The organism is Pseudomonas sp. CGJS7 (assembly GCF_036961695.1).
Genome location: NZ_JBAMDI010000065.1, coordinates 1 through 57,671 on the forward strand (window position 1 = coordinate 1; position 57,671 = coordinate 57,671).

Sequence of the window (57,671 nt, forward strand, 5' to 3'; positions counted from 1 at the left end):
CACCAGCCGTTCACCGTTGCCGCCGCTACCGTATTCGCGGGTAAACCCGCTCCTACCACGGTGGTGGACACACATCGTGGGTTGGACACAGGCCGTCGCAGGAGCGGGTTCACCCGCGAAAGGGCCGGCCCTGCTGGCCAATTTCACCAGCCGTTCACCGTTGCCGCCGCTACCGTATTCGCGGGTAAACCCGCTCCTACCACGGTGGTGAACACACATCGTGGGTTATGCACAGGCCGTCGTAGGAGCGGGTTCACCCGCGAAAGGGCCGGCCCTGCTGGCCAATTTCACCAGCCGTTCACCGTCGCTGCCGCCACCGTATTCGCGGGTAAACCCGCACCTCAAGGTGGCTGCGAAAACCCAAGAAAAACGGGGCATGCCATCGCTGGCATGCCCCGTTTTCATACAGCTGATGCGTCTCAGGCGACCTTGACGATCCAGCCTGCCGGTGCCTCTACATCGCCGCTCTGGATACCGGTCAGCTCGTTGTAGAGCTTCTGGGTAACCGGGCCGACCTTTTCCAGGTCGTGGAACACGTGCAGCTTGCCGTTGTACTCGATGCCGCCGATCGGGGTGATCACGGCTGCGGTGCCGCAGGCACCGGCTTCGACGAAGCGGTCCAGCTTGCTGATCTCGACATCGCCTTCGATCACGGTCAGGCCCAGACGCGATTGCGCCAGTTCCATCAGCGAGAGGCGGGTGATGCCTGGCAGTACCGAGGCCGATTTCGGGGTGACGAACTCGTTGTTGGCGGTGATGCCGAAGAAGTTGGCCGAACCGACTTCCTCGATCTTGGTGTGGGTCAGCGGGTCGAGGTAGATGGCGTCGGCGAAGTTGGCCTTCTTCGCTTCAGCGCCCGGCTGCAGGCTGGCAGCGTAGTTGCCACCGACCTTGGCCGCGCCGGTGCCCTGTGGGGCAGCACGGTCGAAGCTGGAAATCTGGAAGTTGTGCGGCTTCATGCCGCCCTTGAAGTACGAACCAACCGGGATGGCGAACACCGAGAAGATGAACTCGGGGGCGGTGCGCACGCCAATGTTGTCGCCGGTGCCGATCACGAACGGGCGCAGGTACAGGGCGCCTTTGCCGTGCGGTGGCACGAACTTTTCATTCGCCTTGACCACTTGCTTGCACGCTTCGATGAACACATCGGTCGGCACGTGCGGCATCAGCAGGCGTGCGCAGCTGCGCTGCATGCGGGCCGCGTTCTGGTCCGGGCGGAACAGGTTGATCGAGCCGTCCTTGCAACGGTAGGCCTTCAGGCCTTCGAAGCACTGCTGGCCGTAGTGCAGGGCCGTGGAGCCTTCACTGATGTGCAGTACGTTGTCTTCGGTCAGGGTGCCCTTGTCCCACTCGCCATTGCGCCATACGGACAGGTAGCGTTTGTCGGTCTTGATGTAGTCGAAACCCAGCTTGTCCCAATTAATGCTTTCGTTGCTCATGACACCCTCATTGTCTTGCAAGTGCCCGATCGCTCGGGCTGCTGTTATATGCGCACCATGCCACCTTAATACATCCTTGGCGGATCGGGAACGGCCAGTCACGAATTGATAGGCTGCGATGCTTTTTTTTCGGTGTCTACAACAGCAAGTACTCATCCAGCGCCAGGTTTTCCAGCAATACCGCATCATGGGACGCCACTATCAGCGCCCCGCGAAACTGCCCAAGCATACCTTCCAGGGCTGTCAGCGATGGCAGGTCCAGGTGGTTGCCGGGTTCGTCCAGCAGCAACAGATCGAGCGGCCGTTCGCGGTACAGCACGGCGGCCAGCGCCGCCTTCATACGCTCGCCGCCGCTAAGTAGGCCACTGGGCAGTTCGATACGGGCCGCATCCAGGCCCAGTTGCGCCAGGCGGCTGCGCAATTTCCCCTGGGCCAGCGTCGGGTTGGCTTGGCGTAGGTGTTCGAGCACGCTACGGTTGCCTGCCAGTGTGCTGCAGTGCTGGTCGAGCAGGGCGGTCTCACCAATGAAGCGCACATTGTCGGGCGATGCCGGCAATTCCCCATTCAGCAGCCTGAGCAGGGTGGACTTGCCACTGCCATTGGCGCCGATCAGCCCTACGCGTTGGCCCAGGCACAAGCGCAGGTCAAGCGCTTTGCGGGTGCCATGCGGCAAGCAAAGTGCCTGCAAGGCCAACACTTCACGGCCCGGATGACGCTGAGGTGTGGGCGCTTGCAAGGTAATAGCGCTGTCTTGCTCCACCTCGCGGGCGGCGTCACGTACTTTGCCCACTAGCGTTTGCCGAGCTTCGCGATGGTCGCGGCGCTGCTTGCCAGCAGTGGCCTGGCTGCGCTCCTGCTTGCGGTCGACCAGAATCTTGGCCTGGTTGGCGTGCTTGGCTTGGCGCCCGGCTCGGGCTTGATGGCGCTCCAGGTCTTCGCGTTGGCGCTGCAGTTCACGGGCCTGGCGTTGCTGCTCCTGCTTCAGCCGGGCAAGTTGCTGCTGCGCCTGCGCCGTCTGGTTGGCTTTTTGCGCACTATAGAGGCTGTAGTTGCCACCGTAGGCCTGCAAGCCCAGGCTGGATAATTCGACAATGCGTGCCATGTGCGCCAGCAGGCTGCGGTCGTGGCTGATCACCAGCAAGCCACGGTCCCAGGCTTCGATCATGCTCAGCAGCTGGGCTCGGGCGTTGCTGTCCAGGTGATTGCTTGGCTCGTCGAGGATCAGGTAATCGGCATCGCTGAGCCACGCGCCAATCAATGCCACGCGCATGGCTTGGCCACCGCTCAGGGTTCGTGCGGGCTGGCGCCAGTCGAGTTGACCCAGGCCATTGCCCTGAAGCTGTAGCTGCAATTGCTCGCGCATATCCCAGCGCTCGCCAACGGTGTCGAAATCCTGGGGCTTGATGCTGCCTTGCTCGATGCGCTCCAGCGCCGCAATCACCGGCCCCACTTGGGCCAGGTCGGCCAGCGTGGTGCTGCGCTCGATGACTTGCTGGTCCAGCAAATGGACAGGCCCGAGGCGCCGACAATGGCCGCTGCTCGGTTCACGCCGGCCGGCAAGAATCTGCCCTAGCAGGCTTTTGCCCACGCCATTGCGCCCGACCAGGCCGGTGCGGCGTTGGTCGAAGGTTTCGTTGAGGTTGCTAAACAGCGGCCTGCCATCAGGCAAGGCCAAGGAGACGCTGTCCAGCGTCAGAATCGACGTGTTCGTCATGCACAACTCCACAAATGCCGCGACATCTCCGGAACGAACCGGAGGCTGAAGACTGGCCGTCGAACGGACGGCGGCATCAATGGCGCATTGGACGAACACCTCGTCATTTAGAGAATGCGTAGCCTAACGGACCGTCTGGGGCCGGGTAAAGCACCGGCTGCCGGTTGGGGCTCAGCGCTGCGTCTGCAAGCGCTTGGCCCAGTCTGCGCCGTGGCCGTGCGCGCAGGCTTCTTCACTGTCGAATCGCACATGCCAGGCCGGATGGTCCAGCTGAATGCCGGCTTGCTCCAGCGCCAGAGCGGTAAGTGCCAGCATGCGCGCCTTCGTATCACCGACCACGGCGGCTGCCTTGTCAGCCTCTTGCTCGAATACCCAGGTAATACGCAGGCTGCCCGGAAAGTCCTCGGGGTCGAGGCGATGGGTAAGCCAACTGAAGCCGACAATCTCCGCCTTGGCGGTTTCGCAGGCATCGGTCAGGCACGCGACCAACTCCCGCTCCAGGCGACCCATTTCGCGTTTGCCCAATGCCTTCACGGGTTGGCCTCGTCATCGATCTGCTGGCAAAAGCGCAGGCGGTTGCCGAACGGGTCCCACACCTGCATCTGCAGGCCCCAATCCAGGCGCTCGGCCTCGGGCCGGGCGAAACCGTACTGTTTACCCTGCAATTCACGCTCCAGCGCGTGCAGGTCGTCGAGGCGGGCGAACACGGTCGAGCCAGGGCAGGCATCGCCATGGTGCTCTGAAAGGTGCAGGATCAGGCCATCACGGTGGATCTGCATGTACAACGGCAAGTCCGGGCTGAAGCGGTGCTCCCAGTCCAGGCTGAAACCCAGGAAATCGAGGTAGAACTCCTTGGCCTTGTCGATCGAGAATATGCGCAGTACAGGTATGGCGGGGGCGAGGGGCATGGTGCGTCCTTGACCGTGGATAAGGCGCCACTGTAGCGCACTTGCGCCCAGCGTTGTCGACCGGCCCCGCAGCAATGGTTGACCACCCGCCAGCCACTGCGTAGCCTTGCCACTTCGAGGTTCTTCGGCCTGGCCGAAGCTAAGACGGGAACGCGGTACAAGCCGCGGCTGCCCCCGCAACTGTAAGCACCGACAACGGATCGACACAGCCACTGCGCCAGCGCGCGGGAAGGCGTCATCCCGCCAGCCCGCTGTTCGACTGAACGGGGACATGGAACGGTGCAAGCCAGGAGACCTGCCTCGTCACGTTTTCGACTTTCAACCGGGCGGGGTGATCCGGTGGCGAACAAGCCCGGCCGGCCTGGCCCGCGGCTGTCGTCCTGCATGCCCGCGCCACACTGCCAAGGGCAATGCGACATGAAAACACTGGCCAAGCTCCCCGTCACCATCGTCACCGGCTTCCTCGGATCGGGCAAGACCACCTTGCTGCGCCACATGCTCGACAACGCCCAGGGGCGCCGCATTGCGGTCATCGTCAACGAATTCGGCGAACTGGGCATCGATGGCGAAATCCTCAAGCAGTGCAGCATCGGTTGCACCGAGGAAGAAGCCAGCGGCCGCGTCTACGAGCTGGCCAACGGCTGCCTGTGCTGCACCGTGCAGGAAGAATTCTTCCCGGTGATGCGCGAGCTGGTGGCCCGCCGTGGCGACCTCGACCACATCCTCATCGAAACCAGCGGCCTGGCCCTGCCCAAGCCATTGGTACAAGCGTTCCAGTGGCCGGAAATCCGCAACGCCTGCACCGTCGATGCTGTCATCACCGTGGTCGACAGCCCGGCCGTGGCCGCTGGCACCTTTGCCGCCTACCCGGACCAGGTCGATGTCCAGCGCAAGCTCGACCCTAACCTGGACCATGAATCGCCCCTGCACGAGCTGTTCGCTGACCAGCTGGCCAGCGCCGACCTGGTGGTGTTGAACAAGGCCGACCTGATCGACGCCGAAGGCCTGGCCAAGGTGCGTGCCGAGGTGGCCGAAGAACTGCCGCCGGCGGTGAAAGTGATCGAGGCCAGTAGCGGCAAGCTGCCACTGGAGGTGCTGCTGGGCGTGGGTGCCGAGTCCGAGGCGCATATCGATGGCCGCCGAACCCACCACGATTCGCACCACGATGGCGACGATCATGACGATCATGACCACGACGCTTTCGACTCCATCTCCATCGACCTGCCTGAAGCCGACGAAAGCCTGCTGCTCGATGCATTGACCCAGTTGGTGGTGGAGTTCGGTATCCTGCGCGCCAAAGGCTTCGCCGCCATCCCGGGCAAGCCGATGCGCCTGCTGGTACAAGGCGTGGGCACCCGTTTCGACAAGCACTTCGACCGCGCCTGGCGCGCCGACGAGCCGCGCATCACCCGCCTGGTGCTGATCGGCCAGGACCTCGATGCTGCCCAGCTGGAAGCGCGCCTGCGCCAGGCGCTGGGCGCCTGACCCATGCACCTGCTGCGGACTCAGCCCGGTGGTTTCGTACCGGATGACAGCATTGCCGACCTCGGTCAGACACCCGCCGAGCTGGTGATTCTCTGCAGCGGCGATTCACACCTGGCATTGCTCGCCGACACCGCCGAGCAATTGCCCGAAGACTTTCCCAGCCTGCGCCTGGCCAACCCGATGCAGGTGCAGAACCATGCCTCGGTCGACCTGTATGTCGACCAGGTGCTGCGCCACGCCAAGGTCATCCTGGTGTCGCTGCACGGTGGCGTTGGCTACTGGCGCTACGGCGTCGAACAACTGGTCGAGCTGGCCGCCCGTGGCGTGCAGCTGATTCTGGTGCCGGGCGATGACCGCCCGGACCCGGAGCTGACCAGCCTGGGCAACGTCCGCGGTGAGCAGGCCGAGCGGCTTTGGCATTACCTGCGCCAGGGCGGCAAGGCCAATGCCATCAACCTGTTCAACTGCCTGGCCAGCCAGTGGCTGGGCCGCGACTATGCCTGGGACGAGCCGCAGCCTTTGCCGCGCACGGCGGTCTATCACCCCGCCAAGGGCAGCGCGACACTCGAAGACTGGTACCAGCACTGGCACCCCGAGCAGCCAGTGGCGCCGCTGCTGTTCTACCGTTCGCACCTGCAAGCGGCCAATACCGCGTTCATCGACGTGTTCTGCCAGCGCCTGCAGGCTGCCGGCCTGAACCCGTTGCCGATCGCCGTGGCCAGCCTCAAGGAAAGCGCCTGCCTGGAACAGGTCGAAGCCTGGCTGGACGAGGTCGGCGCCGAAGTGCTGGTCAATACCACCGGTTTCGCCTTGTCCAGCCCCGAGCGCCCCAACCTGCGCCCGTTCCGCCGCGACATCCCGGTGCTGCAGGCCATCTGCGCGCAGGACAACCAGCCTGGCTGGGAAGCCAGCGAGCTGGGCCTGGGCGCGCGCGACCTGGCCATGCACATTGCATTGCCGGAGCTGGACGGGCGCATCATCACGCGCCCGGTCAGCTTCAAGGACATGGCCTGGCGCAGCGAGCGCAGCCAGTCCGACGTTGTCTGCTACCGCGCCCACCCCGAGCGCATGGACTTTGTCGCCGAGCTGGCCCGCCGCTGGGTCGAGCTGGCCCGCCTGCCCAATGCCCAGAAGCGCGTGGCATTGGTGCTGGCCAACTACCCGACTCGCGATGGCCGCATTGGCAATGGCGTCGGCCTGGACACGCCCGCCGCCGCACTCAACATCCTCAAGGCGCTGCAGGCCGAAGGCTACCCGCTGGCCGAATTGCCGGGCAGCGGTACGCAACTGATCCATCAGCTGCTCGGTGGGGTGACCAACGACCTCGACCACCTCGACCAGCGCCCCTGTGCCCAGAGCCTGAGCCTGGCCGATTACCAGGTGGCCTTCGAGCGCCTGCCGCAGGCCAACCGCCAGGCAGTGCTGGAACGCTGGGGGCCGCCCGAACAGGATCCGATGTACCGCAGCGGCCGGCTGATGGTTGCCGGCCTGCGCTTTGGATTGACCTTCGTCGGTATCCAGCCGGCGCGGGGCTACCAGGTGGACCCCAGCGCGGTGTATCACGACCCTGACCTGGTGCCGCCGCACGGCTACCTGGCATTTCACTTCTGGTTGCGTCACGCATTTGCCGCCGATGCGGTGATCCACGTCGGCAAGCATGGCAACCTCGAATGGCTGCCCGGCAAAGGCGTCGGGCTGTCGGCGCAGTGCTGGCCGGACGCGCTGCTGGGTCCGCTGCCGAACATCTATCCGTTCATCGTCAATGACCCGGGCGAGGGTGCCCAGGCCAAGCGCCGCACCCAGGCGGTGATCATTGACCACCTGATGCCGCCGCTGACCCGTGCCGAAACCTATGGCCCGCTGCGCCACCTGGAACAACTGGCCGACGAGTTCTACGAAGCGCAGTTGCTCGACCCTCGACGTGCCCGCGAGTTGCAGCGTGACATCCTCGAGCTGGTCAAGGCCAACCACATCGACCGTGAATTGCAACTGGAAGGGCAACTGGACGATGCGGCGCTATGGCTGCCGCGCCTGGATACCTACCTGTGCGACCTGAAGGAGTCGCAAATTCGTGATGGCCTGCACGTGTTTGGTCAGTCACCTGAGGGGCGGCTACGCCTGGATACGCTGCTGGCGTTGTTGCGGGTCGAGCGTGGCGACGGCCGTGGCGGTAATGCCAGCCTGCTGCGAGCTTTGGCCAAAGCACTGGTGCCGGGCTGGGACCCGCTCGATTGCGACCTTGGGCAGCCGTGGCAGGGCATACGCCCTGAACAGCTGCAGGCCATGAGCAATGAACCTTGGCGCACCTGTGGCGACACCCGCGAGCGCCTTGAGCTGCTGGCACTGCAGGTGATCGGGCAGGCGCTGGAAGGCACAGCACAGTTACCCGACCTGAGTGAGTGGCAACCGGTGCACGCTGTAGTGCAGGCCCTGCGTGAAGCGGTCGCACCCAGCCTGGACGCCTGCGGCACGGCGGAAATGCATGGCCTGCTGGCGGCACTGGCCGGGCGCTTCGTGCCCGCCGGCCCCAGTGGTGCGCCTAGCCGAGGGCGCCTCGATGTGCTGCCCACCGGCCGCAACTTCTATACCGTGGACGTGCGCAACCTGCCCACCACCACAGCCTGGCGCCTGGGCTTCGCCTCGGCCAGCCTGATCCTCGAGCGCCATCTGCAGGACCACGGCGATCACTTGCGTCAGCTCGGCCTGTCGGTGTGGGGCACGGCGACCATGCGCACTGGCGGCGACGACATCGCGCAGGCCATGGCGCTGATGGGCGTGCGGCCTGTCTGGGCCACCGGCAGCCAGCGCGTCGACGACTTCGAAATCTTGCCGTTGAGCCTGCTCGACCGCCCCCGGGTGGATGTGACCTTGCGCGTTTCCGGCTTCTTCCGCGATGCCTTCGGTAACCTGATCCGCCTGTTCGACGCCGCCGTGCAGGCCGTGGCTGCGCTGGACGAGCCGGACGACCTCAACCCCCTGGCAGCCCGCGTGCGCAGCGAGCGGGCCGCGCTGCAGGCTCAAGGCGTGGATGCCGAGCAGGCTGCACGTCAGGCTGGCTGGCGGGTGTTCGGTGCCAAACCCGGCGCATACGGTGCCGGGGTGCAGAACGCCATCGACGGGCGTTTGTGGCACAGCCGCGACGACCTGGCAGAGGTCTACCTCAACCACGGCGGCTATGCCTATGGCGGCAGCGACGACGGCACCCCGGCCCGCGCCCAGTTCGCCCAGCGCCTGGCCAAGGTGCAGGCGGTGCTGCAGAACCAGGACAACCACGAGCACGACCTGCTCGATTCCAACGATTACTACCAGTTCCAGGGCGGCATGCTGGCGGCCTCGGAAACCCTGTCCGGTGCGGTGGTGGCCAGCTACCATGGCGACCACAGCCAGGCCGACCGACCGCGCATCCGTACCCTCAAGGAAGAGCTGAACCGGGTGATCCGTGCTCGTGCGCTAAATCCCAAGTGGATCGACGGGGTCAAGCGTCACGGCTACAAGGGTGCCTTCGAGATGGCCGCGACAGTCGACAACCTGTTCGCCTTCGACGCCACCACGCACCTGATCGACGACCATCATTACCAGGGGCTGGCCGATGCCTATGTGCTCGACCCGGCGACCCGCGATTTCATGCGCGAGCACAACCCCGAGGCCCTTCGCGACCTCACCGAGCGCCTGCTGGAGGCCCAGCAGCGCGGCTTGTGGCAGGCGCCGGGCGACTACCGCGAAGCCCTTGAGGAACAACTGCTCGATGGCGAGGAACAGGCTTGAAATGAGTGAACCCGTACAATTTCCGCTGGCGGCCGTGGTCGGTGCAGACGACCTCAAGCTGGCGCTGTGCTTGACCGCCATCGACCCCAGGATCGGTGGTGTGTTGATCGAAGGGCCGCGTGGCATGGCCAAGAGCACCCTGGCCCGTGGCCTGGCCGACCTGCTTGGCGAAGGCCCGTTCGTCACTTTGCCATTGGGCGCCAGTGAAGAGCGGCTGGTCGGCACCCTCGACCTGGATGCCGCGCTGGGGCAGGGCAAGGCGCAGTTTTCCCCGGGCGTGCTGGCCCAGGCCGACGGCGGTGTGCTGTATGTCGATGAGGTCAACCTGCTGCCCGACACCTTGGTCGATCTGTTGCTTGACGTGGCTGCCAGCGGCACAAACCGCATCGAGCGTGACGGTATCTCGCATCGGCACAGCGCCCGCTTCGTACTGATCGGCACCATGAACCCGGAAGAGGGCGAACTGCGCCCGCAGTTGCTCGACCGGTTTGGCCTGAACGTGGCGCTGGAGGGCTTGCCGGAGCCCGAGGCCCGGCAGCAGATCATTCGCCGCCGCCTGGCCTTCGACAGTGACCCTCAGGCGTTCTGCGCACACTGGGCCCAGGCCCAGGCGCAACTGCGCGAGCGCTGCCACGCGGCGCGCCAGGCCCTGGCCGACATTGCCCTGGATGACCAGGCGCTGGCCTGGATTACCGAGCGCTGCTACGCCGCCGGCGTGGACGGCCTGCGCGCCGACCTGGTGTGGCTGCGCGCTGCGCGCGCCCACTGTGCCTGGCGGGGGGCTGCAGCTATCGAAGAAGTGGATGTCGAGGCGGTGGCCGAATTCGCCTTGCGCCATCGCCGCCGTATGACGCCCCAGGCCAACCCGCCGTCGGCGCCACAGCCGCCTGACCAGCAGCCTGGTGCCGGCAACCCGGGTGAACGGGGCGGGCAGGGCGACTGGGGGGCATTACCGGCACAGCCGGTAGCCAGCGGCGCCCGCCGCGAGGTGCCGAACTGGGCAAAAAAGCCCTGAGCATCCCCCAGCCACCAGCCAACGGGGCGGATGCCAGAACGGGCATAGGCAAGCAGAACGGTACCCGCCGTGGCCTCGTGCGAAATGCGGCGGCCGGCCGGGTAGCCTGGCTGCCGACCTTGCTCAAAGGGCGGCCACGCCAGCGACAGGACCTGTGCTGGCAGCAGCGCCAAGGCAGTCCGGCAGAATTGTGGCTGGTGATCGTCGATGCCTCGGCTTCAACCCGGCGGCATCAGGCGCTGGCACAGACCAAAGGGCTGCTGGCGGCATTGTTCGACCAGGCCTATCGCCAGCGCGCCCGCCTGGCCCTGCTGACTGCCAGCGGGCGCACACCACAGTGGCAGCGCCACGGGCTGAAGGCATCCGCTGCCTTGCAACCCTGGCTGCAGGCCTTGGGGGCAGGTGGGGGCACGCCGCTGATCGCCGCACTGGAACAGGCGCGGCACTGGCTACAGGCGCGGCAGCGAGCCCATCCGCAAGAGGCCTTGCGTTGCCTGGTGTTCACCGACGGTCGCCTGCAGCACAGCAACACCGTGCAGCCGATGCCGTGCGCCACGTTGTTGGTCGATATGGAACTGGCGCCCGTGCGCCTGGGACGCGCGCAGCGTCTGGCAGAACAATTGCAGGCTGATTACCAGCACTTGCAACAATTCAGGGTGATGGATTGAACTGGCAGGTTGCGACACTTTGTCGCAATTGGGAAAGTTGCCACAACAGCAACAGAGAAGTTGTACAAGTGCGTGACCATGCACGCACTTGTTGTGCTGGCCGATATTACTTCGGCATCGACCACGGTTGCAGGTCGTAGCCCTTTTCACACAATTCGGCGCGCACTTCTTCGATCAGGCTGGCCCACTGGGCCGGGTCGGAGTAGATGCGCGACGACACTTGCTTGGCGCCGATGCGGGTGCTGGTCCGGTCGATCACTGCCAGGCTCAGTTCACCAGTACCGTTGGGTGCATCCCAGGCTACGCACTGGAAAGGTTCGAAGGCGTGGTCGGCAATCAGCAGTGCTTCGTTGACACGGAGCGGGGCATTCATGGTTCGGTCTCTCTATGGTCCCAAACATCGAAGTGAAGTCCGCGTTGCTTCAAAGTCGCCTCATTGATCGCGAAGTGCAGCGCGGGGTTATGTCTACTGATGCTCGTTGTTCGTGGGTAAGTCACACATTGGCTGTAAATTTTTTTTCAGGGTCGACGCTGTTCTTGCCTGCGCCGCCATGTGATGTCGATAAAGTGCGAAAATTCCCGTGGCGGTTTGTAAAAAAATGATTCGGCAGACAGACGGTACTGGGAACCGTCAACTTCGTTGCTACTGTTAAACGGGCGCCACAACTTGCTGTTTTACTTCAAAAAACCAAAAACTGGCGCCAAGGATCGGTCATGCAGCAGCCTGCCGCTCAACGCCGTTTGCTTATCGTCGACCCCTGCGACGATTGCCACCGCTTGTTACCTGGCCTGCGCAACGCAGGCTGGGATGTGGACAGCTGTATGCTCGGGGCTGCGCTGGACCACACGTGCGATGTCGGGCTATTGCGCTTGCAGGCTTCGCACCTGAGGCACCCGGACGCGGTCAAGGACATGATCAAGCGCAGCAACACCGAATGGATTGCCGTGCTCAGCGCCGATCAGTTGCGCATGCCGGCGTTCGGTGATTTTGTGTGTGAGTGGTTTTTCGACTTCCATACCCTGCCGTTCGACGTCTCCCGCGTGCAGGTAACCCTGGGCCGGGCCTTCGGCATGGCGCGCTTGCGCGGCAAGGGGGCCATCAAGGTCGATGAGGCAACCCATGAGTTGCTCGGCGAAAGCCGACCTATCCGCGAGTTGCGCAAGTTGCTGGGTAAACTGGCACCCACCGAATCGCCTGTGCTGATCCGCGGGGAGAGCGGCACCGGCAAAGAGCTGGTGGCGCGCACCTTGCACCGTCAGTCGCAACGCAGCGAGCAGCCGTTCATCGCGATCAACTGCGGGGCGATCCCCGAGCACTTGATCCAGTCCGAACTGTTCGGCCATGAGAAGGGCGCCTTCACCGGTGCCCACCAGCGCAAGACCGGGCGTATCGAAGCGGCCGATGGCGGCACATTGTTTCTTGATGAAATCGGCGACCTGCCGTTGGAATTGCAGGCCAACTTGCTGCGTTTTTTGCAGGAGAAGCACATCGAGCGCGTGGGTGGCAGCCAGCCCATACCGGTGGATGTACGGGTGCTGGCGGCCACCCATGTGGACCTTGAGCGGGCCATCGAGCAAGGGCGTTTCCGCGAAGACCTGTATTACCGCCTGAACGTATTGCAGGTGGTGACCGCGCCGTTGCGCGACCGGCATGGTGACCTGTCGATGCTGGCCAACCATTTTGCCCATTTCTACAGTGTGGAGACCGGGCGTCGGCCACGGTCGTTCAGCGACCATGCCCTGGCGGCGATGGGGCGGCATGACTGGCCGGGCAATGTGCGCGAACTGGCCAACCGCGTGCGCCGCGGGTTGGTGTTGGCTGAAGGGCGGCAGATCGAGGCGCAGGACCTGGGGTTGCAGCTGCTCGACCCGGAACAACAGCCGCTGGGCACGCTGGAAGAATACAAACAGCGCGCCGAGCGCCAGGCGCTGTGCGATGTGCTCAACCGGCACAGCGACAACCTGAGCGTGGCGGCCAAGGTGCTGGGCATTTCACGGCCGACGTTCTATCGGTTGTTGCACAAGCACCAGATACGTTGAGCGGCGCTGGGGTACGCTTGCGCCGTTCTTTGAAGCCGCTCCTACACAAGCCCGTGTAGGAGCGGGTTTACCCGCGAAAGGGCCGGGCCTGCTGGCCAATTTCCACCCGCCGTTCACCGTTGTCGCGGCTACCGTATTCGCGGGTAAACCCGCTCCTACAGGGCCTGTGTAGGCGCGGGTTCACCCGCGAAAGGGCCGGGCCTGCTGGCCAATTTCCACCCGCCGTTCACCATTGTCGCAGCTACCGTATTCGCGGGTAAACCCGCTCCTACGGGGCCTGTGTAGGCGCGGGTTTACCCGCGAAAGGGCCGGGCCTGCTGGCCAATGTCCACCCGCCGTTCACCGTTGTCGCGGCTACCGTATTCGCGGGTAAACCCGCTCCTACCGGGAAACCACAAGCCTGCGTAGGAGCGGGTTCACCCGCGAAAGGGCCGGGCCTGCTGGACAATGTCCACCTGCCGTTCACCGTTGTCGCGGCTACCGTATTCGCGGGTAAACCCGCTCCTACACCGGGGGTGGACATACATCGGTTTAGCGGCGAAGAGGCCCTGCCCGGCGAACTCAGTGCGGTCCGCGCGGGATGGTCTTGAGCAAGTCTTCGGGGCTGATATGCCCCACCACCTGGGCCACCGCGCTGCCCGGGGTCGGCAGGTCGATGATGTGGCTCTTCATCTTGCCGATCACATGCATCTCGCACGGCTTGCAGTCGAACTTCAGGGTCAGCACTTCGTCACCCTGAATCAGCTGCATCGGTGCCACCTTGGTACGCACGCCGGTCACGCCCTTGGCCTGCTTGGGGCACAGGTTGAAGGAGAAACGCAGGCAGTGCTTGGTGATCATCACCGGCACTTCGCCGTGTTCTTCATGCGCTTCATAGGCCGCATCGATCAGTTGCACACCGTGGCGGTGGTAGAAGTCGCGGGCCTTCTGGTTGTATACGTTGGCCAGGAACGACAGGTGCGACTCGGGGTACACCGGCGGTGGCGTGGTCTCGGCCTTGCGCCCGCCACGCGGATGCGCCTGCACGCGTGCTGCAGTCAGTGCCTCGATGGCTTCGCGGCGCAGGGCCTTGAGCTGCGAGTTGGGAATGAAGTACGCCTGCGGGGCATCCAGTTCGATGCGGTCGGCGTGGTACAGGGTGGTGCCCAGCTGGCCGAGCAGGTCGTGCAACTGCTCCAGTGCCTGCTGCGGCTTGTTGGCTACGCCGAATGGGCCGTCCAGGGCCACCTGCACGCTCACGCCTTCTTCACTGCTCAGGGTAAGCATCAAGCGCTGCTCGCGCAGAACCGCGTGCCACTCCACGCCGACCCGGCGTTCGGAGGAGGTGCGTTGCAGGGCCTGTTGCCAGTTGTGGTCGAGGTTGCGCGACAGCGGGTGGTTTGGCCGCAGCTTGTGCAGGCCTTCGGGCATTTCGTTGGGCTCGACGCGATAGCGGTAGCGCTTCTGGCCGTCTTCTTCGAACTCGCCACGCGGTTCGGCGATGTTGGCGCGGAAGCCCACCACTTCGCGCTTGACCAGCACATTGAGGCCGTCGCCGTTGGTCAGCGGTACGTCGGTGACCACTTGCATGTCACGCTTGCCGACCTTTTCGACTACGCCCACCGGCAGGCCGGTGAAGGTTGGCGAGTCGAAGGCGCCGATATCGACCTTGCGGTCGGTCACGAAGTAGTCGGTGCTGCCGCGGTGGAAGGTTTTATCCGGGTCGGGCAGGAAGAAGTGTTCGGTACGGCCGCTGGACGCGCGGGCGTACTGAGGGCGGTCTTCAAGGATGGCATCGAGCTCTTTGCGGTAATGGGCGGTGATGTTCTTCACATAGCCCATGTCCTTGTAGCGGCCCTCGATCTTGAACGAGCGCACGCCGGCATCGACCAGGTCAGCCAGGTTGGCGGTCTGGTTGTTGTCCTTCATCGACAGCAGGTGTTTCTCGAACGCAACCACGCGGCCCTGGTCATCTTTCAGCGTGTAGGGCAGGCGGCAGGCTTGCGAGCAATCACCACGGTTGGCGCTGCGGCCGGTCTGCGCATGGGAAATGTTGCATTGGCCAGAGAACGCCACGCACAGCGCGCCGTGGATGAAGAACTCGATGGCGGCATCGGTTTCGGCGGCGATGGCGCGGATTTGCTGCAGGTTCAGCTCGCGCGCCAGTACCAGTTGCGAGAAGCCAGCCTGGTCGAGGAACTTGGCCCGTTCCAGGGTGCGGATGTCGGTCTGGGTGCTGGCATGCAGCTCGATCGGCGGGATGTCCAGCTCCATCACCCCAAGGTCCTGCACGATCAGCGCGTCAACGCCGGCATCGTACAGCTGGTGAATCAGCTTGCGCGCCGGTTCCAGCTCGTTGTCGTGCAGGATGGTGTTGATGGTGGTGAACACGCGTGCATGGTAGCGATGGGCGAACTCGACCAGCTCGGCGATATCGCTGACTTCGTTGCAGGCGTTATGGCGCGCGCCGAAGCTCGGGCCGCCGATATAGATGGCGTCAGCGCCGTGCAGGATCGCTTCACGGGCGATGGCCACGTCACGGGCAGGGCTGAGCAGTTCCAGGTGATTCTTTGGAAGGGACATGTCGTTATATTTTCGGGCTGTCACGGTTTAGGCGGGCATTGTAGCGGTGAAACGGGCTGGCGGCATCATTGGGGTGCCGAGAGGTGCGGGATTGGCTGCGGGTACGCGCAACTGTGGGAGCGGCCTTGCGTCGCGAAAGGGCCGCAGAGCGGCCCCGGCGATTTTGCGGCCAATCAACGATGTCGGGGGCGCTGCGCACCCCGACAAGCGCAGCTCAGCGCTTGGCAGCCATCGCCGTCACTTCCACGCGCATGCCTTCAAAGGCCAGCGAAGCCACACCCACCGCCGCACGCACCGGCCAGGGCTTGCTGAAGAAGCGCTGGTACACCTCGTTGAACGCCGCGCGGTCGGCCATGTCGGTCAGGTAGATGGTCAGGTGCAGCACGCGGTCCATACCGCTACCGGCCTTTTCCAGGGCCACTTTCAGCGCCTGCAGGGTGCATTCGCTCTGCTCGACGATGCCGCCCAGCTCCAGGCTGCCGTCGGCGTGGGTCGGGATTTGCGTGGTGACCAGCACGCCGTTGTACTCAGCAACGTCCGAGGAAATCGACTCGGCGTCCGGGTCCGGGGTGTAGATGATGTCTGCATGTGCCATGGTGTGTCTGCCTTGCAACGGAAGGAAAACGGCAAGCCTACGCGAGCGCACCAGCCCGGTCGAGGGTGCCTCGGCGTTTGAAATGCGCGGCGTTCGCCGTCAGAATCGCAGGCGATTGCAAAACCAGAGGTTTACGTTGAACGAACAGACTTTGTCCAGACGCCTGGAGCGCGTGGCCGCCCATGTACCGCAGGGGGCGCGCCTGGCCGACATTGGCTCGGACCACGGCTACCTGCCGGTCGCCTTGATGCTGCGTGGCGTGCTCGAGGCCGCTGTAGCGGGTGAAGTGGCGCAGACGCCGTTCGCCTCGGCCCAGCGCAATGTGCGCAGAAACGGCCTGCAAGAGCAGGTAACCGTGCGCCTGGCCGATGGGCTGGCAGCGGTCGAGCCGCAAGACCGTATCTCGGTGGTGAGCATCTGCGGGATGGGCGGCGACACCATGTGCGAGATCCTCGAGGCCGGCAAGCATCGCCTTGGCGGCGTCACGCGCTTGGTACTGCAACCCAATGGCGGTGAGCGCGAACTGCGCCAGTGGCTGGCGGGCAATGGTTACCAGATCGTCAGCGAGGAGCTGCTGCGGGAAAACCGCTTCGATTACGAGATCATCGTCGCCGAGCCGGGCAGGGGGGTGTATAGCGCTGAACAGCTGTACTTCGGCCCCGTGTTGATGCAGGAAAAAAGCGAGGCGTTTGTGGTCAAGTGGCGGCGCATGCTGCGGCAGAAGCAGCAGACCCTGGCCAATTTCCAGCGGGCCCGCGATGCGGTGCCTCAGGCGAAGATCGACGATTTCAATCAGCAGGTGGGCTGGATCACCCAGGTGCTGGCCTGACTCACTGCTGCGAGCAGTTGCCCATTTCCCGGTAGTCGATTTCGCGCTTCTGGCCCTGATGGTCGACGTACACCATGTGCGCGGTGCCCACTTGGCAGTCAGCGGCGTTGCTGGCCGGGGTGATGGAGATGACCTTGGCCACGTCCAGCGGCATGCCGTATTCATATTGGCTGCTGACTGGCTGGTTATTGCCGGCATCGGCAAAAGCACCGAACGAGGCGAAGGCAGCGGTAATGGCAAGTACGGCGATCGAGCGTTTCATGACAGGCTCCTTTTTAATGGATGGCTAATGATCTATTCATTGGTCATCCACAATAAATGGGCTAAACCGTGATAGATTCCTGCCTTTAATGCAGGAATAAAACAAGGAGCACCCCCTTCATGGACATGCTGCATGCCATGCGTACCTTCACCCGTGTGGTGGAATGTGGCAGCTTCGCTGCAGCTGCCAATGCTCTGGATATTTCAGCCGCGCAGGTTTCGCGCATCGTTGCCGAGCTGGAGAACCAGCTGCAGACCCGCCTGCTGCACCGCACCACCCGGCGCTTGCGCATGAGCGAGGCGGGTGAGCGGTTTCTGGAGCGTGCTCGGCAGATCATGCTGCTGACCGAAGAAGCCGTGGGCGAAGCGCGAGGGGCGCACCTCACGCCTCGCGGCCATCTGCGTTTGCACTGCCCGCACGGCATGGGGCTGTTGCTGATGCCGCTGGTGGCCGGCTACAACACGCTATACCCGGAAGTGGTGATCGAGCTGACGCTGTCGCAGCGTAACCCCGACCCGCTGGCAGAAGGGCATGACGTGGTGATCACCGTGGACGGTGCGCTGCCGGATTCGCAGCTGATCGCTGTGCCGCTGGGCAACATTTTCAGCATCCCCTGCGCGGCCCCCGGTTACCTGGATACCCACGGTGTACCGGAGCGCCCCGAAGACTTGCACGGCCATCGCTGCCTGCGCATGGCTTACCCGATGTACGAAGGCGACTGGGTGTTCCCGCAAGGGGTTGACCAGTGCGTGATTGCGCCGAATGACAGTTTTTCCACCAACGTTGCCGACGCCATGCTGGTGGCCAGCGAGCTGGGCATGGGCATTGGCCTGCTGCCGTTCTACACCGCCAGCGAGGCGATCGGGCAGGGGCGCTTGTGCCGGTTGTTGGCACCGTATCGGTTGAGGGAGAGTGCGCTGTATGCGATGTATCCGTCACGCCATTACCTGGATGCCAAGGTGCGCACCTGGATCGACTACCTCAAGGAGCAGCTGCCGGCGCTGTTCGAGGGGCATGCCAGGGTGGTGGATGATGAGCGGTATTGGCGCTGAGGCGAGAAGTTTGCTGCGGTGACATTCCTGTGGGAGCGGGCGCGCCCGCGAACACCGGCAAAGCCGGTGCCAGCCACCGCGTCGCCCGCTCCCCCAAAAACCGCGTTGCCTTTGCGTTACAGCGGATAGTTTTTCAATTCCCGCGCAATCAGCATCCGCTGGATCTCGCTCGACCCTTCATAGATCTGGGTAATCCGTGCATCCCGGTAGTAGCGCTCCACCGGGTAATCTTCCAGATAACCATACCCACCATGCACCTGGATGGCCATCGAGCACACCCGCTCGGCCATTTCCGAAGCGAACAGCTTGGCCTGTGACGCTTCCGACAGGCACGGCTTGCCGGCACTGCGCAGGCGGGCGGCATGCAGGATCAGCAAACGTGCGGCGTTCACCTGCACCTGCATGTCGGCCAGCAGATTGGCAATGCTCTGGTGTTCGTTGATCGGCTTGCCAAACTGTATGCGGTCACGCGAGTAGACCAGCGCCGCTTCGAATGCGGCGCGGGCGATGCCCAAGGCCTGGGCGGCAATGCCGATACGGCCGCCTTCGAGGTTGGACAGGGCAATGGCCAGGCCCTTGCCACGCTCACCGAGGATATTGGCGGCAGGAATGCGGCAGTTGTCGAAGGTGACCGCGCAGGTGTCGGAGGCGCGAATGCCCATCTTGTGTTCGCTGCGGTCAACCTTGAACCCAGGGTTGTCGGTGGGCACCAGGAACGCCGACAGGCCTTTCTTGCCCAGCTCCGGGTCGGTCACTGCGAAGACGATCGCCAGGCCTGCACGGCGGGCATTGCTGACGAACTGCTTGGCACCGTTGATGACCCACTGGCCATCCACCAGCTCGGCGCGGGTGCGCAGGTTGTGCGCCTCGGAGCCGGCCTGTGGCTCGGTCAGGCAGAAGCAGCCAATTACCTCGCCGCTGGCCAGGCGTGGCAGCCACTGCTGTTGCTGGTCGGCGGTGCCGTAGGCCAGCAGCGGGCCGCAACCTACCGAGTTGTGGATGCTCATCATCGCCCCGGTGGCGCCGCAGCCGGCGGCGATCTCTTCCACGGCTAGGGCATAGGCGACATAGTCGGTGTAGCTGCCGCCGAAGTCCTCGGGCACCACCATGCCCAACAGGCCCAGTTCGCCCATCTTGCGCACCACGCCATCATCGATCCAGCCGGCCTTTTCCCAAGCCTGGGCATGGGGTGCGATTTCGCCACGGGCAAAGTCCCGGGCCATGTCGCGGATCATGATCTGTTCTTCGCTCAGTTCGAGGTCTTGCATCTGTGTACTCCCGGGCTCACAAGCCTTCGAAGAATTGTTCGACCCGCTGGCCTTGCAGCGCGGCCAGGGTCGGCGGGTTCCAGCGGGGCTGCTTGTCCTTGTCGATGATCAGGGCACGCACGCCTTCGATGATGTCGCCGTGCTGGAACCACTGGCGGTCCAGGTGCAGTTCCATGGCAAAGCAGTCGTCAATGCCCAGCTCGCGCCCCCGGCGCAGCATCTCCAGCGTAACCGCCATGGCCAGAGGCGAGCGGGTTTCCAGCTGATCGGCGGTGGCCACCGCCCAGGCGTGGCTGTCGCCGAGGCTCACCGCACGCAGTTGCTCGACGATGGCTGGCAGGTCGGGCAGGGCGAAGAAGTGGTCGATGGCCGGGCGCAGCTTTTCCAGTGGCGCATCATCCAGTGTCTGGGTGCCGAGCCTGGCCAGCAGGTTTTGCAGGTCCTTGAGCGGGTGGTCGCTGAAGTCGAGCTGGTCGAGGCCCCGGTCGAGGGCAGCGAGCTGATCGCTGGCCAGGTACCAGTCGGCCAGGCCGCAATACAAGGCGTCGGCCGCCTGGATCTGGGCACCGCTGACACCCAGGTAGATGCCCAGCTCGCCAGGGATGCGCGAGAGGAAGTAGCTGCCGCCCACGTCCGGGAAGTAGCCGATGCCGACCTCGGGCATGCCCAGCCGGCTGCGCTCGGTGACCACGCGCAGGTCGCAGCCCTGGGCCAGGCCCATGCCGCCCCCGAGGGTGAAGCCGTCCATCACCACCAGTATTGGCTTGCGGTAGCGGTGGATGACCAGGTCGAGGGCGTACTCTTCGACGAAAAAGGTTTCATGCAGCGTGTCGCCGGCCTTGAAGCTGTCGTACAGCGAGCGGATATCGCCACCGGCACAGAACCCCTTGGGGCCTTCGCCGCGCAGGACCACGGCGCGTACCTGCGGGTTGTCGGCCCACTGGTCCAGGTGCTGACGCAGGCTGCGCACCATGTCCAGGGTCAGGGCATTGAGACCGGCTGGGCGGTTCAGGGTCAGGTGGCCGATCTGGTTGCGGACCTCGGCCAATACATGGTCGGTTGCTGCCGGGGTATGAGCGTGTGCAGTCATTGCGTTCTCCCTGCTTTGTTATTGATTTTCCAAGTGAAGTCTGGAGTTCGCTGGAGGATCGCAGGATCCTGGCATGCGAATTTGCCTTGCACAATCGACAATTGTGCAAGGGTACCGTGCGTTTTTACCTTGTGTGAGGTTAGCGCGCGCCTGTGGAGCAGCCTTTGCCCCCACGGGATTTCGTCCCCCGATTCGGGGGAACCTGCTGGGGGATCCTCCCCAATCCGTTGCGGTTGATCGTACAAGTTATTGATTAATATTGGATTTTTCTTCTGGCACACACCTTGCTCCAGCTCCCGGCAGAGATCCTGTGTCCCGGAGGTGCAGCATGTCGACGCCGCTCAAAGGCCCCATCCTGTCATCACTTGTACTGGCCTTGCTTGGCTGGGAAGCAACCAGCGAGGCGGCTGTGCAGTGCCAGCGCACCCTGGTCGCCAACGTGGTGGCACTGGACCAGCCACTGATGTTCAACCGCCTTGGCGCGCAAAACGCCAACGGCATGATGTTTGCCCTTCGTGAGGACGTGGTGGACGACAAGCAGGTCCCCCTCAGCAAGGGCGGGGCCGCGGTACCGGGCAAGGTCACCCTGCGCCCGGACAAGCGCCCGCGGCCTATCGTGCTGCGCGTGGCGGCCGGTGACTGCCTGACGGTCAACCTGACCAACCTGCTGGATTACAAGGCGAACCCCAACAAGCACGGTATCGAGGCTGAAGAGCCCGAGGGTGAGGCAGAGGGGCCGGAGGTTGAAAACGAAGGCGGCGAAGGCTTTGTCGCCGACGAACAGGTGGCCGAGCGCATGGTCGGCTTCCAGGTCAACGGGATGCAGGCGGTGAACAGCATTGCCGATATTTCCGCCTATACCGGGCGTAACGGCAACTTCTTCGTCAGCCCCGGCAGCACCCGCAGCTACACCCTGTATGCCGAGCGCGAAGGCGCCTTCGCCGCCACCAGCAAAGCCGCTACGTTCGGCGGCGAGGGCACGGCGGGCAACGTCTCCAACGGCCTGTTCGGCCAGGTGGTGGTCGTGCCCAAACTGGGCCGTACCTACCGCAACACCCTCACTGAAGAAGAAATGCGCCTGGCCACCACGGGTCGAACCGCCACCGGCCAGCCCGTGATCGACTACGAAGCCCGTTATCCGCAGGTCGAACCGTGGATCGCCGAAGGCAAGGCCGGCAAACCGATCATTGCCATGGTCAACGGCAACGAGATCATCAGCAGCGAAACCGATGCCATCGTCATGGGGCCCAACCCTGACGGTAGCTTCCCCAGTTCCACTTACCCGCTGGAAAGCGTGGGCAAACGCAACCCGGCGCTGCCCAACCGACTGGAAGCATTCCGTGATTTCGCCTCGCAGTTCGCCGACGAGGTTGCCGGTACCCAGGCCTTCCCTGGCTACTGGGCCGACCCGGTGATGGGCCACGTGCTGGAGCCGGCGCGCGATTCGTTCATGATCAATTACGGCTCTGGTGGGATGGGGGCCGAAGTGGTGGCCAACCGCTTGGGGGTGGGGCCGATGCACGACTGCCTGTCGTGTGCTTATGAAGAGTTCTTCCTTAGCGCTCACACGGTCGGCGACATAGGCACCTTGGTGGATGTACCGGCCAACGTCGGCCTGGAACACATCCGCCCGGGCGAGGTGCCACCGGCCAGCGCCGTCGGGGTCAAGGCCAGCATGGCCCTGTACCCCTCAGAGCCTGCCAACGTGCACCACAGCTATATCGGCGACTTCACCAAGTTCCGCAACACCCACAACGGGCACGAGCAGCACATCTTCCACTTGCACGGCCACCAGTGGCTGTTCAACCCCAATGACGACAACTCCGACTACATCGATGCCCAAGGCATCGGCGCCGGCGTCGGCTACACCTACGAAATCGCCAACGGTGGTTCGGGCAACCGCAACCGCGTTGCCGGCGATGCCATTTACCATTGTCACTTCTACCCGCACTTCGCCCAGGGCATGTGGGCAATGTGGCGGGTACATGACGTGTTCGAAGAAGGCACGCGCCTGGAGGTAAGCGGGCAGGGTGAGAATGGCTTCCACAGTACCCCGTTCGCCCTGCGTAGCGGTAAGCCGGCCGTTGGCGCCCGGGCCCTGCCCGATGGCGAGATCGTTGCCGGTACGCCGATTCCGGCCATCGTGCCGTTGCCCGGCAAGGCCATGGCGCCCATGCCCGGCAAAGTCGTGGTCGTGCCCAAGCTCTCCGAAGCGTTGGTTGCTGCCAACGATGATGACCACGAAGACGAGGATGATGACGACCACGCCAGCGAGGCGCCCGTGCGCAAGGCCGTGGGCTCGCTGGCGCTGGTCGACCGCACCGAGGCCAACCGCAATGCCGACGGCACGCTGAAAAACCCAGGCTACCCGTTCTGGATCGGCGGCATGGAAAGCAGCGTGGGCAACCGCCCGCCAACCCCGCCCCTGGACATGCTCGACCCGGCCCTGGCCCGGCAACTGAAAGACAGTGGTAAAGCCCTGTGGGCCAACCTGGATGCGAACCAGGTCGATGGCTGGGACGGCGGCCTTGGCCGCCATGCACTGGACGGTGTGTCCGCCGGTGGCGTGGCGGAGACCACCACCACCAAACTGGACTTCACCAAGGTCGTGCACAAGGCCAAGCCCATCTACCTGCCGGAAGAGGGCACCGATGTCGAGCAGGCCGCCATGCAGTTCCACGCCATGGCTGAACACCCCAGCTATGCATTGATCCCCGGCAGCCAGCCAGTGGCCAGTGCGTTCCGCACCAACGGCGCGTTGCCGACTGCGGGTGCGCCGTTCTACGAGCCGTGCATGGATGACCGTGGAAAACGCCTGACCCAGTCTTCCGGGGTAGGGGAGTTCAACAGTGGAGAGAGCCTGACGGGCGTGAACTTCCGTGGCGCCTCGGCCTTCACTGCCGACCGCCCACGCATCTACAAAGGGGCCAACATCCAGTTCGACGCGGTGTACAACAAAGTGGGCTACCACTTCCCGCAGGCACGCATCATTGCCCTGTGGGAAGACGCCTGGCCGGTCATTACCAAGCAGCGCCCGCCAGAGCCGCTGGTGATGCGCATGAACACCTTCGACTGCGCGATGTACCAGCACACCAACCTGATCCCGAACATCTATGAGATGGACGATTACCAGGTGCGCACGCCGACCGACGTGATCGGCCAGCACATCCACCTGCCCAAATGGGACCTGACCGCTGCCGACGGCTCGGCCAACGGCTGGAACTATGAAGACGGCATTCTCTCGCCCGGTAGCGTGGTCGAGCGCGTGCATGCCATTCGTACTTACAACGGTTGCACCGAAGGGGATAGCCGCGATGGCACCGCTGCCTGCCCGAAAGCCAGACAGCACCCGTACTTCGGCCGCTTTGGCCGCGCCGACTGGCTGGGCGCACGTACCGCGATGCAGCGCTGGTTCGCCGACCCGCTGGTGAACGTGCATAACGTCGACCGTGGCCTGGGTACCATCTTCACCCATGACCACCTTGGCCCATCGACTCACCAGCAACTGGGCCTGTATGCCACCGTGCTGGCCGAACCGGCCGGCTCCACCTGGTACCACGCCGAAACCGGCGAGCAACTGTACAACCCGGCCACGCGCCAGGACGGCGGCCCGACCTCGTGGCAGGCGGTGATCAAGACCGGCGACCACGATGGCGACGGCAAGAACGACAGCTACCGCGAGTTCTTCCTTGAGTACAGCGACTTCCAGCATGCCTATGAAGCCGGGGTGTACGTAGGCGCAGGGCCGGACGGCATCCCCAATGCCCAGTCGTACCCGGCCACTGCCGACAGCTTCCGCTACGCTATCAATCCGCCCGTGCGTGGCAAGGCGTCGAACCTGCTCGAAGCCATCGTCGAGAAGCGCGGCGGTCTCAACCCAGGTTGCCCCAGCCGGCCATGTCCGCAGGCGATCTCGGTGGATGACCCGGGCATGTTCGTCGTCAACTACCGCAACGAGCCGCTGGCCCTGCGCGTGTATGACCCGAACAAGGTCGGCCCGGACGGCAAGCGTGGCATGCAGGCCGACGGCCTGGCCGGCGACCTCAGCTATGCCCTGCAAACCCGTACCGACCGCGCCATCCCGGCGATGAACCTGTCGCCATCGGCGATTACCTCGGCAGTCGGCCCTACCGGCGGCACTACGCTGTTCCCGCCGCATATCAACACGGCTGGCGCCGAGCCGGGCGACCCGTTCACCCCGTTGCTGCGCACCTATTCCGGCGACAACGTGCGCCTGCGCATGCACGCCGGTGGCCATGAAGAGGAGCACAACGTCACCCTGCACGGCGTGAAATGGCTGCAGAACGGTTCTGGCTTCGGCAACAGCTCCAACTCGGGCTGGAAGTCGTCGCAAATGATCGGCATCTCCGAGCAGTTGGGCTTCATGGCGCCGGTGTCGATGATCTCCAGTTCGGCAGCCACCAACGGCGACTACCTGTACTCGCTGGACGCGGCCTTGGAGGGCTATTGGAACGGTATCTGGGGCATCATGCGCAACTACACCGCGCAGCGTGCCGACCTGTTCCCGCTGCCCAACAACCCGCAGCCGGTGGCCATGCGCAACACCGTGAACTTCAACGGCATCTGCCCGAAAACCACGGCCAACCCGAACGGCATCGGTACCCGCACCACGGTCAAGCGCAGCTACGAGATCGTCGCAGCGCTGGCCAACGACATCCTCGAAAACCGTAACGGCGTCAGCATCAATGACCCGGCGGGCGTCGGCCAGCATGTCGGTGGCGCGCTCAAGGCCAACGGCGGCACCCTGGTGTTCAACAGCCGTAGAACCGCCATCCCGCTGGTGAGCGGGGTAGACCCCGAAGATGGGGAGCCTTTCACCATCGGTGGCCACAGTGCGCCGCTGCATGACCCGACCGCGATCCTGTACGTGCGCAAGGCTGACCTCGATGCCACCACCGGCAAGCTCAAGGCGGGTGTCCCGGTAGAGCCGCTGGTACTGCGCGCCAATGCCGGCGACTGCATCAGCATCACCCTGGAGAACCGCTTACCACTGGTGATGCCAGACCTGCCGAGCACTGCAGTGATGCACAACGTGGTCAAGCGTGACCGCTTCGACAGCGAAGGCTCCACCGCCTTTGCCAACAACCTGATGCGGCCGTCCAGCCACGTGGGCCTGCATGCGCAACTGCTGGCCTACGACATCACCAAGTCAGACGGTGCCAACGTTGGCCTGAACCCGGTGCAGACCGTGCCACCACGTGCCGGCACCAGCGGCGCCTACCCGACCAAGGAGTACCAGTACTACGCCGGCCACCTGGAGCGTGAAGGCAAACCGGTGTCGCAGCTGGGCCGCACGGTGGACAACATAAACACCACGCCTATCGAGTTCGGCGGCCTCAACCTGACCCCGTCAGACTTCATCAAGCAGCCGCAAAAAGGTCTGGTGGGCGCCATGAGCATCCTGCCGCAAACCGCCACCTGGACCGAGGATACTGCTACCCGTACCCAGGCCACGGTGAAGGTCAGCGGCCAGCCGGACTACCGCGACTTCGTCACGGTGTGGCAGCGCGCGCTGAACATGCGCTGGGCCGATGGCCGTCCGGTAGAAGGCATCAATACCGAAGGCAACGGTGCTGCCGGTGACCCGCAAGACAACGGCAACATGGCGGTCAACTACAAGACCGAACCGTTGTGGCTGCGCTTCGGCATGGCGCCCGACTCGCCATTCGGCCGCGCCAATGGCCTGGGCTTTGGTGATGTACCCAACGCCCACATGGCCTACGCCAACGCCCTGGTCGGTGGAGACCCGCAAACCCCGGTGCTGTACGCCAAGCCTGGCCAACCGGTGCGCAACCATATCGTGATGCCCAGTGGTGGCAGCCGCGGCATGGTCTACCAGCTGGACGGGCACGTATGGCCACTGCACAACTACCAGGCCGAGAAGAGCGATGCGGATGGTTACCCGATTAGCCTGCCTGGTATCGGTTCGGTGCGCTTTGGCTACAACCCGATGGCCATGTACATCGGTGCGCAGGAAAGCGTACTGCCAGCGGCACACTTCAGCTTCATGCTGCCGAGTGCCGGCGGTGCCAACGCGGTGGCGGGTGACTACCTGTTCCGCGACTACGCCGCCTACGGCAACCTCTCGGGGCTGTGGGGGATCTTGCGGGTGACCAACGAAGCGCCGCCGGCAACGGCCCCGGCGCAGTGACGGAAGGGGAACGCGAGCATGAATAAAAAGACTCGCCCTGCTTACTTGGGGGTAGTGCTGGGGGTAGCGCTGATCGGCCTGGGCGTGGCGTACGAAAAGCTATGGTGCGACCCGCGCGAGCTGTTGCAGGAACGGGGCGGCCCGCAGGCCTTGCACCGGCTCAGCCGGGACGGCGTGACAGTGGAGTTCGAGGCCCGGCCATTGGCCGGAGGCGAACTGAAGGAGGGCGGCTTCGCCAACATCCGCTTCAAGCTCAGCGACCAGACCAGTGGCCAACCGCTGTCGGGCATGGCCCCGGGGGCGTGGATCGACCCGGCGCAGTCGGCCCCGGCCGGGGACCGCGAGCAGAGCTGCAAGGCGCGGGTGGCGCTGTTTCTCAAGAGCAGCATCGGGGCCCGGCCGCTGCTCGACCTGAACAGCTACTTCTTGCTGATGCTGAACAATGACGCCAGCCTGACAGTGATCGACCCGACGGTGTCGGTGGGGGGCGTGACCAGCACCATGGCCCGCATCGAGCTGCCAGGGCGGCCCATGGACTGGGCGGCCACCAGCGACGACAAGCAGGTTTTCGTGTCGATACCCGAGCGGGGCAAGGTCTCGGTGATCGATACCGAAACCTTTACCCGCGTGGCCGACCTGGACGCCGGTGACCAGCCGCTGCGTGTGGCCTTGCAGCCGGACCAGCATCGGCTGTGGGTTGGCAACAACAGCAGCGACCCGGGCAAAGGCGGGGTAACAGTGATCGACGTGCCGGGGCGCAGTGCCATGAAGCACTTCAACACCGGTACCGGGCACCACGAAATCGCCTTCAGCGCCGACTCGCGCTATGCCTATGTCAGCAATCGCGACAGCGGCACCCTGAGCGTCATCGACATCCCGGAAATGCGCCTGGCCAAGACCATCAAGGTGGGCCCGCACCCGCTGTCGGTCAGCTATTCGGCGCTGTCCCAGGCCGTGTACGTGGTCGATGGCGAGGAGGGCAGCGTACGGGTGTTCGATGCCCGCAGCCATCAGTTGCGCCACACGGTCCAGGCTGAACAGGGCCTGGGGCCGATGCGCTTCAGCCATGATGGCCGCTACGGCATCGTGCTCAATACCCTTGAGAACCAGGCACTGGTCATCGACGCCAGTACCGACAAGCTTATTCACCACATCCCGGTGGCGGCCGAACCGTACCAGCTGACGTTCACCAAAGGCTATGCCTATGTGCGTGGCCTGGCCTCGCCGAAAGTGAGCATGATCAATCTGGCCAGCCTGGGCGAGGGGCGTGCGCCCATCGTACAAGGCTTCGAGGCTGGCCCCGCAGCGCCGCGCCAGGCCGGCGACCTGCCACTGGCCCAGGGGCTGTCGGTATCGCGTGATGACAATTCGGTGTTCGTGGTCAACCCGGTGGACAACACCACCTACTTCTATGCCGAAGGCATGAATGCCCCGATGTCCGGCTACAACAACCGCGGCCACCAGGCCCGCGCCGCCATCGTCGTTGACCGCAGCCTGCGCGAAGTGGCCCCCGGGGTGTATGGCTCGACGGTGAAGCTGCCCGCCGCCGGCAAGTTCGACGTTGCCTTCCTGCTCAACCAGCCGCAAATCATTCATTGCTTCAGCACCGAGGTGGCCGCAGGGAGCGATGCCAGCAAACGCAAAGGCGCGCGTGCCGAGTTCATCGGCCTCGACCAGCCGCTGCCGCAGCACAGCGACTTCACCGCGCGGGTGCGTATTGTCGGTGACGACGGGCAGCCACGCCTGGGCCTGAACGACCTGAGCCTGCGCTACTTCCTGGCGCCATCGTCGATGCCGCGCAACCTGCAGTTGCAAGAGGTGGGCGAGGGGGTCTACCAGGCGGCGCTGAACTTGCCTGAAGCCGGTGCCTGGTACCTGCATGTGCAGTCGCCCTCGTTGGGGCGCAAGTTTGCCGAAGAAAACTACACCAGCCTGCGCGTCTTGCCGGCTGCTGCAACCAACGCCTCCCAGACTGACGTGAGGAATGTGCGATGAACGCCAAGCCTGCTTGCACACTGTTGGCCCTGAGCCTGGCATTCGCCAGCCACCTGGCCATGGCCCACGCCGGTCACGCGCATGACGGCCATGCCGGGCAGCCCCCGGCGGCGCATCAGGAAAAGGCCAGTGTGCGTTTTGCCGATGTGTCGCTGCTGAACCAGGAAGGCATGCCGGTACGTCTGGAGAAAGACCTGGTGGGTGACCATCTGGTGGTCATGGGCTTCATTTACACCAGCTGCACCACGGTATGCCCGGTGGTGTCGTCAATCATGGGCAAGGTCCAGCAGCAGCTGGGCGGCCGGGTAGGCGAGGAGGTTCGCCTGGTGTCGATCAGTGTCGACCCTCAGCGTGACGACGCCAAGCGCCTGCAAGACTATGCCAAGGCCTTCCAGAAAGGGCCGGGCTGGAGCTGGCTGACCGGTACCCCGTACGCCATCACCGAAACCCTGAAGGGGCTGGGCAGCTTCAACGCCGACCTCAGCCAGCACCCGCCGCTGATACTGGTGGGTGACGGGCGTAGCGGGCACTGGACGCGTTACTACGGCTTCACCGACCCGGGTGTATTGATCGAAGAAATCAACCGCCTCAGTGCGCGCCGGGTCCATGCCAAGAGCACTGCCATTGCCGACCATCACGAGGTGCAACCATGAGCACTGCAACCGCCCACCGCGCTGGCATGCGTGCATTCGACTGGCTGGTGCTGGCTGGCTGCCTGTGGATCCTCTCGTCGGTGGCGTTCGCCCACGAAGGCCATGCGCCGCAAGCCCCCGAGCCGCAGCCAGCACCGCAGGCGATGGCCAGTGGTGGCGGTACCCGCGACGCCAAGGCCTGGTTCACCGACACCGTGCTGAAGGACCAGAATGGCCGCGAGCTGCGCTTTTACAGTGACGTGCTCAAGGACAAGGTGGTGATGCTCAACGTGATCTTCACCCACTGCACCGATGCCTGCCCGCTGATCACCCGCAAGCTGCGCGAGGTGCGCGAGGCCATGGGGCCAGCGCTGGCCGCCCAGGTGACCTTCGTGTCGATCAGCAGTGACCCGCTGAACGACACCCCCGAGGCGCTGAAGGCGTTCGCCGCCAAGCAGGGGGTGGACGGGCCGAACTGGTTGTTCCTGACCGGCGACAAGGCCAATGTCGACCTGGTGCTTGGCCGTATAGGGCAGTTCCTGCCAAGTCCCGAGCAGCATTCGACGCAGCTGATTGCCGGTGATGTTGCAGGTAAACGCTGGAGCAAGATTCGCCCGGATGCACCGCCAGCGGCGATTGCCCAGCGCATGCAGCTGTTGACCCAGCCGCTGGCAGGTCGGTAAGTATCATGGGCCGCCTGGGAAACTGGCCTCTGTGGCATCACCTGTTGTGGGAGCGGCCTTGCGTCGCGAAAGGGCTGCGCAGCAGCCCCGGCAGTGGCAGCTCAAGCGCAGAAAGAGGCGAGCACCTTTCGCGACGCAAGGCCGCGCCCACAGGGCTTGCGATATGGCTCACATGCGTGCTTGGCATGGCATCTTCGACCTCAGCCTTGGCCCTGGACTTGACCGACCACGAACAAGCCGGCAAACGCCTCTACCGCGAGGGCGTCTCCAGTAGCGACGCTCAATTGCAAGCCCGGGTCGGCGCCAGTGACATCACAGTCCCCGCCAGCGTGCTGCCCTGCGCCAGTTGCCATGGCAGCGACGGCCGTGGCCGTGCCGAAGGCGGTGTTCGCCCCCCCGGCCTCGACTGGCAACGCCTGGCACTCGGCCAGGGCCCGCGCGAGGCCAACGGCCGCCGCTACCCGGCCTACACCGACAGCAGCCTGGCGCGGGCCATCCAGCAGGGTATCGACCCGGCTGGCAATCGCCTCGACCCGGCCATGCCACGCTTCGAGTTGACCTTGGCCGACCAGCGCAACCTCACCGCCTATCTCAAACGCTTGGCCGAAGAACGTGACCCTGGTGTGGAGGAGGGCGTGCTGCGCCTTGGCACGCTGCTGCCCGCGAGCGGTCCGCTGGCTGAAGCCGGGCAGGTGGTACGCGCCGTGCTGGAAGACGGCGTGGGTCAACTCAACCAGCAAGGCGGCATTCACGGGCGGCGCCTGGAACTGGTCGTAATAGACCCAGGTTCCGACCCGGTCAGTGCCGAACGCGCCTTGCAACAGTTGCTCGAGCAAAAGCGGGTGTTCGCCCTGATCGCGCCATTGGCGCCCATGCTCGACCAGCGCCTGACGACCTTGCTGGCGCCACAGAACGTGCCGATGGTCGGCAGCACCCCGCGCAGCGGCGGCAGCGCACAGATCTTCGACCCGCTACCCGGCTTGCCCGAGCAATTGCTGAGCCTGGCAGAGCACGCCCGTGTGGCGCTGGGCATAGCCCCGGATGAATTACATGTGGTGTATGCCGGTAACGAACACGCCGCGTTGGCCGAGCAGGTGCGCGAGCTTTTACGACAGCAGGGCTGGGCGCCACCCGCTATCCAGGCGTTCGACGGCCAGGCGGTGGACGGGCAGGGCATCGTCTTCCTTGGCCGCGCCCAGGCCTTTGCCGAGTTGGCGGCGGCGTTGCAGGTGGCCGGCCGCGAGCCCTACCTGTTCGCTGCTTCCAGTCAGGTAGCCGGCGCTGTGGCGCGCTTGCCGGCGCAGTGGTCGCAGCGGCTGTTTCTGGCCTACCCCTACGTGCCTGAGGACTGGACCGAGCAAGGCCTGGCTACGCTCGCCGGGCTGCAGCAGCGCCAAGGCCTGGACCCGCGCCAGGCATCATTGCAGGTCAATACGCTGTGCGCGTTGCGCCTGCTGAGCGAAGCGCTGAAGCAGATTGGTCGGGATGCCAGCCGCGAGCAACTGATCGCTGCGCTCGAAGGCCTGCACGATGTGCCCACCGGCCTGACCCCGGCACTGGGCTTTGGCCCTGGTCGCCGCCAGGGCATGGCAGGTGCCCATGTGGTGGCGGTGGCCCTGCCCGGGCCGCGCTTTACTTCGGTCAGCCCCTACCGGCCAGTGCCGGCCAGCCCTTGAGCGGAGGTTGTCATGCGTATCGTATGGTTGTGCCTGTTGCTGGTGCTGACCAGGGCGAGCTGGGCCGATGTGCCGGCGGCGCGGGTCAATGGTGTCGAGATCGGGTTGATGCGCCTGGAGCGCTACTTCAGCGAGTACCTGGACGCCCAGGGTCGGGCGGTGACCAGCATCCGCAATCCAGGCCTGTATAAACGCCTGCGTGACCAGGCGCTGGACGAGCTGATCGACAAGGAGCTGTTGTGGCAGGAAGCGCAACGCCAAGGCATAGCCATCAGCGATGAACAAGTGTCGGCACAGATTGGCGAGGTGGAAGCGGCATTTGGCAGCCCGGCGTTATTCGAAAGGCGACTGGCAGAGGCGGGCTTCGACAGGGCGCAGTACACTGAATACACCCGGCATGAGATGGCGGCCCAGCAAGTGTACGCCCTGCTCAGCGCAGTCGACGCGCCGAGCCAGGGCGAAGTGGAGGCATTTTATGATGCCAACCAGAAGAGACTGCAAGGAGCGCAGAACCAAAGTGATAATCCATTGGTCATACGCGAACACGGCCTGGCCTTGGCTCGGGCAACGCTCATCGGCCAGCGGGAGGCGCAGGCGCGCCAATCCGTGCGCCAACGTTTGCGCGAGTCCGCTAAAGTGGAAATCGCCGACTGAGTCCGTTGAGGGCGCTTCCCCCAATGCTGGGGAATTAAGGTTTGGCAATGTGCCATCATTTTCCCCGGTTGTGGGGAACGGGTTGGGTGTGCCTGTTCAGCGTCTGTCGGTTGCTGGCCGGCACCTTAGTAAAATCAGTGGCTTACAGTGGTGCAACATGACTATTCACGCCTGGCACGAAGCCTGCTCAAGTCTCTACAAGGGCGTACTTCGCAGACCGGGGAACCGGGCAGTACTTGGGAGTCGACCTTGGTGAACAGAGTATTGGTAGTCGATGACGAACAGACTCTTGCGCAGAACCTGCAAGCGTATCTGCAGGCGCAAGGCCTGGAAGTTCATGTTGCCCACGACGGTGCCAGTGGTATCGAACAGGCTGAAAGCCTGGCACCGCAAGTAGTTGTGCTGGATTACCGCTTGCCCGACATGGAAGGTTTTCAGGTTCTGGAGGCTGTACGCAAGAACAGGCAATGCCACTTCGTGCTGATCACCGCCCACCCCACCGTCGAGGTGCGTGAGCGGGCCGCCGAACTCGGAGTGAGTCACGTCCTGTTCAAGCCGTTCCCACTGATGGAGCTGGCGCGTGCGATCTTCGACCTGCTGGGCATCGAGCGCCGGCGCAGGGCCACGGACAACCCGGCCGAAGGGTTCGTCGAACGACGCCAGAACAGGAACGAATCGTTCCCCCTGCAGTTGTACGATGGAAGCTGGGTGTTGGCCGACCGCCGCCGTAACGGCGCCAAGCCACCAGGGCCCGACGACGATCAACTGCTCACAGGGGAATAGCGGCGCCCGCACCCCTGGCCGAGCCAGCCTGCGACGCGCCCCTGAGCGGAGTCGCAGGCCATGCCAGAAGCATTCGATGCAACCCCGGAATCTGCAAAGCCTGCACCGACGTCTTCGCGGGCATGCCCGCTCCCACAGGATGTATGCAGCCCACAGACCTGTGATGTACCTGTGGGAGCGGGCATGCCCGCGAAGAACCCAGCAAAAATTTCCGCCTACCCCCGCGAACTGCTGGCCCAGGCCCGTCTGCAAGCCACTGACGAGCGCCTGCTCGACTGCCTGGAACGCCTGGCCTGCGACACCCCCGACACCTTCACCCAGCGCCTGGGCCTGACCCTGCATTACCCGGTACTCGACAGCCACAGCCTGCTGGCCAGCACCCCACGCTTCGACAAGCTGGCCTTGGCCCAGTGCATCAAGCGCGAATGTGTGCTGATCGAGCAAGGCGGCCAACTGCTGGGCGTGTTCGCCGACCCCTTCGACCCCGCTCGCCTGGCCTGGATCGACGACGTACTGCAAGGCGCGCCGCTTTACCTGGCCCACGCCGCCGACCTGGCCACTTTCCTGGCCCGTCATGAAGAAAGCTTCCACGCAGTCGATGCCCTTGACCACGACGCCGAAGCCAGCAGCGAGGGAGACCCGCTGCAACGCCTGTCGCTGGCCAGTATCAGCGAAGACCAGAGCCGCGTGGTCAAACTGGTCAACTCCACCCTGTACGACGCCCTCAAGCTGCACGCCAGCGACATCCACCTGGGCATGACCGGCCAGGGCCTGACCATCAAGTACCGCATCGACGGCGTGCTCAACGGTGCCGGCAAGGCCAGTGGCAGCGCCTTCGCCGACCAGGTGATCTCGCGCATCAAGGTCATGGCCGAGCTGGACATCGGCGAAAAACGCGTGCCCCAGGACGGCCGCTTCAAGGTGGCCGTGGGCGACCGGCAAATCGACTTCCGGGTGTCGATCATGCCTAGCATCTTCGGTGAAGATGCCGTGCTGCGGGTGCTCGACAAGCAGGACTTGTCCGACCGGGTCAGCGGCGTGCAGCTGCAAGCCTTGGGCTTTGCCGACGAGACCTTGCGCGCCCTGCGTCGATTGGCTGCAGAACCCTACGGCATGATCCTGGTCACCGGCCCTACAGGCAGCGGCAAGACCACCACCCTGTACGCCATGATCAGCGAGATCAACCATGGCGTGGACAAGATCATCACCATCGAGGACCCGGTCGAGTATCAATTGCCCGGCGTGCTGCAGATCCCGGTCAACGAGAAGAAGGGCCTGACCTTCGCCCGGGGCCTGCGCTCGATCCTGCGTCACGACCCGGACAAGATCCTGGTCGGCGAAATCCGTGACCCCGACACGGCCCAGATTGCCGTGCAATCGGCACTCACCGGTCACCTGGTGTTCACCACCATCCACGCCAACAACGTGTTCGACGTGATTGGCCGCTTCAGCCAGATGCAGGTCGACCCCTACAGCTTCGTTTCCGCGCTCAATGCGGTACTGGCCCAGCGCCTGATTCGGCTGGCCTGCCCGCACTGCGCCACGCCCTGCGAACACGATGACGACACCCTGTATGGCTCAGGCCTGACCCGCGAGGGGGTGGCCGGCTGGACGTTCGTCCGCGTCAAGGGCTGCGGCCACTGCCGTGGCAGTGGTTACCGCGGCCGCAGTGCCATTGCCGAACTGCTTCACCTGGATGATGACCTGCGGCAAATGATCGTGGAGCGCCGCCCGCTGGCGCAGATCAAGACGCTTGCCTGCCAGCGCGGCCTGCGCCTGCTGCGGGCCTCGGCCCTGGACCTGGTCCGCGATGGCCGTACCACCCTTGAGGAGATCAACCGTGTCACATTCATCTGACCGTTACTGCGCCGTATTGGGCGCCGAGGGTGTCGGCCTGGGTCGCTGGCACAAGAACCACCACCAATGGCTGGGCAGCCGCGCATTCAGCAGCGACGCCACCCAACCGACCTGGGATGCTGCTGTTGACGGGCTGGCCGCACTGCTGGCCGAGCATGCGGTACGTGGCGCCCAGTTGCGGGTGCTGCTGTCGGCCCGCTACAGCCGCTTCTGCCTGGTGCCCTGGAGTGACGCCATCGGCCACCCTCGCGAGCTGGACGCCTATGCCCGCGCTTGCTTCGAGAACCTCTACGGGCAGCCGTTGGACGACTGGCGCATCGTGCTGTCACCGGAGCCAGCCGGTGCCGCCCGCATCGCCACGGCGCTGCCCGAAGCCTTGCTGCAGCGGCTGCAGGCACTGGGCCGGGAAAGCCGCCTGAGCCTGCGCTCGGTGCAGCCATACCTGATGGCTGCCTACAACCGTTGCTGGTCACAGCTGGAGCAGGGTGACTTCCTGTTCGTGCTGGCCGAGCCGCGTCGCAGTGTATTGCTACTGGCCGCCGGCGGTGCCTGGCAGCAAGTGCTGGCGCAAGGCTGCGCTGACAGCGACCAGGCCCTGCAGGCACTGATCGAGCGTACCTGTGAGCTGTACGGCGAGCACCTGCCGCGGGTGTACCTGCATGCCCCAGGCCGCTGCGACGTGCCGCAACTGGCGGCGGTGCAATTGTGCCAGCCGGCCAGCGAAGCCGACCCGCTGTGCGCCATGTGGCGGGCGGTGGCCTGACATGCGCCGCCTCGACCTGGAATTCCAGCCACGGCGCAGCGGCCCGTTGGTTTGGTCGCTGCTCGTCCTTGCCAGCGCCATGGTCGCCGGGCTGGTGCTGCTGCAGCAACGCTTGCAGACCGAGCAAGTGGCGCTGGAAGCCAGCGTCCATAACCTGGAACTGCAACTGGGCCGCCGCCCGGCCGTCGCACAACCCAAGAACAGCGCTGCCAGCCGGGAGCAGGCTGAGCGCCTGGCACAAATGCGCAGTGTGTCGCAGCAACTGCAACGCCCTTGGCAGCAACTGTTCGCCATGCTTGAAGCCATGCCGCAGGACGACGTCGCGCTGCTCGGCCTGACGCCGGATGCGCGCAAGGGCCAGGTGCGCATTGCCGCCGAGGCGCGCAACCTCGAAGCGATGCTGCAGTACCACCAGCGCCTGGAAGCCAGCGACGAGCTCAGCGACGTGTCGCTGCTCAACCACGAGGTGCTCGCTGCGCGGCCCGAGCACCCGGTGCGCTTCACCCTCACCGCCACCTGGGAGACCGGCCATGCGCGCCCTTGAATCGTTCAGCAGCCTGATCCTCCAGGAGCGCCTGCGCGTTGTCGGCCCGGTAGGCCTGGCTGCCATAGCCGTAGGCCTGCTCGCCATTGGCGTGGGGTGTGCCGGCGTGCTGCCGCAATGGCAAAGCGTACGCGAACTGCGTGCCACCGAAGCGCAGGCCAGCGAACAGGTAGGGCGTGTCAAGCGGGGTGAGCTGAAGATTGCGGTCCAGCCCGAGCAGCAGGCCCTCGACAGCCTGCGCCAGCAACTGCCCGGTCAGCCCCAGGCCAGCGAGTTGATCGAGCGTCTGTACCGCCTGGCCAGCGCCGAGCGCATCAGCTTGGCCCGCGGTGAATACGCGTTGGGTATCGACCCCAAGACCGAGCTGGCCCGCTACCAGATCGTGCTGCCAGTGCGCGGCAGCTACCCGCAGATTCGCGGCTTTATCAAGGGCCTGCTCAAGCAACTGCCGACGCTGGTGCTGGAAGACCTTGAGCTGCAACGCAAGCGCATCGGCGACAGCGAGCTCAATGCCCGCCTGCGCATGACCCTTTATCTGTCGAGGTCGTGATGAACACACAACGTGCAGTCATCTGGGCCGGCTTCCTCGGCGTGAGCGCGGCGCTGGCCTGGGCACCGGACCATTGGTTTGGCCAGGACGATGGCGTCGCGGCCTTCGCGGGTAAACCCGCTCCTACAACAGAAAGCGCTGCGTCCATTGTAGGCGCGAGCTTGCCCGCGAAAGGGCCGGAACAGGCCTCCCGCGACCTGTTCCCAACCCAGCAATGGACCCAACCCAAAACCCTGGCCACGGTCACCGAACAACCCGTGATGACCGCACCTGTCGTCGCCGCGGCCCCGACGGCCCCGGAACTGCCTTTCCAGTTCATCGGCCGCATGGGTGACCGCGACGACCTGCAGGTCTTCCTGCAGAGCGGCGAAAAACTCTACGTCGTGCGCCAAGGCGACGTGATCGAAGACACCTATCGCCTCGATCGGGTATCGGCCAACGAGCTGAACCTGGTCTACCTGCCTTTGCACCAGTCGCAGACCTTGTCTGTCGGGAGCGCACCATGAAGTCGTCAAAGCTGTGCAAGCCTGCTCCGTTTCTGCTCGTGGCGCTGTGCGTGGCCATTGCCGGTTGCGGCTCCAGTGCGGTTCGCCAGGACAGCGACCAGTTGATGAAAGAGGGCCAGTACGAGGCCGGCATCGCTCGCCTGGAAGAGGCCCTGCGCGACGACCCGCGTGATACGGAGCTGAATATCGCCCTGGCCCACAGCCGCCAGGCGGCGGTCGAGGCCCTGATTGGCCAGGCCGACAGCGACCGCGTCCGTCATGACTTCGCCAATGCCCGGATGGGCTATGGTCGGGTGCTCACCCTGGAGCCGAACAACCGCCGCGCCCAGGAAGGCATTCGCCAGCTGGAGCTGATCCGCACCCTGGACGAACGCATAGCGCTTGGCCAGGCGGCGCTGCGCCAGGGCGACCTGTTCGGTGCCGAACGCTACATGCGCGAAGTCTTGCGTCTGGACCCGCAGAACCAGAAGGGCATGACCCTGCGCAGCGACATCGAAAACGTGCAGGCACGCACCGCGCAGCCGTACCCGCAATTGCGCAGCAAGCTCGAGCGGCCGGTCACCCTGGAGTTTCGCGATGCCAACCTGAAGACCATCTTCGAAGTGCTGTCGCAGGTGGCCGGCATCAACTTCATCTTCGACAAGGACCTGCGCCCGGACATGAAAGCCACCATCTTCGTGCGCGAGGTGCGCATCGAGGACGCGATAGCGCTGCTGCTGGAACAAAACCAGCTGCGCCAGAAGATCGTCAACGACAACACCGTCATGGTCTACCCCGATTCGCCGCAGAAGACCAAGGACTACCAGGAACTGGTCATGCGCACGTTCTACCTGACCAGCATCGACGCCAACACCGCGTTGAACATGGTCAAGACCATGCTCAAGACCCGCGACGTGTTCGTTGACGAGCGCCTCAACACCCTGACCATGCGCGACACTTCGGACGCGGTGCGCATGGCCGAGAAGCTGCTGCAGTCGCAGGACCAGTCCAACCCCGAGGTGGTGCTGGAAGTGGAGGTGATGGAGGTGGCCACCTCGCGCATCCTCGACCTTGGCCTGCAATGGCCGAACACCTTCGGCGTGCTGAGCGACGATGGCAACCCGGTCAGCGTGCTCGACCAGCTCAAGGGCATCAATTCCAGCCGCATCAGCATTGCGCCGGCGCCGCAGGCCAAGATCAACGCCCAGGACAAGGACATCAACACCCTGGCCAGCCCGGTGATCCGCGTCAGCAACCGCGAGCAGGCGCGCATCCACATCGGCCAGCGGGTACCGATCATCAGCGCCACCTCGGTGCCGTCGACCCAAGGGCCGGTCATTACCGAGAGCGTCACCTACCTGGACGTCGGCCTGAAGCTAGAAGTGCAGCCCACCGTGCACCTGAACAACGAAGTGGCGATCAAGGTGGCGCTGGAGGTGAGTAATGCCACCCCGCTGGAGGCCACCCGCCAGGGCACCATCCCGGTCCAGGTCGACACCCGCAACGCGCAGACCAGCCTGCGCCTGCACGACGGCGAAACCCAGGTGCTGGCCGGCCTGGTGCGCAACGACCACAACGCCAGTGGCAACAAGATTCCCGGCCTTGGCGACATCCCGGGCCTGGGCCGGCTGTTCGGCAGCAACAAGGACGACATGAGCAAGAGTGAGCTGGTGCTGGCGATCACCCCGCGCATCGTGCGTAACCTGCCGTACCAGAGCCCGTCGGACATGGAGTTTTCCACGGGCACCGAGTCGGCCATGCAGGTGCGCCAGATGGCGCCACTGCCGCCGATGGACGTACCTGGTAATGCGCCGACCACTGAAGAACCGGTTGTGGACAGCCAGATGGCGGTCGCCCCGGTCAACGGGAGCCCCCGGCCATGAACGCCCGGCGTCGCATGCACGGCTTCAGCCTGATCGAGGTGGTGCTGACCCTTGCACTGCTCGGCTTGCTCGCCAGCATGGCCGCGCCGCTGACCGAAACGGTGGTACGCCGCGGCAAGGAGCAGCAACTGCGCGAGGCGCTGTACCAGATTCGCGACGCCATCGATGCCTACAAGCGGGCCTTCGACGCCGGCTACATCGAGAAACGCGTGGATAGCAGTGGCTACCCGCCGAACCTGCAGGTGCTGGTAGAGGGCGTGCGCGATGTGCGCAGTGCCAAGGGCGCCAAGTTCTACTTCCTGCGGCGCATCCCGCACGACCCGCTGGTGGCGGCAAAGGATGAAGACGAAGGCGGCTGGGGCCTGCGCGCCTACGACAGCAGCCCCGACAACCCGCGCGAGGGCGAAGACGTGTTCGACGTGTATTCCAGGGCCCGCGGCAAAGGCCTGAACAATATCCCTTACGGGCAATGGTGACAGCCATGAAACGCAGCAAAGGCTTCACCCTGATCGAACTGCTGGTGGTGATGGCGATCATCGCCACGCTGATGACCATCGCCATGCCGCGCTACTTCAACAGCCTGGAAAGCTCGCGCGAGGCCACCCTGCGTCAGAGCCTGGCAGTGCTGCGCGAGGCGCTGGACCACTACTACGGTGATACCGGCCACTACCCCGATTCGCTGGAACAACTGGTGGAACAACGTTACCTGCGCAACACACCGGTCGACCCGATCACCGAGCGCAGCGATGCCTGGCAGCTGGTGCCGCCGCCCGAGGGTGTGGCTGGCGGCGTGGCCGACATCAAGAGCGGTGCCACAGGGAGGGCGCGTGATGGCAGCCTCTTCGCTGAGTGGTAAGGCCAACGGCGGCTTTACCTACCTGGGTGTGCTGCTGCTGATTGCGGTCAGCAGCGTGGCCTTGGCGGCCACCGGCACGATCTGGGCGAGCGCCGCCCAGCGCGACCGCGAACGCCAGTTGCTGTGGGTCGGTAGCCAGTATGCCCAGGCCTTGCGCAGCTACTACCGCGCCTCGCCAGGGCTGGCCCAGTACCCCCAGGATCTGGCCGACCTGCTGCAGGACAACCGCTACCCGCAGGCCAAACGGCACATTCGCAGGCTTTACCCTGACCCGATCAGCAACAGCGACGAATGGGGCCTGCTGCGCTCGATCGACGGCCGTATCACCGGGGTGTACAGCCGTTCAGACGCCACCCCCTTTAAGCGCAGTGGCTTCAGCGCCGAATGGAGCGGGTTCGAGGGGATGGAGCACTACAGCGACTGGCAGTTCGTCGCCGAGCAGGCCTTTACCGAAAGTGCACGCGGTGTGCAGACGAATGCAGGCCCGGGAGACACGCCATGAAGCGCCTGGCTGCGCTGTGCCTGTGCCTGCTGCTGATGGCAGGGGTGACCACCTGCGCCAGGGCGGGTGCTGAAGACGAGATGCAGGGCTTTATTGTCGACAACACCATCTCGCACATCGGCCACGACTTTTACTACTACTTCGCCGACCGCCTGCGTGCCACCAGCCGTCTGGACTTCAACCTGGTGGTACGCGAACGCCCCGATGCCCGCTGGGGCAGCCTGGTGACGGTGGAGTTCGAGCGTGAAGTGGTGTACCGCCGCTTCCTGCCACCGAACACCACCGAGCTCAAAGACGAGGCCGTCGCCGCCGCCGACCTGGTCAAGCAGCAGATCATTCAACGCAAGCTGCAACGCCTGCTACAGGACACCACCGACTTGGAGAGGGACGAGCTATGAACCACCGCATTCCACGTTGCATTGCCGCCTGCCTGCTGGCCAGCGCCTGTGCTGCCCAGGCCACCGAGCTGGTGTACACCCCGGTCAACCCGGCCTTTGGCGGCAACCCGTTGAACGGCACCTGGCTGCTGAACAACGCCCAGGCGCAGAACGACTACGACGACCCGGACCTCAAGGACCGTGCCTCGGCCTTTACCGGCACCACAGCCCTTGAGCGCTTCAGCAACCAGCTGGAGTCGCGGATGTTGTCGCAGTTGCTGGACAACATCAGCAACGGCAACACCGGCAGCATGGCGACCGATGCGTTTCTCATCGACGTCATCGACGATTCCGGGGCCTTGAGCATCAAGGTCACCGATCGTGCCACAGGAGAAATTTCGATCATTGAGGTCAGCGGCCTGAACCCCTGAGAGGGAAGGGCTTTTATGTTGGGGAGAGAACACCATGAAACGTCTGCTGAGCACGCTGCTGATCCTCACCGCCCTGGGCCTGCAAGGTTGTGGCCTGCGCGAACCGATGCCCGCTGAACAGGACTCGGAAACCCCGACCCTGACCCCAAGGGCCTCGACCTACTACGACCTGATCAACATGCCACGCCCCAAAGGCCGGCTGATGGCCGTGGTGTACGGCTTCCGCGACCAGACCGGGCAGTACAAGCCCACCCCGGCCAGCTCGTTCTCCACCAGCGTCACCCAAGGCGCGGCCAGCATGTTGATGGACGCCCTGAGTGCCAGCGGCTGGTTCGTGGTGCTGGAGCGTGAAGGGCTGCAGAACCTGTTGACCGAACGCAAAATAATCCGTGCATCGCAGAAAAAGCCTGATGTGGCGGAAAACATCATGGGCGAGCTACCACCGTTGCAGGCCGCCAACCTGATGCTCGAAGGCGGCATCATCGCCTACGACACCAACGTGCGCAGCGGCGGCGAGGGCGCCCGCTACCTGGGGATCGACATCTCTCGCGAGTACCGTGTGGACCAGGTCACCGTCAACCTGCGCGCCGTGGACGTGCGCACCGGGCAGGTGCTGGCCAACGTGATGACCAGCAAGACCATCTACTCGGTAGGGCGCAGTGCCGGGGTGTTCAAGTTCATCGAGTTCAAGAAACTGCTGGAAGCCGAGGTGGGGTATACCACCAATGAACCGGCGCAGTTGTGCGTGCTGTCGGCGATCGAAGCGGCGGTGGGGCATTTGCTGGCGCAGGGGATCGAGCGGCGGCTGTGGCAGGTGGCGGGGGATCCAGCTGATGGCAAGGCCACGGTGGACAAGTTCTTGAGCCAGAATCTGCAGCCTTGAAGCAGATTCAACGGCACCTGCGAGGTCGATGTGTGGGCCTTGTGTCGCGATAATGCAGCCATCCACCGTTGTTCGCCGTTCGTTCGGGCGTGGATTACGAAGATGCGCTGGTGCAGCTGTCCACGCTGCTGAAAGGGGCGTTTGCGACCAACCTCAAGGCGCTGGAACTGGCCAAGGGCACCTGCCGTGATCTGTTGTTGAGCAATGACCATGGGTTGGATTCGGCCAAGGCGGTGGTGGAGGCGTTGCTGGATGGGGTTGAGAGGCAGCAGCTGGCTGGGCGGAAGGCGGCGTCGAGTACCTGACGGGGCTTGGGTATTGGTGATAGCGATCGATATCCCTGATTGACCTCGAGGGCCTCTTCGCGGGCTCGCCCGCTCCCACAGGTACAGCGCAGTCCTCAGGGTTGGTGCGAACCCTGGCAAGCCAGCTTCCACAGGGATTGCGCCAGCTTCAAGTAACCTGGCCAGCTACACCCCAATCCATCCACTACCAGATGACGCCCAGCCATTTCTCCCGCACACTCCCACAGGTACAGCGCAGTCCTCAGGCTTGGTGCGAACCCTGTGGGAGCGGGCAAGCCCGCGAAGCAGGCGACGCGGTGGTTCGCACCGGCAAAGCCGGTGATCGCCGGCAAGCCAGCTTCCACAGGGATTGCACCAGCTTCAAGTAACCTGGCCAGCTACACCCCAATCCATCCACTACCAGATGACGCCCAGCCATTTCTCCCGCACACTGCGGAAAATTCCCAAGCCCGTACCCCGTCACATTGCGGGGCACAGCCGGAGTAGAAAATGGCGCGACAACTTATAACAAACGCCCACGACCCGCTGCACGAATCCCGCGAGGCCCGCCTGAAGCTGGCCAGCGAAGGCGAACTACCGCTAGGGATGCTGCGCGACGAGATCGACGCCTCCTGGCGCCGCAGCCTGGGCCACGGCCTGGACTGCCTGCAGGGCGAACAGGTCGGCCTGGGCCTGGAACAGGGCCATGACCTGCGCCTGCTGCTGGAGCGCAACCGCCTGCTGATCGATGCCGTTACCCCCGAACTCGACTACCTGGTCGCGCGCCAGGGCAAGGCTGGCATCGTCATCCTCGGCGATGCCCAGGCCAACGTGCTGGCCATCGAAGGCCAGAAGCACGTGCTGCAACGCGAAGGCCTGCGCGATCTGCACCCGGGCAGTTGCTGGAGCGAATCGCTGCGCGGCACCAATGCCATCGGCACGGCCGTGGTCGAAGGCCGGCCGACGCTGATCAACTGCGGCGAACATTACCTTGACCGCCTGAGCCCGTTCTCCTGTACTTCCGTGCCACTGCGCGACCCGCGCGGCGAGGTGATCGGTGTGCTCGACATCACCCGCGAAGGGGTGATGGCGCAACCGCAGGACAGCCTGTCGACCCTGATGCTGGCAGCCGGCAACATTGAAAGCCGCCTGTTTGGCCTGTGCCACCCGGACCAGTTGGTGCTGGCCTTCCACAGCCGCCCGCAGTACCTCAACAGTGCCTGGCACGGCCTGTTGGCCCTGAGCCTGGACGGCGAAGTGCTGGCTGCCAACGACAGTGCCTGCCAGCTGTTGCAGGTGCCGCGTCACGAACTGATTGGGCGGCGCAGCACCGACCTGCTGGGCGAACGTTCCCCGGCCTTTATCGCTCGCCTGTGGCAGGGCGGGGTCAGCAGCGTGCAGACCGCCAAGGGCGAGTTCTATTTCCGTGCCCTACAGCTGCCGCGCCATGGCCGGGTCAGCCCCAGCACACCATCCAGCAAGCCGGCCTTGAGCAAACAGTCGCCTGCACTCGATGCTCTGGCCGGTGGTGATCAACGCCTGGCGCGCAACCTGCGCATGGCTCGCCAGGGGCTTGGCAATGGCTTGCCAGTGCTGCTGCTGGGCGAAACCGGTACCGGCAAGGAAGTAGTCGCTCGGGCCTTGCACCAGGCCAGCCCGCGTGCCGACAAACCGTTCGTGGCGGTCAACTGCGCGGCCATTCCCGAAGGGCTGATCGAGTCCGAGCTTTTCGGCTACCGTGAGGGCGCCTTCACCGGTTCGCGTCGTGGTGGCATGGTCGGGCGGCTGATGCAGGCCCATGGTGGCACGCTGTTCCTCGACGAAATCGGCGACATGCCGCTCGCCCTGCAAGCACGCCTGCTGCGGGTACTGCAGGAGCGCCGCGTAGCACCCTTGGGGGCGGGTGACGAGCAGGACATCGACGTGGCGCTGATCTGCGCCACCCACCGCGACCTCAAGCGCCTGGTCCAGGAACAACACTTCCGTGAAGACCTGTTCTACCGGGTCAACGGCGTGTCGCTGCGCCTGCCGGCCCTGCGCGAACGCGACGACCTGGCGGCGATCATCCAGGGCCTGCTGGACAAGGCCGATGCGCGTGGCGTAACCCTCGACCCGGCGTTGACCGCGTTGCTCGAAGGCTTCGACTGGCCTGGTAACATCCGTCAGCTGGAAATGGTGGTGCGCACCGCGCTGGCCATGCGCGAGGATGGCGAGCAGGTGCTGACCCTTGATCACCTTACTGACTGCCTGCTGGACGAACTGGCCAGCAGCGCAGCGCCCTCCGGCAGCCTCAAGGACAGTGAACTGGAACAGATCCGCGGTGCTCTGGCGCGCCACCAGGGCAACGTCTCGGCCGCCGCCGAGGCACTGGGTATCAGCCGGGCGACGCTGTACCGCAAGCTCAAGCAGTTGCGCGGCTGACGTGGGCGGCCTGTTCGCAAGGCTGGTGGATTCCAGCGACCCTGTACTCATGCGCCAGGCGTTGGCCTGGCTGTATGGTTTCGTGCGCCCCCATCGGTGTGCCATCGGCCTGTTGCTCAGCTTGTCGCTGGGTGCATCGCTGCTGGCGCTGGCGCAACCCTGGCTGGTCAAGACCCTGATCGATGAGGGGCTGCTGGCCAAGGATTACCAAACGCTTTGGCACATGGCGGGAATCATGATCGGCGCGGGCCTGCTGGGCACTGTGCTGGCTGGGGTCAACCGCTACCTGCATACGCGCTTGTCGGGGCGCATCCTGTTTGCCCTGCGTGACGACCTTTACCGCCATCTGCAGCAATTGTCACCGACCTTCTACGGGCGGCGGCGTATCGGCGACATTCTTTCGCGGCTGGATGGCGATGTGGCAGAGATCCAGCGCTTTGCCGTGGACTCGCTGTTCTCGGCGGTGTCGGCGGTGATCGGCCTGGTGGGCGCGGTGACGTTGATGCTGATGCTGTCGTGGCAGTTGTCCCTGTTGCTGGCGCTGCTGGTGCCGATCGAGGTGCTGTGGCTGCGCTGGATGCGGCGCAAGGTGGAGCGCGAAGTGCGCAACTTGCGTGAGCGCTCGGCGGATGTGTCGTCTTTCCTGGTCGAGACCCTGCCGGCGATGAAGTTCATTCAGGCGGCCAGCCAGCAAGGCCGGGAAGCAGGGCGCCTGGACCAGCTTGGGCAAGGTTACATGCGTCAGCTGCTGAAGGTGCAGGTGACCGAATTCTTCACCCAGGCCATCCCCGGCACGCTCACCTCGTGGTGCCGCGCCTGTGCGTTCCTGGTCGGAGGCTGGTGGGTGATCCAGGGCACCTGGCAACTGGGCGCGTTGATCGCTTTTTCTACTTACATGGGCATGGCGGTTGGGCCGGTGCAGAGCCTGTTGGGCTTGTACGTGGCGGTGCAGCGCATGGCTGTCAGCCTGGGAAGGGTGATGGAATTGAAGCAGGAAGCGGTAGCGGTACATCAGACCGCCAACCCGCAGCCCATCCCCAATGGCCCCGGCGAGTTGCGCCTAGAGGCGCTGAGCTTTGCCCATGAGGGGCGTCAGGGTGCGGTACTGAACAACGTGCAGGTGAGCATCCCGGGTGGCGTGAAAGTCGCCATCAGCGGTGCCTCCGGGGTGGGCAAGTCAACCCTGATCGACCTGCTGCAGCGCTTCTACGACCCGGACGCCGGGCGCATCCTGCTGGACGGTGTCGACCTGCGCGACCTTGACCTGGCTGCGCTGCGCAGGCGAATCGCCGTGGTCAGCCAGGACATCGTGCTGTTCCGTGGCACCCTGGCGCAGAACCTGGCTTATGGCGTGCCCGAGGCCAGCCGTGATGAACTGGAACGGGTGGTGCGCCTGGCGCGGCTGGACAGCCTGGTCGACAGCCTGCCGCTGGGCCTGGATGGCTTGCTGGGCGAGCGCGGCCAGCAGTTGTCCGGGGGCCAGAAACAACGCATCGCCATTGCTCGTGCAGTGTTGCAGGCCCCGGCGATTCTGGTGCTGGACGAGGCCACTTCGGCGGTGGATGAGGCCACCGAACGTGAAGTGATCGCGGCCATCGACCAGCTGTTCGCCGGCCGCACGCGCATCCTGATCAGCCACCGGGCTTCGACCCTGGCCGATGCCGACCTGCATCTGCAACTGCATGACGGCCAGTTGCAGGTACTGGCGCAGGAGGTGATCAAACATGGGCACTGACGTGCGCGTTGGCATCATCGACAGCGGTTGCTCGCCGGAGCAGGCCAACGGCTTGCTGGACGCCCGCCGTTTCTGGCTGGAAGACGGCCAGTTGCGCGAAGGTGAAATGCTCCCCGACCAACTTGGGCACGGCAGTGCGGTGTACGCCAGCTTGCAACACCAGGCTGGTCCTGTGTCTGTGTTGGTGGCCCAGGTGTTCAGTGCCCAGGCCAGCACCAGTGCGTTGCAGGTGGCTGCCGCATTGCTGTGGCTGGTGGAGTCGGGGGCCTCGCTGGTCAACCTCAGCCTGGGCTTGCAGCAGGACCGGCCTGTATTGCACCAGGCCTGTGCCGAGGCTTTGGCCGCAGGTGTGCTGTTGTGTGCATCCAGCCCGGCACAGGGTGGGCCGGTGTTCCCGGCGAGCTACCCAGGCGTCATTCGGGTCACTGGCGATGCCCGCTGTGCACCGGGCCAATGGTCGTGGCTGGGTACGCGACAGGCGGATTTTGGCGCTTACGTGGGCGCGGGTGAGCGGGCGGGTGCGAGCCTGGGTTGTGCGGCGTTGAGCGGCAAGATTGCCGCCTTGCTGCGTGATGCCCAGGGGATGGACCGCCAGCAGGTGCATGACTGGTTGCGTGAGCATGCGGCCTTCAACGGGCCCGAGCGACGGGGTCCCAGCCATGGTTGAGCCGCGCATTGTGGTGCTGGGCGCCGGCCCTGCGGGTGCCGCCACGGCCATTGGCTTGCGGCGGCTGGGTTACACCGTGACGGTGGTGTCGGAGTGGCGCCGTTTCGCGGCAGTTGAAGGTGTTTCGCAGCGGGTGCTGGAGGGCTTGCGGTACGCAGGCCTTGGCGGGGCCTTGAGCCAGGCGGCCATGCCGACCACCCGCCAGGTGCACTGGAACGGCCAGCATCTGCAGATGAACCAGGAGTTTTTGCTCGACCGGCAACGTTTTGACCAGGCGCTGCGCGAAGACCTTCAGCGCGCAGGCGTGAGTGTGGTCGAGGGGCGGGTGCGTGAGGTCGTGCAGGGGGGCGGTCATCATGTGCGCCTGGACGATGGGCAGGTGCTGACCGCTGATTTCCTGGTTGAGGCCCGAGGCCGCCAGGCGCCCCTGGCCGCAGACCGCCTGCGTGGGCCGGAAACGGTCAGCCTGCTCAATGTCTGGCAGGGTAGCCCCGGTGCGCCTGCGTCGGCGGTGGAGAGCCTGGAGGATGGCTGGGCGTGGATGGCACGGCTGGAAGATGGCCGCTGTTACTGGCAAGTCACCCAGGAGGCTGCCGGGCTGCCGGGGAAAGCTGGGTTGGCAGCTTACTGCGTGACGTTGCGGGGCCGCAGCGCGTTGGTCGCCGAACTGTTCGACGATCAGGCATTGATACCGGCACTGGTGCATGCACGCAGCAGTACCGCCATTCTGGCGGGTGAATGTGTCGGGCAGGACTGGATCCGGGTGGGGGATGCCGCCATGGCCGTTGACCCGCTGTCGGGCAACGGGATTTTTCAGTCGCTCTCTTCGGCATTGCAGGCGCCGGTGGTGATCAATACGTTGCTGCGCCGGCCTGAGCGGGCCGAGTTGGCGCGGCAGTTTCACCAGCAGCGGGTCGAGCAGCTGTTCTTGCGTTTTGCCCGCATTGGCCGGGATTTCTATGCCCAGGAACAAAGCCGGGTGGGGCAACCGTTCTGGGCCCGGCGCCAGGGTTGGCCGGATGCGCAACCCCTGCATGAGGCGCCTGATTGGCAAGCGGTGCGGGTTGAGCGGCGGCCTGTACTGCGTGATGGGCTGGTGGATGCGGCCGAGGTGGTGGTGACAGCGGATCAGCCGTTGGGGGTGTGGCATTTGCAGGGGGTGGAACTGGCGCCTGTGGTGCGACAAATACGCAGTGGGCGGCCTGTTGAGGCGGTGTTGTCGGGGCTTGCGGGTGAACAGCAGAGGAGAGTGCGGTGGTGGCTGGGGGAGCAGGGGTTGGTTTGAGATTGCCGGGGCCGCTTTGCGGCCCATCGCGACGCAAGGCCGCTCCCACAGTCCACACAACCCAACCATACAACCCTGTGGGAGCGGCCTTGCGTCGCGATGGGCTGCGAAGCAGCCCCAGGATGTCGGATCAGAAAAAGGTCCCGACAATCAACTGCAGGTAAGTCCCGGTATCCCGCCCACCCAGCTGCGTACCGCCATTGGCAGCACTGCGCTCCGGCTTGTAGAAACCAACCACCGGGCTGATCAGCAGGTGGTCGTTGACCATCCATTTCACATACAGGTCCAGCTCGCGCCCGCCAAGGTTGCCCTGGTCGGTGTCCAGCGTGTCGAAGTCGAAGTACAGTGCGCCGACGGTCAGGTTGTCCCGTGGCTTGCCCTTCAGCGCTACATGGTGCACTTGGCTGTTCTTGTTGAACGGCCCGGCATAGTTGGCTGCCACTTCACCCTGGAACCAGGTGCCGTAGCCCCGGCTCAGGCCATAGAACAGCGGGTCGAAGCCTTCGGAGAAGCGGCTGTAGCGGTAGGTGGCGGTGGGTGACCAGGGCAGTTGGGAGAAGGTCCAGTTGCCCTCCAGGTACCAGGCATTCTCGCGCCCGCCGGTCTTGTCCTGAGTCACGTACTCGGCGGCCAGCTCCAGGTCTTTCACGCCCAGGTTGCCGCGCCCGCGCAGGCTGGCGGTGTCCATGCCGTCGCGGTGCTCCAGGCCCATGATCTGCGCGTAGCGCTGGTCCACGTCGAGGCCGCGGATCCAGCTCAGGCCGACGGTACCGGTATCGGCGACGTGCTCCAGGTTGGCGACCGCCAGGGAAGTGTCGGCCTGGTAATGGTTGTCGGACTTCAACCACATCAGGTCGCTGCGCCAGCCCTGGTTGCCGCCCATGCGCAGCACGGCGGTGCGGTCGAAGGCCTTGCGCGCGGCCAGGTAGTAGGCACCGCCGCGGTCGAAGTTGGCCCCCAGGTCGACCTTGCCCAGGTTGACCGGGTCACCCTGGATCAGGAAACCATCACCCAGGGTGACGACCTGGCGGCCACCGGAAATGTCCACGCCATCTTCACCCAGCGCCGGGAACAGGTTGGCCGAGCGCCAGCCCAGGTACAGGTCTTCGATGGCGGTGCGACGTTCGTCACCCAGGGTCAGGCCGGCGGCGTCGCCATCGCCCCAGGTGGCGGAACTGAGCAGGCTGAAGGCGCCGTAGAGGGTGCCGCTATCGGCCAGGGTCTGGCTGCCGCTGAGGCCGTATTTTACGTAGCCTTCCTGCCAGGCGGTGCTGCCGGGTTGGCGGTTGCCGGCCTGGTTGAAGCTTTCGTCGCTGTGGAAGACGCCGAACAGGGCTTCGAGGTCGGCGTTGAGCCTGGTGCCATCGTGGTTGTACAGCTCGTAGGCTTGGCTGGCGGGGGCGGTTAACAGCAGGGCCAATGTGCAGGCGAGTGTGTGCCTCATGGGGTTGCTCCATGTTTTTATTGTTGTTTTTTTGTTGCCTGTGCCGGCCTCTTCGCGGGTGAACCCGCTCCTACAGGGTATGTGGTACCTGGTGTAGGAGCGGGTTTACCCGCGAAGAGGCCGGTACAGGAAAAAGGATCAGAGCTTGATCAACACCGATTTCAGCTCTGTGTAATGCTCGATGGCCGCTGAACCCATCTCACGACCAACGCCAGACATCTTGTAGCCACCAAACGGCAGCGCCGGGTCCAGCGCGCTGTGGCAGTTGACCCACACCGAGCCGGACTTGATGCGCGGGATCATGCGGTGCACAGCGGCCAGGTCGTTGGACCAGATACTTGCACCCAGGCCGTAGGGATTGTCGTTGGCCATGCCGATCACTTCGTCGATGTCATCGAATGGCATCGCCACCAGCACCGGCCCGAATATTTCTTCCTGTACCAGACGGTGACGCTGGTCCACATCGACAATCACCGTCGGCTTGACGAAGTAACCAGGCCCGAAACCTTCACCCCCGCAGGCGATGGTGGCGCCCAGTTCGCGGCCAAGTTCGATGTAGCCGGTGACGCGGTCCTGCTGCTTGGCTGAAATCAGCGGGCCCATCTGCACCGCCGGGTCCAGCCCGTTGCCCAGCTTCATGGCATTGGCAATTCCGGCGATGTCGGCCACCACATTGTCGAAGTGCTTGCGGTGCACATACAGCCGCGAGCCTGCGCAGCACACCTGGCCCTGGTTGAAGAAGATCGCCGTGGCCGCACCGGCTGCGGCTTCCTGCAGGTTGGCGTCGGGCATGACGATGGTCGGCGACTTGCCGCCCAGTTCCAGGGTGACGCGGGTCATGTTGTCCATGGCCGCCTTGCCGATCAGCTTGCCGACCTCGGTGGAGCCGGTGAAGGTCAGTTTGTCTACGCCGGGGTGGCGGCTGAGCGCGGCGCCGGCGTTCAGGCCGGTACCGGTAACCACGTTGAACACGCCGGCCGGGTAGCCGGCCTCGTCGACCAGCTCGGCCAGCTTGAGCACGCTCAGTGGGGTTTCATCGGCAGGCTTGAGCACCACGGTGCAGCCGGTGGCCAGTGCCGGGCCGAGCTTCCAGCAGGCCAGCAGCAGTGGGAAGTTCCAGGCGACGATGGCGCCAACCACGCCCACTGCCTCGCGGCGTACGAAGCCGTGGAACTGGTCGTTGGGCATCAACGGCATGGACGCTTCGACGGTGCTACCCTCGATCTTGGTGGCCCAGCCCGCCATATAGCGCAGGAAGTCGATGGCCAGTTGCACGTCCATCACCTGGGCCACGGCGGCGCTCTTGCCATTGTTCAGGCATTCCAGTTCGGCCAGCTGACGCGCATCGCGCTCCATCAGGTCGGCCAGGCGCCACAGCAGGTTCTGCCGCTCGCGTGGGCGCATGCGGCTCCAGGGCGAGTCGTCGAAGGCCTGGCGCGCAGCGCGCACGGCGCGGTCGACATCTTCGGCCTCGGCGGCCGGCACTTCACCCAGCACTTCGCCGGTGGCCGGGTTGCGGAACGACAGGGTGCGACCGCTGGCGGCGTCCTGCCAGTCGGCACCGATGCGCATCTTCAGCTTGCGTTCGAGAAAGGCGCGGGTGGCGGGCAGGATGGGCAGTTCGGAAAGCATGGGGCTGTGCCTCTTGTCATTGGATGTGACGGGCACTGGCGCAATGGCCGTGCCAACCTGGGCAGATGGCCGCAAAGCGTTGTGGGCGTTGGGTTTTGCCTGAGCGCAAAGGTGCGATTGCCGGGTTGCGCTGTTGCACATTGAGACGGTGTGAGACGGTGGTGAAACAGTGGCTGTTCGGCCTCTTCGCGGGCCCTGTCTCAACATGAAACACCCTGTCGCGAAATGGCACGCTGCAAATGGCCATCCCGGCTCCTGGCCAAGCCCCGAAAACCGCTTAACAGGCTGAAAGGAAACGCTTTTACCCTAACTGGCACAGTTCCTGTATCACAACCGTCACATGCACACCTGCTGTACCAAAGCGTGCGAAAACGATAAGAACAACAACCGTGGAGGTCTGACCTTGAAGACGACTCGACTCCGGCGGCATGCGGGCAAACTGGCGCTGGTCGCCGCCGCGCTGCTGAGCACCCAGGCCATGGCGGCCGAGCAGGGCCCGAGCCTGTTGCAGAACAAGTGCATGGGGTGCCATATCCCCGAAGGCAACGACACCTATAGCCGCATCAGCCACCAGCGCAAGACACCGGAAGGCTGGCTGATGAGCATCGCCCGCATGCAGGTGATGCATGGCCTTCAGATCAGCGACGACGATCGTCGCACGCTGGTCAAATACCTGGCCGACAAACAGGGCCTGGCGCCCAGCGAAACCGATGGCGTGCGTTACGCCATGGAGCGTCGGCTCAATACCGTCGAGCACTTCGACACCCAGCTCAGCGAGACCTGTGGCCGTTGCCACTCGGGTGCCCGTGTCGCCTTGCAACGGCGCCCGGCCAAGGAGTGGGAACACTTGGTCCACTTCCACCTTGGCCAATGGCCGTCCCTTGAATACCAGGCCCAGGCGCGTGACCGCGACTGGCTGCCGATCGCCCTGCAGCAAGTGGTGCCGGACCTTGCCAAGCGCTTCCCGATGGACAGCGCGGCCTGGGCCGAATGGCAGAAGGCCAAACCCAAGGCGGACGTACTGCCGGGGCAGTGGGCATTCAGCGGTCATATGCTGGCCAAGGGCGATGTACGTGGGGTGATGAGCGTCACGGCCGGAGAGGGCGATACCTTCAAGGTCGAGGTCAAGGGCGCTTACGCCGACGGTACACCGTTCAACGGCAGCGGCTCGGCCATCCTGTACAACGGTTATGAATGGCGGGGCAATGTGAAGGTTGGCGATGCCAACCTGCGCCAGGTGTTCGCCGCGCTGGATGGCGAAATGAAAGGCCGTATGTTCGAAGCCGATCACGATGAGCGCGGCCTGGACTTCAGCGCCGTAAAAGAAGGCAAGGCGCAGTTGCTGGCGGTACAACCGGCGTTCATCAAAGCCGGAGGCGAAAGCGAAATCACCCTGGTTGGCAGCGGCCTGACTGGCAAGCCGGACCTGGGCGCCGGGGTGGAAGTGACCGAAGTGCTGGAGCAGACCCCGACCCTGGTAAGGGTCAAGGCCCGCGCCGCGGCCGATGCCAGGCCAGGGCTGCGCGAGGTGGCGGTAGGTGCGCTCAAGGGCGTGAACCTGGCGGTTTACGACAAGGTCGACGAAGTGAAGGTCGTGCCGGCGTTCTCCATCGCGCGCATTGGCGAGAACGGTGCCTCCGTGCCGAAAGTGCAGGGGCGTTTCGAGGCTGAAGCCTGGGGCAAGGATGCCTATGGCCAGCCGCTGCGTATCGGCTACCTGCCGGCCAGCTGGAAGGTCGAGCCGTTCAACGAGCGTGCTGTCGAGGATGAAGACGTCAAGTTCGCCGGGCAGATGCAGGCCGACGGCGTGTTCGTGCCAGGCGGTGCCGGGCCCAACCCTGAGCGCAAGATGATGACCAACAACGCCGGTAACCTGAAGGTCATCGCCACGCTGGCCGACGGTGGCCAGACCGGCGAAGGGCACATGATCGTCACCGTACAGCGCTGGAACAACCCGCCGCTGCCGTAACGGCAGGCTGCAACGGTTTTCCAACGGATCGATTATCGGGAGGTCGCCATGGGCGTACTACTGAACCTGGTCGAACGCAACCTGCACGAAGTACAGGTTGATGCCGACCGCATGCTGTTCCATATCCCCAGCAGTTCGCTGTTCACCGCTGACGCGGTGACCGGCGGCATCATCGACACCTTGCGCCAGCAAGGCTGCTCGGCCGAGGAGCTGATGCAGCGCCTTGGCCAGCAGTTTGCCGGCGAGGATATCCAGGACACCCTGCGCGAACTGATCGCGCTGGAGCTGGTCAGCGACGGCTCGCCGCTGACCCCGGAAATCGCCCTCAGGCAAGTCGAGCGCACCGCGCTCAACACCGTGGTGCTTAACGTCAACACCGGTTGCAACCTCAGCTGCACCTATTGCTACAAGGAAGACCTGGACAAGCCTTCCGCCGGCAAGAAGATGAGTACCGCCACCGCCGAAGCCTCGGTGGAGATGCTGCTCAAGGAGTCACCCAACGAGCAGCGCTATAGCGTGGTGTTCTTCGGTGGCGAACCGCTGTCCAACCGGCCGTTGATCGAGCACATGGTGGCTTACTGCGAGCGGCGGTTCGCCGAGGCGGGTAAGCAGGTGGAGTTCATCATGACCACCAACGCTACCTTGCTGACCGAAGAAATCATCGATTGGCTCAACGCCCACCGCTTTGGCCTGTCGATCAGCATCGATGGCCCCAAGACCGTGCACGACCGCAACCGTATCACCGTGGGCGGGCAGGGCACCTATGACGTGGTGCGGCGCAAGGCCGACCTGCTGCTGTCACGCTACACCAGCCGGCCGGTGGGCGCGCGGGTCACGCTGACCCGTGGCATTACCGACGTTGAAACCATCTGGAACCACCTGTTCAACGAAATGGGTTTCGCCGAGGTCGGCTTTGCCCCGGTTACCTCTGGCGACATGGCCGACTTCAACCTTACTGGCGAAGAGCTGGTGCAGGTCTTCGCCAACATGAAGGCCCTCGGCCGGCGCTACCTGGAGGCGGCACTCGAGCACCGCAACATCGGGTTCTCCAACTTGCATCAGTTGATCACCGACATCCACGAAGGCCACAAGAAGGCCCTGCCGTGTGGCGCCGGGTTGAAGATGCTGGCAGTGGACCACGAAGGTGAGCTGAACCTGTGCCACCGCTTCACCGGCTCCAGCCTGCCCACCTTCGGTAACGTGCACCAGGGCGTGAAGCAGGCGCAGCTCAACGACTTCCTGTCCCAGCGCCTGGACCGCAGCAACACCGGCTGTGAAAGCTGTCGCATCCGCAACCTGTGCTCCGGCGGCTGCTATCACGAAAGCTATGCGCGCTACGGCGACCCGCAGCACCCGACCTATCACTACTGCGAACTGATGCGCGACTGGGTGGACTTCGGTATTGAAGTCTACAGCCGCATCATGGCCGCCAACCCGGCCTTCATCGATCGCTACATCACCCCGCGGAAGGCGCATTGACATGAAGCACTTGAAGCCCCTGAACAACAAGGCGCGCATCCTGGAGCAGGCCGCCGCCGAAGACCGTGTCGAAGAAGTGATGGCAATGAGCGCGGTGGCAGGCTGCACGGCCACTACCGACCCGGGCTGGGAGGTGGACGCCTTTGGCGGCGTGAGCTCGCTGTGCCAGCCGATGGAAGCTGACCTTTATGGTTGTTCCGACCCTTGCTGGTGGCCGGCCCAGGTGCCGGACATGATGAGCACCTACCAGGACTGGAACGCCCAGGCGTCCAACTCGGCAGAGGACTGGCGCAACCTCGGCACCGTGTTCCCGAAAGACAAGTGACGGCCCAACAAGAATGACAAGGGGAAACCGCATGAAAGCTGGACGCTGCGCGCCATTGGCGCTCACCATCGCCGCCATGGCTTGCGCCGGGCAGGCACAGGCCGACGACACTGGCCCGGCACTCAAGGCTGGCCACGAATACATGATCGTGACCAACTACCCGAACAACCTGCATGTGGTCGATGTGGCCAGTGACACGGTCTACAAGAGCTGCCGGATGCCCGACAAGTTCGGCCCTGGCACCGCAATGATGGCGCCGGACAACCGCACCGCCTACGTACTCAACAACCATTACGGCGACATCTACGGCATCGACCTGGACACTTGCAAGAACACCTTCCACGCCAACCTGTCCAGCGTAGCCGGTGAAGTCGGCCGGTCGATCTATTCGTTCGCCATCAGCCCAGACGGCAAAGAGGTGTATGCCACGGTCAACCCGACCCAGAGGCTGAACGACCATTACGTGGTCAAACCACCGCGGCTGGAGGTGTTCAGCACCGCTGATGGCCTTCAGGCCAAGCCCGTACGCACCTTCCCGATGCCGCGCCAGGTGTACCTGATGCGCGCCTCCGACGATGGCAGCCTGTACGTTGCCGGGCCGGACATTTACAAGATGGACGTGAAGACCGGCAAGTACTCGGTAGCCCTGCCGCTGCGCAACTGGAACCGAAAAGGCTACAGCGCCCCGGACGTGCTGTACTTCTGGCCGCACCAGAGCCCGCGCCATGAGTTCACCATGCTGTACACCATTGCCAGGTTCAAGGATGACAAGCAGGACCCGGCCACCGCCGAACCGCTGTATGGCTACCTGAGCATCGACCTGAAGACCGGTAAGACCCACACCCAGGAGTTCGCCGACCTGACCGAGCTGTACTTCACCGGCCTGCGCTCGCCCAAGGACCCGAACCAGATCTACGGCGTGCTCAACCGCCTGGCCAAGTACGACATCAAACAGCGCAAGCTGATCAAGGCGGCTAATCTGGAGCACACCTACTACTGCGTGACGTTCGACAAGAAGGGCGACAAGCTTTACCTGGGCGGCACCTTCAATGACCTGGCGGTGTTCAACCCGGATACGCTGGAAAAGGTGAAGAACATCAAGTTGCCGGGTGGTGACATGTCTACCACGACGCCGCAGGTGTTCGTTCGCTAAACCGGTGTGTGCTTCTTCGCGGGTAAACCCGCGCCTACGAAAACCTCCACAGGCCCCAAATGTGGCGCCGTCCTGTGTAGGAGCGGGTTCACCCGCGAAGAGGCCAGCACAGAAAACACAAGAACAACAAGAGAACGCCCATGCCCCAGCCAAGCTACACCCAGGGCAACCAGGACAAGCCCCTGCTGACCCAATGCATCGGCGACGCCTTCGACGCCACCGTGGCCCGCTTCCCCGACCGTGAGGCGCTGGTGGTTCACCATCAGGCCCTGCGCTACACGTGGCGGCAACTGGCCGACGCCGTCGACCAGCACGCCCGCGCGCTGATGGCCCTGGGCGTGCAGCCCGGTGACCGTCTTGGCATCTGGGCACCCAACTGCGCCGAGTGGTGCATTACCCAGTTCGCCAGCGCCAAGGTCGGAGCGATCCTGGTCAACATCAACCCGGCCTACCGCTCCAGCGAACTGGACTATGCCCTTGGCCAGTCCGGCTGCCGCTGGGTGATCTGTGCCGACGCATTCAAGACCTCCGATTACCACGCCATGCTGCAGGGCCTGCTCCCGGGCCTGGCCAGCAGCCAACCGGGTGCGCTGATCTGCGAGCGGTTCCCCGAACTGCGTGGCGTGGTCAGCCTGGCGCTGTCGCCACCGCGGGGGTTTCTGGCCTGGCACGCATTGCAGGCCCGTGCCGAGGCCGTCAGCGGCGAGGCCCTGGCCGCACGCCAGGCACAATTGCGTTGCGACGACCCGATCAACATCCAGTACACCTCAGGCACCACCGGTTTCCCCAAGGGGGCCACCCTTAGCCACAGCAATATCCTCAACAACGGGTACATGGTCGGTGAAAGCCTGGGCCTTAC

48 protein-coding genes and 1 riboswitch (1 of these 49 running past the window's edge) are annotated in these 57,671 nt (G+C 64.5%); of the genes, 36 read left to right on the forward strand and 12 right to left on the reverse strand.

The window, feature by feature from the left end; translation table 11 throughout:
- Positions 1-419 precede the first annotated feature (419 nt).
- The 4 genes from V7787_RS30750 to V7787_RS30765 form a co-directional block, all read right to left on the reverse strand.
- A complete protein-coding gene (locus V7787_RS30750) occupies positions 420-1,439 on the reverse strand; it encodes a branched-chain amino acid aminotransferase (protein WP_003247906.1) in 1,020 nt (339 codons plus the stop codon).
- A 136-nt stretch (positions 1,440-1,575) separates the two neighbouring features.
- A complete protein-coding gene (locus V7787_RS30755) occupies positions 1,576-3,153 on the reverse strand; it encodes an ATP-binding cassette domain-containing protein (protein ID WP_064491039.1) in 1,578 nt (525 codons plus the stop codon).
- Positions 3,154-3,324: 171 nt separating this feature from the next.
- Entirely contained in the window at positions 3,325-3,687 is a 363-nt protein-coding gene (locus V7787_RS30760) for a hypothetical protein (protein ID WP_064491040.1), read from the reverse strand.
- Complete coding sequence (locus V7787_RS30765; protein WP_010954367.1) at positions 3,684-4,061, reverse strand: glyoxalase superfamily protein; 378 nt, start codon at positions 4,059-4,061, stop codon at positions 3,684-3,686. Before V7787_RS30765 ends, V7787_RS30760 begins: the two co-directional genes overlap by 4 nt.
- A gap of 100 nt (positions 4,062-4,161) precedes the next feature.
- Positions 4,162-4,378, forward strand: a riboswitch (cobalamin riboswitch).
- A gap of 100 nt (positions 4,379-4,478) precedes the next feature.
- On the opposite strand from V7787_RS30765, the gene cobW reads away from it, so the two are divergent.
- The 4 genes from cobW to V7787_RS30785 all read left to right on the forward strand — a co-directional run bounded on the left by cobW (position 4,479) and on the right by V7787_RS30785 (position 10,994).
- Positions 4,479-5,546, forward strand: coding sequence for a cobalamin biosynthesis protein CobW (gene cobW / locus V7787_RS30770; protein ID WP_064491041.1), 1,068 nt, complete (start codon positions 4,479-4,481; stop codon positions 5,544-5,546).
- A 3-nt stretch (positions 5,547-5,549) separates the two neighbouring features.
- Positions 5,550-9,311: a cobaltochelatase subunit CobN gene (gene cobN, locus V7787_RS30775; RefSeq protein WP_064491042.1), complete on the forward strand. Its 3,762-nt coding sequence runs from the start codon at positions 5,550-5,552 to the stop codon at positions 9,309-9,311.
- A gap of 1 nt (position 9,312) precedes the next feature.
- Positions 9,313-10,326 carry an ATP-binding protein gene (locus tag V7787_RS30780; RefSeq protein WP_104961521.1) on the forward strand — a complete coding sequence of 338 codons (1,014 nt, stop codon included), beginning with the start codon at positions 9,313-9,315 and terminating at the stop codon, positions 10,324-10,326.
- A 77-nt stretch (positions 10,327-10,403) separates the two neighbouring features.
- Entirely contained in the window at positions 10,404-10,994 is a 591-nt protein-coding gene (locus V7787_RS30785; protein ID WP_064490983.1) for a vWA domain-containing protein, read from the forward strand.
- Positions 10,995-11,100: 106 nt separating this feature from the next.
- Here the strand turns inward: V7787_RS30785 and V7787_RS30790 are convergent, their stop codons facing one another.
- On the reverse strand, positions 11,101-11,367 hold the full coding sequence (locus V7787_RS30790) for a hypothetical protein (RefSeq protein ID WP_003247923.1): 267 nt from the start codon (positions 11,365-11,367) through the stop codon (positions 11,101-11,103).
- Between the two features lie 341 nt (positions 11,368-11,708).
- Here V7787_RS30790 and V7787_RS30795 point away from each other — a divergent pair, with 341 nt between their 5' ends.
- The gene (locus tag V7787_RS30795) at positions 11,709-13,034 is read left to right on the forward strand and encodes a sigma-54 dependent transcriptional regulator (protein ID WP_003247925.1); all 1,326 of its coding nucleotides are present in this window, start codon (positions 11,709-11,711) and stop codon (positions 13,032-13,034) included.
- Positions 13,035-13,595: 561 nt separating this feature from the next.
- Here V7787_RS30795 and V7787_RS30800 read toward each other — a convergent pair.
- Complete coding sequence (locus V7787_RS30800; RefSeq protein ID WP_003247926.1) at positions 13,596-15,596, reverse strand: peptidase U32 family protein; 2,001 nt, start codon at positions 15,594-15,596, stop codon at positions 13,596-13,598.
- 214 nt (positions 15,597-15,810) lie between these two features.
- Positions 15,811-16,191 (reverse strand): RidA family protein, encoded by a 381-nt coding sequence (locus tag V7787_RS30805; protein WP_004577524.1) that lies wholly within the window; start codon positions 16,189-16,191, stop codon positions 15,811-15,813.
- Positions 16,192-16,327: 136 nt separating this feature from the next.
- Between V7787_RS30805 and V7787_RS30810 the strand changes: the two genes are divergently transcribed.
- Complete coding sequence (locus V7787_RS30810; protein ID WP_104887735.1) at positions 16,328-17,020, forward strand: tRNA (adenine(22)-N(1))-methyltransferase; 693 nt, start codon at positions 16,328-16,330, stop codon at positions 17,018-17,020.
- A gap of 1 nt (position 17,021) precedes the next feature.
- Here the strand turns inward: V7787_RS30810 and V7787_RS30815 are convergent, their stop codons facing one another.
- On the reverse strand, positions 17,022-17,282 hold the full coding sequence (locus tag V7787_RS30815) for a DUF2790 domain-containing protein (protein WP_010954357.1): 261 nt from the start codon (positions 17,280-17,282) through the stop codon (positions 17,022-17,024).
- Positions 17,283-17,401: 119 nt separating this feature from the next.
- Here V7787_RS30815 and V7787_RS30820 point away from each other — a divergent pair, with 119 nt between their 5' ends.
- Positions 17,402-18,334, forward strand: a complete 933-nt coding sequence (locus tag V7787_RS30820; RefSeq protein WP_064490985.1) for a LysR family transcriptional regulator — start codon at positions 17,402-17,404, stop codon at positions 18,332-18,334.
- 116 nt (positions 18,335-18,450) lie between these two features.
- On the opposite strand, the gene V7787_RS30825 is transcribed toward V7787_RS30820, so the two are convergent.
- Both V7787_RS30825 and V7787_RS30830 read right to left on the reverse strand, forming a co-directional pair.
- Positions 18,451-19,602 (reverse strand): acyl-CoA dehydrogenase family protein, encoded by a 1,152-nt coding sequence (locus V7787_RS30825; RefSeq protein WP_003247935.1) that lies wholly within the window; start codon positions 19,600-19,602, stop codon positions 18,451-18,453.
- A 16-nt stretch (positions 19,603-19,618) separates the two neighbouring features.
- Complete coding sequence (locus V7787_RS30830) at positions 19,619-20,692, reverse strand: enoyl-CoA hydratase/isomerase family protein (RefSeq protein WP_012052142.1); 1,074 nt, start codon at positions 20,690-20,692, stop codon at positions 19,619-19,621.
- Positions 20,693-21,020: 328 nt separating this feature from the next.
- Between V7787_RS30830 and mnxG the strand changes: the two genes are divergently transcribed.
- From mnxG to qhpG, 24 genes are all read left to right on the forward strand, one after another.
- Positions 21,021-26,864, forward strand: coding sequence for a manganese-oxidizing multicopper oxidase MnxG (gene mnxG / locus V7787_RS30835; RefSeq protein ID WP_336091209.1), 5,844 nt, complete (start codon positions 21,021-21,023; stop codon positions 26,862-26,864).
- An 18-nt stretch (positions 26,865-26,882) separates the two neighbouring features.
- A complete protein-coding gene (locus V7787_RS30840) occupies positions 26,883-28,859 on the forward strand; it encodes a cytochrome D1 domain-containing protein (RefSeq protein ID WP_336091211.1) in 1,977 nt (658 codons plus the stop codon).
- Positions 28,856-29,512, forward strand: a complete 657-nt coding sequence (locus V7787_RS30845; RefSeq protein WP_064493387.1) for an SCO family protein — start codon at positions 28,856-28,858, stop codon at positions 29,510-29,512. Before V7787_RS30840 ends, V7787_RS30845 begins: the two co-directional genes overlap by 4 nt.
- The gene (locus V7787_RS30850; protein ID WP_064493388.1) at positions 29,509-30,174 is read left to right on the forward strand and encodes an SCO family protein; all 666 of its coding nucleotides are present in this window, start codon (positions 29,509-29,511) and stop codon (positions 30,172-30,174) included. The genes V7787_RS30845 and V7787_RS30850 overlap by 4 nt, the downstream gene beginning before the upstream one ends.
- A 185-nt stretch (positions 30,175-30,359) precedes the next feature.
- Positions 30,360-31,850 carry a cytochrome c/ABC transporter substrate-binding protein gene (locus V7787_RS30855; protein ID WP_231114318.1) on the forward strand — a complete coding sequence of 497 codons (1,491 nt, stop codon included), beginning with the start codon at positions 30,360-30,362 and terminating at the stop codon, positions 31,848-31,850.
- A 12-nt stretch (positions 31,851-31,862) separates the two neighbouring features.
- Positions 31,863-32,504: a SurA N-terminal domain-containing protein gene (locus V7787_RS30860; protein ID WP_064493390.1), complete on the forward strand. Its 642-nt coding sequence runs from the start codon at positions 31,863-31,865 to the stop codon at positions 32,502-32,504.
- A gap of 249 nt (positions 32,505-32,753) precedes the next feature.
- Positions 32,754-33,287 (forward strand): response regulator, encoded by a 534-nt coding sequence (locus tag V7787_RS30865; RefSeq protein WP_019437656.1) that lies wholly within the window; start codon positions 32,754-32,756, stop codon positions 33,285-33,287.
- A 183-nt stretch (positions 33,288-33,470) separates the two neighbouring features.
- Positions 33,471-35,144 carry a GspE/PulE family protein gene (locus V7787_RS30870; RefSeq protein ID WP_064493391.1) on the forward strand — a complete coding sequence of 558 codons (1,674 nt, stop codon included), beginning with the start codon at positions 33,471-33,473 and terminating at the stop codon, positions 35,142-35,144.
- Positions 35,128-35,907 carry a hypothetical protein gene (locus V7787_RS30875; protein ID WP_020190865.1) on the forward strand — a complete coding sequence of 260 codons (780 nt, stop codon included), beginning with the start codon at positions 35,128-35,130 and terminating at the stop codon, positions 35,905-35,907. Before V7787_RS30870 ends, V7787_RS30875 begins: the two co-directional genes overlap by 17 nt.
- Position 35,908: 1 nt before the next feature.
- Complete coding sequence (locus tag V7787_RS30880; RefSeq protein WP_064493392.1) at positions 35,909-36,451, forward strand: hypothetical protein; 543 nt, start codon at positions 35,909-35,911, stop codon at positions 36,449-36,451.
- The gene (gene pilO / locus V7787_RS30885) at positions 36,438-37,001 is read left to right on the forward strand and encodes a type 4a pilus biogenesis protein PilO (RefSeq protein WP_064493393.1); all 564 of its coding nucleotides are present in this window, start codon (positions 36,438-36,440) and stop codon (positions 36,999-37,001) included. Before V7787_RS30880 ends, pilO begins: the two co-directional genes overlap by 14 nt.
- Entirely contained in the window at positions 37,001-37,507 is a 507-nt protein-coding gene (locus V7787_RS30890; protein ID WP_049587706.1) for a hypothetical protein, read from the forward strand. Before pilO ends, V7787_RS30890 begins: the two co-directional genes overlap by 1 nt.
- On the forward strand, positions 37,504-39,369 hold the full coding sequence (locus tag V7787_RS30895) for a secretin N-terminal domain-containing protein (protein WP_010954341.1): 1,866 nt from the start codon (positions 37,504-37,506) through the stop codon (positions 39,367-39,369). The genes V7787_RS30890 and V7787_RS30895 overlap by 4 nt, the downstream gene beginning before the upstream one ends.
- The gene (locus tag V7787_RS30900; protein ID WP_014590786.1) at positions 39,366-39,845 is read left to right on the forward strand and encodes a type II secretion system protein; all 480 of its coding nucleotides are present in this window, start codon (positions 39,366-39,368) and stop codon (positions 39,843-39,845) included. The genes V7787_RS30895 and V7787_RS30900 overlap by 4 nt, the downstream gene beginning before the upstream one ends.
- Positions 39,846-39,850: 5 nt before the next feature.
- On the forward strand, positions 39,851-40,225 hold the full coding sequence (locus V7787_RS30905; protein WP_003247965.1) for a type II secretion system protein: 375 nt from the start codon (positions 39,851-39,853) through the stop codon (positions 40,223-40,225).
- Positions 40,200-40,727 carry a type II secretion system protein gene (locus V7787_RS30910; protein ID WP_064493394.1) on the forward strand — a complete coding sequence of 176 codons (528 nt, stop codon included), beginning with the start codon at positions 40,200-40,202 and terminating at the stop codon, positions 40,725-40,727. Before V7787_RS30905 ends, V7787_RS30910 begins: the two co-directional genes overlap by 26 nt.
- Positions 40,724-41,125: a curli production assembly/transport protein CsgE gene (gene csgE / locus V7787_RS30915; protein WP_064493395.1), complete on the forward strand. Its 402-nt coding sequence runs from the start codon at positions 40,724-40,726 to the stop codon at positions 41,123-41,125. Before V7787_RS30910 ends, csgE begins: the two co-directional genes overlap by 4 nt.
- A complete protein-coding gene (locus tag V7787_RS30920; protein WP_003247970.1) occupies positions 41,122-41,535 on the forward strand; it encodes a curli assembly protein CsgF in 414 nt (137 codons plus the stop codon). Before csgE ends, V7787_RS30920 begins: the two co-directional genes overlap by 4 nt.
- Positions 41,536-41,569: 34 nt before the next feature.
- The gene (locus tag V7787_RS30925; RefSeq protein ID WP_020191117.1) at positions 41,570-42,418 is read left to right on the forward strand and encodes a CsgG/HfaB family protein; all 849 of its coding nucleotides are present in this window, start codon (positions 41,570-41,572) and stop codon (positions 42,416-42,418) included.
- A 68-nt stretch (positions 42,419-42,486) separates the two neighbouring features.
- Positions 42,487-42,723, forward strand: a complete 237-nt coding sequence (locus V7787_RS30930; RefSeq protein WP_064493396.1) for a hypothetical protein — start codon at positions 42,487-42,489, stop codon at positions 42,721-42,723.
- A 489-nt stretch (positions 42,724-43,212) separates the two neighbouring features.
- Positions 43,213-45,123, forward strand: coding sequence for a sigma-54-dependent Fis family transcriptional regulator (locus tag V7787_RS30935; RefSeq protein WP_064493397.1), 1,911 nt, complete (start codon positions 43,213-43,215; stop codon positions 45,121-45,123).
- 1 nt (position 45,124) lies between these two features.
- Positions 45,125-46,858 (forward strand): ABC transporter ATP-binding protein, encoded by a 1,734-nt coding sequence (locus tag V7787_RS30940; RefSeq protein ID WP_064493398.1) that lies wholly within the window; start codon positions 45,125-45,127, stop codon positions 46,856-46,858.
- Positions 46,848-47,525 carry a subtilisin-like serine protease QhpE gene (gene qhpE, locus V7787_RS30945; protein ID WP_064493399.1) on the forward strand — a complete coding sequence of 226 codons (678 nt, stop codon included), beginning with the start codon at positions 46,848-46,850 and terminating at the stop codon, positions 47,523-47,525. Before V7787_RS30940 ends, qhpE begins: the two co-directional genes overlap by 11 nt.
- Positions 47,518-48,810: a flavin-dependent monooxygenase QhpG gene (qhpG, locus tag V7787_RS30950; RefSeq protein WP_064493400.1), complete on the forward strand. Its 1,293-nt coding sequence runs from the start codon at positions 47,518-47,520 to the stop codon at positions 48,808-48,810. Before qhpE ends, qhpG begins: the two co-directional genes overlap by 8 nt.
- 130 nt (positions 48,811-48,940) lie before the next feature.
- On the opposite strand, the gene V7787_RS30955 is transcribed toward qhpG, so the two are convergent.
- Complete coding sequence (locus V7787_RS30955; protein ID WP_064492341.1) at positions 48,941-50,254, reverse strand: hypothetical protein; 1,314 nt, start codon at positions 50,252-50,254, stop codon at positions 48,941-48,943.
- A 138-nt stretch (positions 50,255-50,392) separates the two neighbouring features.
- Positions 50,393-51,886, reverse strand: coding sequence for an aldehyde dehydrogenase family protein (locus V7787_RS30960; protein WP_020192690.1), 1,494 nt, complete (start codon positions 51,884-51,886; stop codon positions 50,393-50,395).
- Positions 51,887-52,289: 403 nt separating this feature from the next.
- Between V7787_RS30960 and peaA the strand changes: the two genes are divergently transcribed.
- From peaA to V7787_RS30985, 5 genes are all read left to right on the forward strand, one after another.
- Positions 52,290-53,855, forward strand: coding sequence for a quinohemoprotein amine dehydrogenase subunit alpha (peaA, locus tag V7787_RS30965; RefSeq protein WP_336091216.1), 1,566 nt, complete (start codon positions 52,290-52,292; stop codon positions 53,853-53,855).
- Between the two features lie 48 nt (positions 53,856-53,903).
- On the forward strand, positions 53,904-55,334 hold the full coding sequence (gene peaB, locus V7787_RS30970; RefSeq protein WP_064492342.1) for a quinohemoprotein amine dehydrogenase maturation protein: 1,431 nt from the start codon (positions 53,904-53,906) through the stop codon (positions 55,332-55,334).
- Between the two features lies 1 nt (position 55,335).
- Positions 55,336-55,659, forward strand: coding sequence for a quinohemoprotein amine dehydrogenase subunit gamma (gene qhpC / locus V7787_RS30975; protein WP_004375838.1), 324 nt, complete (start codon positions 55,336-55,338; stop codon positions 55,657-55,659).
- A 31-nt stretch (positions 55,660-55,690) separates the two neighbouring features.
- A complete protein-coding gene (peaD, locus tag V7787_RS30980; protein WP_014859935.1) occupies positions 55,691-56,812 on the forward strand; it encodes a quinohemoprotein amine dehydrogenase subunit beta in 1,122 nt (373 codons plus the stop codon).
- Between the two features lie 140 nt (positions 56,813-56,952).
- Positions 56,953-57,671, forward strand: partial view of a fatty acid CoA ligase family protein gene (locus V7787_RS30985; protein WP_336091220.1) — the start only. The gene runs 955 nt beyond the window's last position; 719 of the gene's 1,674 nt are visible here — the first part of the coding sequence; the start codon lies at positions 56,953-56,955; its stop codon lies off the right edge, out of view.

Bases quoted from the DNA above. Each gene is read 5' to 3' on its own strand.
- V7787_RS30750 (WP_003247906.1), bottom strand. From the start codon at position 1,439: ATGAGCAACGAAAGCATTAATTGGGACAAGCTGGGTTTCGACTACATC.
- V7787_RS30755 (WP_064491039.1), bottom strand. From the start codon at position 3,153: ATGACGAACACGTCGATTCTGACGCTGGACAGCGTCTCCTTGGCCTTG.
- V7787_RS30765 (WP_010954367.1), bottom strand. From the start codon at position 4,061: ATGCCCCTCGCCCCCGCCATACCTGTACTGCGCATATTCTCGATCGAC.
- cobW (WP_064491041.1), top strand. From the start codon at position 4,479: ATGAAAACACTGGCCAAGCTCCCCGTCACCATCGTCACCGGCTTCCTC.
- cobN (WP_064491042.1), top strand. From the start codon at position 5,550: ATGCACCTGCTGCGGACTCAGCCCGGTGGTTTCGTACCGGATGACAGC.
- V7787_RS30780 (WP_104961521.1), top strand. From the start codon at position 9,313: ATGAGTGAACCCGTACAATTTCCGCTGGCGGCCGTGGTCGGTGCAGAC.
- V7787_RS30790 (WP_003247923.1), bottom strand. From the start codon at position 11,367: ATGAATGCCCCGCTCCGTGTCAACGAAGCACTGCTGATTGCCGACCAC.
- V7787_RS30795 (WP_003247925.1), top strand. From the start codon at position 11,709: ATGCAGCAGCCTGCCGCTCAACGCCGTTTGCTTATCGTCGACCCCTGC.
- V7787_RS30800 (WP_003247926.1), bottom strand. From the start codon at position 15,596: ATGTCCCTTCCAAAGAATCACCTGGAACTGCTCAGCCCTGCCCGTGAC.
- V7787_RS30805 (WP_004577524.1), bottom strand. From the start codon at position 16,191: ATGGCACATGCAGACATCATCTACACCCCGGACCCGGACGCCGAGTCG.
- V7787_RS30815 (WP_010954357.1), bottom strand. From the start codon at position 17,282: ATGAAACGCTCGATCGCCGTACTTGCCATTACCGCTGCCTTCGCCTCG.
- V7787_RS30820 (WP_064490985.1), top strand. From the start codon at position 17,402: ATGGACATGCTGCATGCCATGCGTACCTTCACCCGTGTGGTGGAATGT.
- V7787_RS30825 (WP_003247935.1), bottom strand. From the start codon at position 19,602: ATGCAAGACCTCGAACTGAGCGAAGAACAGATCATGATCCGCGACATG.
- V7787_RS30830 (WP_012052142.1), bottom strand. From the start codon at position 20,692: ATGACTGCACACGCTCATACCCCGGCAGCAACCGACCATGTATTGGCC.
- mnxG (WP_336091209.1), top strand. From the start codon at position 21,021: ATGTCGACGCCGCTCAAAGGCCCCATCCTGTCATCACTTGTACTGGCC.
- V7787_RS30840 (WP_336091211.1), top strand. From the start codon at position 26,883: ATGAATAAAAAGACTCGCCCTGCTTACTTGGGGGTAGTGCTGGGGGTA.
- V7787_RS30845 (WP_064493387.1), top strand. From the start codon at position 28,856: ATGAACGCCAAGCCTGCTTGCACACTGTTGGCCCTGAGCCTGGCATTC.
- V7787_RS30850 (WP_064493388.1), top strand. From the start codon at position 29,509: ATGAGCACTGCAACCGCCCACCGCGCTGGCATGCGTGCATTCGACTGG.
- V7787_RS30855 (WP_231114318.1), top strand. From the start codon at position 30,360: ATGGCATCTTCGACCTCAGCCTTGGCCCTGGACTTGACCGACCACGAA.
- V7787_RS30860 (WP_064493390.1), top strand. From the start codon at position 31,863: ATGCGTATCGTATGGTTGTGCCTGTTGCTGGTGCTGACCAGGGCGAGC.
- V7787_RS30870 (WP_064493391.1), top strand. From the start codon at position 33,471: ATGCCCGCGAAGAACCCAGCAAAAATTTCCGCCTACCCCCGCGAACTG.
- V7787_RS30880 (WP_064493392.1), top strand. From the start codon at position 35,909: ATGCGCCGCCTCGACCTGGAATTCCAGCCACGGCGCAGCGGCCCGTTG.
- pilO (WP_064493393.1), top strand. From the start codon at position 36,438: ATGCGCGCCCTTGAATCGTTCAGCAGCCTGATCCTCCAGGAGCGCCTG.
- V7787_RS30890 (WP_049587706.1), top strand. From the start codon at position 37,001: ATGAACACACAACGTGCAGTCATCTGGGCCGGCTTCCTCGGCGTGAGC.
- V7787_RS30895 (WP_010954341.1), top strand. From the start codon at position 37,504: ATGAAGTCGTCAAAGCTGTGCAAGCCTGCTCCGTTTCTGCTCGTGGCG.
- V7787_RS30900 (WP_014590786.1), top strand. From the start codon at position 39,366: ATGAACGCCCGGCGTCGCATGCACGGCTTCAGCCTGATCGAGGTGGTG.
- V7787_RS30905 (WP_003247965.1), top strand. From the start codon at position 39,851: ATGAAACGCAGCAAAGGCTTCACCCTGATCGAACTGCTGGTGGTGATG.
- V7787_RS30910 (WP_064493394.1), top strand. From the start codon at position 40,200: ATGGCAGCCTCTTCGCTGAGTGGTAAGGCCAACGGCGGCTTTACCTAC.
- csgE (WP_064493395.1), top strand. From the start codon at position 40,724: ATGAAGCGCCTGGCTGCGCTGTGCCTGTGCCTGCTGCTGATGGCAGGG.
- V7787_RS30920 (WP_003247970.1), top strand. From the start codon at position 41,122: ATGAACCACCGCATTCCACGTTGCATTGCCGCCTGCCTGCTGGCCAGC.
- V7787_RS30925 (WP_020191117.1), top strand. From the start codon at position 41,570: ATGAAACGTCTGCTGAGCACGCTGCTGATCCTCACCGCCCTGGGCCTG.
- V7787_RS30935 (WP_064493397.1), top strand. From the start codon at position 43,213: ATGGCGCGACAACTTATAACAAACGCCCACGACCCGCTGCACGAATCC.
- qhpE (WP_064493399.1), top strand. From the start codon at position 46,848: ATGGGCACTGACGTGCGCGTTGGCATCATCGACAGCGGTTGCTCGCCG.
- qhpG (WP_064493400.1), top strand. From the start codon at position 47,518: ATGGTTGAGCCGCGCATTGTGGTGCTGGGCGCCGGCCCTGCGGGTGCC.
- V7787_RS30955 (WP_064492341.1), bottom strand. From the start codon at position 50,254: ATGAGGCACACACTCGCCTGCACATTGGCCCTGCTGTTAACCGCCCCC.
- V7787_RS30960 (WP_020192690.1), bottom strand. From the start codon at position 51,886: ATGCTTTCCGAACTGCCCATCCTGCCCGCCACCCGCGCCTTTCTCGAA.
- peaB (WP_064492342.1), top strand. From the start codon at position 53,904: ATGGGCGTACTACTGAACCTGGTCGAACGCAACCTGCACGAAGTACAG.
- qhpC (WP_004375838.1), top strand. From the start codon at position 55,336: ATGAAGCACTTGAAGCCCCTGAACAACAAGGCGCGCATCCTGGAGCAG.
- peaD (WP_014859935.1), top strand. From the start codon at position 55,691: ATGAAAGCTGGACGCTGCGCGCCATTGGCGCTCACCATCGCCGCCATG.